This is a genomic window from Cecembia lonarensis LW9 (assembly GCF_000298295.1).
Lineage (GTDB): Bacteria > Bacteroidota > Bacteroidia > Cytophagales > Cyclobacteriaceae > Cecembia > Cecembia lonarensis.
This window is the reverse complement of record NZ_AMGM01000029.1, coordinates 1-49,439: the sequence shown is the minus strand read 5'-3', so window position 1 is coordinate 49,439 and position 49,439 is coordinate 1. Positions and strand designations below refer to the sequence as shown.

The window sequence follows — 49,439 nt, the reverse complement described above, 5'->3', positions numbered from 1 at the left end:
TTAAACCAATAAATAAATTTAAATACTAGCGATCTGTTTTTAGATATTAAACTCTCAGGAAAATAATTGTTGGTATATACCAAAAAAGCATCAGAAGCTGGTCTAAATCTCCATTGAATTCTACTATTGATGTTTAAATTGTCAAATTGATTATTATATTGAATAAAAGTAGTCCAAAATAAATAATTTGTAACAGTAAGGTCGATTCGAGGACCAAAGAGAATTAAATCAGATCCTGAAAACCCTTCGGTGAGAGTAATTTTATTAAAATTATAATTTAACCCTAAGCTCCCAAATTGCTTATATCTAAAATTCAAATTACCTGAAACCTGACTTAAATTTCCGTTGAAAAAACCTCCATTAATTAATTGAATATTGAAAAAAAATGGCTTTCTAAGATCTGACTGATATGAAGTTAAAAAACCGGTTTGTACAAATTCATCTCCCGGCTGGAATTGCTGATCAGTTCTTCCTGTAGGGTTAAATGGGAAAAATAGCTTCACATAGTTGTTTAAAATAGAAAAATTAAAAATTGATGTATTTTGAAATGTTACTATCCATGAAGAAGATAAATTATAATCAGTTAACCCCCAAGTTTGATTCCAGATCCAATTATTTGAGAATAAAATTTGGTGCCTGTTTACTATTTTTGATCTTGGAAAAAAATTGAAACCGAAGATAGGGTTAATTCTGAAAAAATCTTTTCGAGGAACAAACCCAACAACAGCCTCAAAATCATTATCTATTAATTGGTGTGTCCATGTTGCGAAAAATTTCAGCGTATTATATGTAAGGGTACTTCCATGGGAATAACCAGTGGAACCGCCTTCTTTCATTGATTGATGCCAATAAAACTTTCCCGACCATTTTCCGTCTCTGGAAGCTAGGTTATAATCAACCCCCGCCAAATTCTGGCCTTCTCGACTATTAAGTTGATCGCTTTCAAGAAAATTAAACTGGTGTCTACCTACGTAGAAGAAATTAATATTTGATCTATGGAAAGTCTTTTTTTGCAGGGAAAAAACTGAATAATTTAATGAAGGTAAGCTTAATAAATCATCAGAAGCACTTTGCATATTAAGAATACCAAGTCTCCAGTTCTTTCCAAATTTCCCAGTCAATCTGGCACCTCCAATGATTTTTTCTTGAACATTTTGACCTGTTGCCGAATCTATAGTTACTCCAATTCTTCTCGAAAAAAAAGGTCTCGCATTGTTAAGTCCGAAATTTGAAAATAAATCTGCATTTTCTAAAAAAAACTGTCTCCTTTCAGGAAAAAAAAGCTCAAACCTGTCAAGATTCGTTTGTTGTTGATCTACTTCTACTTGGGAAAAATCTGGATTTATTGTCAAATCCAAATTTGTGGATGAACTTAATGCTACTTTGATGTCTCCTCCAACTGAAAAGTTCTTTCTAGTTTTTTGGGCTAAATTATCATTAGTGTCACTTGCTAAAGCAAATGGGATCAATGAAATATTTTTCCCAGGCGTTCCTAATTGGCCTTCAAAAGTTAATCTCCCAGTAAATGCTAAATTGATTAACTCGAATTGCCTTGGAACTCTATTCCATACTGATAGCTCATTTCGGTAGGTGTCAGAAGTGAAAAAATTCACTCCCCAATCCATAATATTTTCTCTATATCTTAATGTTTTGAAAGGTATTGATATTTCAACCTGCCAATGATCAGTATGAACTGAAGTAGCCGAATACCAAATATTGTCCCAAGAAAAGTCTACATCTTCTGGAAGACCTCCTCCATTGGAAATTAATCCTTCTCGTTGAACATTAAAAGGATTTACACCAAACAAAAACCCAATTGTTTGATCATTGAAAGGATCTAAAATAACATTAAATGCATCAACATTATTGGTAGGAAAATCCCTTCTCATTGACATAGAAACATGTTTTCCAGGGTCCTTATCATAAATTTTTGCTGCTACATATAAATTTTTGTCATCATAAAAAATAACAACCTCGGTTTTAGTTACTGACTTAGAAGTATCAAAAGGAAAGTACTGGTCAAAATCACTATAAAAAAATAATTCATTATAAAAGTCTTCATTTAAATAACCATCAATAAAAACATCAACTTCAGTCTTTCCTGCAAACAAAACATTTTCCTCATTTTGACCATATAGCGGTAATTGAGTTAAACAAAAAATAAAAAATCCTAAACAACTGATTTTAAAATAATATTCCTTCTTCTTCATTTTCAACCAATTTGGCATTAAAAAAAGGGGGGAACTTTATAAAAAAAGTTCACTACCCCTTTTAAATATTAATTAATCTTAATATCCAGGATTCTGAGTAAGATTAGGGTTCAAAATTATTTCTGAAGCAGGAATGGGATATAGTAAATAATCTTGAGAAACATTGAACATGTTTGGCAAAGGTCCAGAACCTTCTGGATAAAAATAGTCTTGAGGGTTAGCTTTAATCCTTTCACCAAACTGATTCATCACTTCTACAGCTATACCTGAACGGACAAGATCTTGCCACCTTTTATTTTCGAATGCCAATTCTATTCTTCGCTCATTCAAAAGAGTATTTTTATCTAAAGAGTTTAATTCTTGTAATCCTGCCCTTGTTCTAATTTGATTAACTAAGGAAAGTGCTTCATTGCTATTCCCTTGCTCAAAAAGACATTCAGCCAAATTTAGTAAGGTCTCAGCATATCTGTAAACTATCCAATTTTGACCTGTTTGATTAGGGATAGCATGTGGGTGTTGATATTTCTTAATATAAGGTAGATTATCATAAATCACCCCTGGTAGTGGAGAGGGACCTGAAAAAAACGCTATTGTTGCTTCATATCTTGAATCATTATCTTCATAAAGATCCAAAAGCTCTGGGACAGGAATATTGAAGGATCCCCCTCCATTTCTAGCTGCAGGTGAGACTCCTGTAATTATTGCTGGATCGTCTAACTCAGGTAGGAATTGATATGGAAAAGTGCTAAATAATGGTTGAGAAGTCCCTTCAACAAAGTAAATTTCGAAAATGATTTCTGAATTACCTTCATTGGAAGGTTTAAAGATTTCATCATATACCGGTAAAAGGTTATATCCAGCATTTAACACGTTTCTTAAAGCCGACTCTGCTTCTGACCATCTTTTTTGGCTCATTAAGACATCAGCCAATAACATGTATGCCGCACTGACTGTTGCCCTACCTGGAACTTGGTTATTTTTCCCTGGTAATAAAGGAATACTAGTGTTTATATCTGATAAGATTAAATCTAAAATCTCAGATGAACCTGACCTGTTTTTAAATGTTTCAGAGAATGATGTAGGTGGTTCGATAAACAAAGGAACACCTCCAAAATTTTTCAATAAATCAAAATAAGCAAATGCTCTCAAAAAATATGCTTCGCCTTTGATAGAGGTTTTTGATTGGCCATTAAAATCAGCATTATCAATACTCTGAATAATAAAGTTTGACCTGGAAATAATAAGGTAATTGTTTAACCACTTATTAAGTACTATTTCATTATTAGTTTCTACAGTAAATGTCCCGAGGTCTTCTCTAGGTTGATTTCCTCTGTTCCCAAGGTTCAAAACAAAATGGGCATTATCTGACCTGAACTCTGTCATTTGCCAATCTTGATTATACAATGTCTGTAAAGGTGCATAAGCACCAGTAATAGCTTGTAAAAAATCACTTTCAGTTTGATAGAAATTTTCCTGGGTAATGTTTGTTTCAGGTAATATTTCTAGAAAATCACTACATGATGTTAATACAAGCATTATGATTATTATTCTAATTTTCGTTCTCATATTATATTTTTTTTAGAAACCAACACTTATTCCAAAGCTAACAGTTCTGGGAATTGGGTAGGAGTTTTCATCTACCCCTGGTACATTTCCAATGCTTGATTGGTTTGCAGCAGTTGAACCAAATCTTTGCGTATTTACCTCTGGATTAGTACCAGGGTAATTTGTAATAAATAAAGCATTTTGAATACTGCTGTATAAATAAAGCCTTTTAATAGTTGAGTTGCCCGACATTGGAAGATTATAACCAATCGTTAAATTATTCAAAGACAAATAGCTTCCATCTTTAATAAATCGACTATTCCATCTATCCCTCTCAAGAAATGTCGTGCCTTGTTGAACGCTCCCAAATTTTCCAGCTCCTGGATTTTCCGGGGATTTCCATCTGTCATTTACATCTCTAAGGACATTAAATACTCCGTCCAAATTCGCTGCCCAGTTTTCATAAAAAGCAAGTATATCATTCCCAAATGATCCTAGAATTGCCATTGAAAGGGTAAAATTCCGATAGCTAAATTGATTTGTAAACCCATATACAAAATCAGGCCATGGATTACCAATTATCGTCATATCCTCAGGAAAAGAAATAATTCCGTCTCCATTTAGATCTCTAAACTTAACAGTTCCCACTTGTGAAGATGGATGTTTTGGAGAGTTATCGAAATCTTGCTGGTCAACATAAACCCCATCTTGAATTGCTCCATAAAACTGGGTAATAGGTTGTCCTACTATTGACATATGACTTCTAAATTGATATAAAAGGATTCCGCTGGGGAGCATGTTAGTTTGATTACCTAAAGAGACGACTTTATTCCTATCAAAAGAAACATTAAAATTGGTATTCCACTTAAAGTTTGATTTATTTATGACAGCTGCCTGCGCTGCAATCTCATGTCCCCAGAATTTAAGTTCACCGATATTAGTTTGGATGGAATTAAATCCAGAAGAGACGGGTACTTCCACATCAAAAAGCAAATTATCTGTATTTCTAACGTAATAATTGTAAGCAAGCTGAATTCTATCATTCCATAAGTTAATATCGGCACCTAAGTTAAATTGTCTGTTATTTTCCCAGCCCAATCTTTGATCACCTAAATTATTGGGAATTCTTCCTGCTGTAGGAACATTCGCAAATGGATAAAAAACTTCTCCAATTGTGGATCTATGGGTATAGTTACCTATTTGAAAATTACCTGTAAGACCATAGCTCGCTCGAATTTTAAAAAAGTTTATTACATTTTCATTCCAAAAATCTTCTTTCGAGATAATCCAACCTGCAGAAACGGCTGGAAAATTCCCCCATCTGTTATTTTCACCAAAGCGAGAGGAACCATCTCTTCTAATAGAAGCTGTAAATAGATATTTATCCTTGAATTGATAGTTTACTCTTGCTAAGTAGGACAATAACGTCCATTCCTCAACACTACTATCAACAAGAAGTATCCCAGCAGCATTCAAAGTTCTCACTTTATCATCTGGGAAGTTATTCCCAAATACTGTTAATCCATCAGCTCTGGCTTTTTGTGCAGTAAAACCTACCAATGCATCAAACTTGTGTTCATTTATCTCCCTAGCATAATTAAGGGTATTCTCGTTTAACCAGTTTGTGAACCTAACATTATTATTTGAACCAAATGGAATTCTAGGAGGAGGGATAAAAAGAACTCCAATAGTAGATGGGTTAAATTCAAAAATATTCCTATTCCCAATCTGAAAATTACCTGTTGTCTTTGCCGTTAGGCCTTTAGCTATTTCATAATCTATCGATAAATTGGATAACAACTGAAAATCATCATCTTCAAATACCTTTTCTTTTGCTACCCTCAACCAATTAGGATTTCCAAAGGTAGCAGGATCAGTAGCAATAAGACTTAAACTTCCATCTGGATTAAAAGGATTGGCAAGGGGTGTTGTAATTAAAGCAGAAGAAACTATGTTTTCTGTAACATAAGGCCAACCATCTGTATTAAAATTAGTGTTTTTTGTTAAAGTCGGCGCAAAATTTAATCCAATATTAAGCTTTTCATTAGGTTTAAACCTAGAGTTTATTCTAAAAGAAAAACGTTCAAAACTCGTTCCAACAACCACTCCTTCTTGATTGAAATAACCCAAACTAGCAGATGTAGCAAACTTTTCACTTCCCTGGCTGATTCCAAAATTATAGCTCTGGATAGCTCCAGTTCTGGTAATAGCATCAAACCAATCTGTTCCCGTCCCTAATTGATCTGGGTTTTGAAAAGCGGGGTTAACTGGACGTCCGTTTAATTCTGCTATTTCTTTTTGAAATTGAGCATATTCCCTTGCATTCATCATTTCAAGTCTTCTTCCTTGAGGAATATTCTCAAAACCATAGTATGAATCAAAGGAAATTTGTGTTTCCCTATTAAACTCAGTTTTATTAGTTTGAATCAAGACTACCCCATTAGCAGCCCTGGACCCATATAAAGATGCTGCCGCTGGATCTTTAAGAACTGTTATATTTTCTATTTCATTTGGACTAATAAAGCTTATATCACCTTCTATAGGCATTCCATCAACCACATACAAAGGTTGTGAACCACCCGTAAAAGAAAAAGCTCCCCTAATTTGAAAGTTCAAACCTTGTCCAGGCCTTCCTGAAGTTTGTGTAACTCTTACGCCTGCTAGTTTACCTTGAAGTTTTTGGCCAACAGTTGCAACTGGGGCGTTTGGTAAATCTTTAACATTTAAAGTCTCAATCGCGCCTGTGATTTCCTCAGCCCTTTGTATAGCATATCCTGTCACAATGACCTCTCCTAAGGCTTTTGTATCTGATTCTAAAAAAATATTATAATTTGACTCTATTCCAATTGAAATTTCTTTGGTTAGATAGCCAATAAATGAAAATACCAAAGTGTTATTTCCTGAAGGAACCGACAAACTAAAGTTACCATCTATGTCTGTTACTGTTCCAATATTAGTACCCTTAATAATGATTGATACTCCAGGAAGTGCTTCGTTTTCTTCCAAAGATTGTACTTTACCAGTAACAATCCTATCTTGAAGTGCATAAGAATGTACACTAATTAAAACCAATAAGCAGGAAAGTATTGAGAACACTTTCCATTGGCTTAATTTCTTTCGAAATTTTCCGTATTCTTTTCTCATAGTTAAATTGGATTTTATGTTGACTTTATTAGCTTATCCCCAATATTATTAGGAGCACCTTCTAAAATTAATAAGTCAGAAAAATTAAAGTATCCTGTACTGTGCTGAGAATTATTTTGTTTTTGTAACTAAAAAAAAATTAAATTCTAATAATTTGAGGTATAGAATAATATTTCACTAGCAAATGAAAGAATTGAAATCTACATTTACATAATTATAGAAATGTTTGATTTTTATAAAACTTTTTAAGTTTTGATTAAGTATTTTCAATAAATCCTATCAAATGATGAATTTTATTAAAATGAGAAGATTAAATCAGTAAAGTACAGGACAGAAAGTCCTTATCTTTCAAATAATTTTGGTTAAAACTAAAACAAGCTTATGATGAAACTTACTATTCAAACCTTTAACCACGTATCCTATCTATGGGACGATGAAAAAGCCGCGGCCTTGGGCAATGACGAAGTTGCTTTATTGATATACCGTTCCAATATTTTGGGCGCTGACTTAAGAATTACCAATTACGGAGGAGGAAATACATCCTGTAAAACTATAGAAAAAGACCCCCTGACCGGAAAAGAGGTGGAAGTCATGTGGGTAAAAGGTTCCGGCGGAGATATAGGAACCCTTACCAAAGCAGGTCTAGCCGGGCTTTATGTGGACAAGTTGCGCTCGCTTGAAGGGATTTACGGAGGGATTGAGCATGAAGATGAGATGGTAGGACTTTTCAACCACTGCATCTACGACCTGGACTCCAAGGCCCCTTCTATTGATACGCCTTTACATGCCTTTTTACCCTTCAAACATATCGATCACCTGCATCCCGATGCAGCCATTGCCATCGCGGCATCCAAAGATGGAGAGAAAATCACACAAGAACTTTTTGAGGGGCAGATTGCCTGGGTGCCTTGGCAAAGACCAGGCTTTGATCTGGGATTGCAATTGAGAGATGCATTGGAGGCCAATCCGGGTATCCGAGGCATCATGCTGGGCGGACATGGCCTGTTCACCTGGGGAGATACTGCTTACGAATGTTACATCAATAGTTTGGAGGTGATCGAGAAAGCTTCCGCTTACCTCGAAGCCAATTACGGTAAAAAGAGACCAGTTTTTGGAGGAGAGAAAGTGAAAGCACTGGAGCCCGCTCAAAGGAAAGATCAGGCAGCCAAAATCGCTCCCTTATTGCGAGGCTTGGCTTCCAGCTATAACCGCATGGTGGGCACTTTCAATGATTCTGAGACAGTACTGCAGTTTATCAACTCCCACGACCTGGATAAACTGGCACCTCTGGGGACCTCTTGCCCAGACCACTTTCTAAGGACGAAAATTGCCCCGTTGGTATTGGATATCCCTGCTGATCAGGATCTTTCTGACCTGACTACTTTGAAAGGCCATATAGAAAAGCTTTTTGCCCGATACAGGGAAGGATACAAAGGCTATTACGAAAAACACAAACGCTCCAACAGCCCTGCTATACGTGACCCTAATCCGGTGATCATCCTTTGGCCGGGAGTGGGAATGTTTTCCTATGCCAAGGATAAACAGACTTCAAGGGTAGCTTCAGAATTTTATATCAACGCCATCAACGTGATGCGGGGAGCAGAGGCTGTATCGGAATATGTCTCATTACCACTTCAGGAAGCTTTTGATATTGAGTATTGGTTGCTCGAAGAGGCCAAACTCCAACGCATGCCCAAAGAAAAAGCACTTTCCAGAAAAGTGGCCCTGATCACCGGAAGTGCCGGAGGAATTGGTAAGGCCATCGCGGATAAATTCGCGGCAGAGGGTGCCTGTGTGGTGATTTCTGACATTGATGAAGAGAACATTGCCAATGCCAGAAAAGATTTTGGAAAAGATATCGCCATCGCCGTCAAACTCGATGTGTTGGATAATGATACGATTGCTCAAGCCTATAAGGAAGCCTGCCTGGCATTCGGCGGAGTTGACATCATCGTCAACTGTGCTGGATTGGCCATCAGCAAATCTTTGGCAGACACAACAGAGGCCGACTGGGATTTGCTCAATGATGTCCTGGTCAAGGGTCAGTTCAAAGTTTCCCAAGTGGGAGTGGCCGTCATGAGGGTTCAGGGAATGGGTGGTGACATCATCAATATTGCTTCTAAAAATGCATTGGTTTCCGGACCAAACAATGTGGGCTATGGCACCGCCAAAGCTGCCCAAATCCACATGTCAAGGTTACTCGCAGCAGAACTCGGTCCTGATAAAATCCGGGTCAATGTGGTCAATCCTGATGCGGTGATTGAAGGTTCTAAAATATGGGAAGGCAAATGGGCTGAAGGCCGGGCAAAAGCCTATGGCGTAACCGTGGAGGAATTGCCGGCTTACTACGCCAAGCGAACTTTGATGAATGAGATCATCAGCACCAAGGATCTGGCCAATGGGGTGTTTGCCTTTGTCGGAGGTCTATTGCCCAAGTCCACAGGGAATATATTGAATGTAGATGGGGGTGTTGCTGCGGCTTTTGTGAGGTAATTAAGGTACTCGCAAAGGCGCTAAGACGCTAAGGCAGGTAAAGGTAATTGCCAAACTATCAGATTTAGGTTAGCTATATCCATACTGTTGTCCTTGTCACTTCGAACGCAGTGAGAAGTCCATTAATTCCATAGTAATAGGCTAAAAATTTAGATTTCTCAGTCGTTCCTCCTTCGAAATGACAAGGAGAAGTAAAAACAAATAGCTATCCATCAATAATAGGCTAGCAAATGCTAAGTAGTTTGCCTTGTCACCTCCCTGCCCGTTCCGTTCAGGCGGGCCTGCCCGCAGCAGGCGGGGACAAAGGAGAGGTCTATTCACCTTTGAAGAAGAATTAGATTTCTCTCTTCGTTCGAAATGACAAGGAAAGGCTTTCTTCCAAATTATTCCTTAAATTCAAATTAAAACAGAACCCACTTCGTACCCCTGCCTACGAGGAGGTAGGTTTGTGGCAATAAACAATAACCGTTATCCACTTCGTGCCTTCGTGCCTTTGTGGCCATAAAAAACAACAACCCAACTCCACTTCGTGCCTTTGTGGTAAAGAAATTATGAGAATAACCACCGACCAAATCCAATTCACCAATAAACCCAGAGAAGTTTCCCATGCCAGGGAATTCAATTTCCTCGCTGAAAACCTGGAGAAAAAAGGAATTAATGTTGAACAGCTTATCCAAAAACTGCAAGCCTTCCAGATCGCCATCCCTTCCTGGGCTTTGGGCACCGGAGGAACCCGCTTTGGCCGTTTCTCAGGAGGTGGAGAACCCGCAACCCTGATCCAAAAAATTCAGGATATAGGTATCCTCCATGCGCTGAATAGATCAAGCAATTCAGTTTCCCTGCATATTCCCTGGGACATCCCCCAGGACTATGATGCAATCCTTCAAGCAGCTGCAGAAGCAGAAATCGGTTTTGATGCGGTCAATTCCAATACTTTTCAGGATCGGACTGACCAAAGCCTATCCTACAAATTCGGTTCCCTTTCCAATAATGACCAGACCATTCGGGAACTGGCCATTGAACACAATAAAGAAGTGATCCGAATCGGAGAAAAATTGGGTTCAAAGGCCCTGACAGTTTGGTTAGCAGATGGTTCCTCTTTTCCCGGCCAACACAGTTTCCGTAAAGCCCTGCAAAGTACCTATGAGTCTTTACAGGAAATTTACAAAGAACTCCCTTCAGATTGGAAAATGCTGGTAGAGTACAAACCTTATGAGCCTTATTTTTATAGCACAGTGATCCAAGACTGGGGCACCTCCTTTTTGTTGGCCAATAAACTTGGGGACAAAGCTTTTACTTTAGTGGATCTGGGCCATCACCTGCCCAACACCAATATTGAGCAGATTGTGGCTACTTTAATGACAGAAGGGAAATTAGGTGGTTTTCACTTCAACGATTCCAAATACGGGGATGATGACCTGACCGTGGGCAGCATCAAACCTTACCAACTCTTCCTGATTTTCAATGAACTGGTTTCGGGTTTTGAAGAAACGGCAAATCCTTCTCCTGCTTGGATGATTGATGCCAGTCACAACTTGAAAGATCCTTTGGAGGACTTGTTACAATCCGTAGAAGCCATCAAACTGGCTTATGCCCAGGCTTTGATCGTGGATCAAATTGCCCTGCATGCTGCACAAGCTTCACATGATGTGACCTTCGCTCAGGAAATCTTACAGGATGCATTTAGAACTGACCTCAGACCTTTGGTAAGAGAATCTATCCGCCAAAGCGGAGGGGCCATTACCCCCATTCATAGCTATCGGGAACTGAAAGTCAGGGAAACGCTGATCAAAGAAAGAGGCAAAGACAGTAAAGCCAGCGGATTGTAACATGGAACCCATCAAAGTAACTGCCATATTTGATATTGGAAAGACCAATAAGAAGTTCTTTCTCTTTGACCAGGAATTGAAGGAAGTCTATAAGGTGTATCATCGCCTGGATTATATACAGGATGAAGACGGTGAAGATTGTGAATCCATTCAGGCATTGACCCAATGGGTCAGACAAACCTTAAAAGAAGCATTATCCCTGCCTCAATTTCTTATCATCAAACTCAATTTCACCACCTATGGGGCTTCATTTGTACATATTGACCAAATGGGAAATCCGGTCGCACCCCTGTACAATTACCTAAAAAAGTATCCGGAGGATATTTTAGCGCAGTTTTATGCAAAATACGGCCCCGCTGAAAAGTTCAGCCAGGAAACCTCGTCCCCAGCTTTAGGCATGTTGAATTCCGGCCTCCAGCTATACTGGCTAAAATATGCCAAACCTGACATCTTTAAGAAAATCCACCGCAGCCTTCACCTTCCCCAGTACCTTTCATTTCTTTTTACAGGAAAGATAGTTTCTGAATATACCAGCATAGGCTGTCATACAGGCTTATGGGATTTTGCCAAAGGAGATTATCACCATTGGGTCAAAGCCGAGGGGATCGACAAAATATTACCAGAGGTGGTGGATACTACGACTAGTTTTGCCAAGACCTTTGACAGGCACAGCATGAGTGTAGGTGTGGGAGTACATGATTCTTCCTCTGCTCTATTGCCTTATCTGACCAGCAATTCCGAACCATTTGCCCTATTGTCCACAGGTACTTGGGCCATTAGTATCAATCCCTTTAATGATGCCCCATTGACTTTGGACGAGCTCCGCAAGGATTGCCTGCACTTTCTCAGCAAGGAAGGCCGGCCCATCAAAATCAGCCGTCTGTTTATAGGGGAGGAACACAAAGTACAGATCGAAAAACTCTATGTGCATTTCCAACTGGAAAAAGGATACTACAAAGCATTATCTTTTGAAAAGGAGCGCTACGATAAAGCCAAATCCAAAACCTGTAAACGGTTTAGGTTTGAATACCTCAAGCCGGAAGTTTATGGCTTGACGCAGGCAGCAGCAACCGATTGGAAAGGTTTTGCAGATTTCGAAGATGCCTATTACAGCTTTATCCATGAACTCACTGACCTGCAAGTGGCATCCCTTTCCCTGGTCCTGAATAGCAGCACTCAGGTCAAAAAACTCTATATCGACGGAGGCTTTAATGCCAATCCGATTTTTGTGGAAATGCTCAGGGACAAATTGCCCGGAATCAGTATAGAAACCACAGATTTTGCTTTGGGGACGGCACTTGGGGCGGGGATGTTGGTGAATGATTAAAGGAAATCGAGTAGTCTTTCTTTTCCTGTCTTTCGGTACCGAGCTCAGAAAAAAGAATTTCCAATTCTAGTTTTCTTCGGTAAAAGAATGAGTTAAAAATTTCTGTGATCTGTACTCGAAATGGTAAATTTTGAGAGGCAGACTAAAATATAAAAGGCCCTTTCAAGTTTCTATAATCGGCAAGTACTTTGCTAAAAAAATCTTGAGGTTGCAAACACGAATTTGGCCATCAGCAAGGTAATCGGAAGATGCAGGGGTAATGATGAAGTTTTTCAAAGAACCTAAATCTTCTACTGCGATGCGGTAGCCTTTACTTACTTTGGGGGCAGAAGTAAATTTTATTTCAATACAAGCCAAAGTTCTCGCTCCCCTTCTAAGCACCAGATCACACTCCGTTCCTTCATGAGTCCTGTAAAAAAGCATTTCAATGTCCGGACTGATTACCTGACTGATCTGTTCTATGACATAACCTTCCCAAGATGCTCCCAGCAGTGGGTGTCCCAGCAGTTGTTCCATATCAAAAATACCGGCAAGGTGATGCAAAATCCCACTGTCGCGAATATATACTTTAGGGGCTTTGACCAGTCGCTTTTTGGCATTATTGTGAAAGGCAGGCAACTTTCTCACAAGGTATGCCTGCTCCATAAAATCAAGGTATCGTTTTACGGTAGGAGCGGTTACGCCCAAGGAGTTTGCGAGGGTACTTGCATTCCACAATGCGCCTTGAAGATGTGCCAGCATAGACCAAAACCGCCGGATCTGTACAGGTGATACTTGTAGGCCAAGCATGGGAAGTTCCCGTTCCACATAACTTTGTATAAAACTCCTGACCCAGTTTTTACTTAAAGTATCAGTAGGTGCAAGCAAAGCATCTGGAAAACCACCTCTGAACCAGTGTTGGTCCATTTGGAACAAGTCCAAAACCTCAGTAAGATTGAAAGGACTTAACTCCTTATAAGAAATTCTACCGGCTAAAGATTCAGAACTGTCACGGATAAGTTCAGGCGAAGCCGACCCGAGTAACATAAACCTTCCCGGCAAGCGATGCTGGTCTATCAATGCCCTTAGGACCGGAAACAAATCGGGTTTGCGCTGCACCTCATCAATAACAATACAATGATTCTTGAATTGTTGAAGAAATAACTCCGGTTCCTCTAGCTTTGCTAAATCAGACGGAAGCTCTAAATCCAGATACAGTATTTCTTTCTTGATTTTATCTGCCAGCAATTTTGACAAAGTGGTTTTTCCAACCTGCCGAGGGCCTAGGAGTCCCACTGCCGGGAAAAATGAAATAAGCCCGAGCAACTCCTCAGTTATCATTCGTTTAATCATGAAGTAAAATTAATTATTTACCCTGAAAATTAAAATTTCTATTTTTATATTTCAGGGTAAAGGATGCCGTATCCAAAAGGATTTCTTCCCTATTTTCAAATTAGCAGTTATCCTGATGGATCAGAAAACTAAGCTTAGGAGGTATTTCTCCTTGCCTCCTTCCTTGAAACCTAAATTTCACTACCCAAAGGAAAACTATATCTACGGAGGTTTCACTGCTAATCCCATTTTTGTGGAGATACTCAAGGATAAACTGCCCGGAATCAGTATTGAAACCACGGATTTTGCTCTGGGGACGGCGCTGGGGGCGGGGATGTTGGTGAGTTAAACTTTAAAAATGTCGGGCAAAGGCATATAATCGCAGAAATCATATGAATTCTGCGATTATGATCGCTGATTTTATATAAAAATTGCGATTAGGAGTAGCTATCCCCCTAAAAAATATCTTAATCCAGTAAATCCCAACCTGCTAGGCTATTTTCCCCACAAATTGATGCCATGAAGAATTTTTACCTCAACCCGGTTCGTCAAAAAATCCTGATATACTTCCGGACCATCAAAATTCAGTTTAGTTCCATCACAGTAATACTGCGATTGATTGGTAGAACTCATCAAGGAAGACTGTATCTCGATTACTTCCCTGGAATTGTATTGGTACAAAATGATCCCGCTAGGTGCGCTTTTGATCAGCTCAAATTGTTCTTTTAACCAGGGAAGCTCCCTTAAGGCATCGGAAGTTCCACAAGCAGAAAACTGTTCATCAACGGGCTCCTCTGTCGCACAACTCCCTAAGCAGAAACATGCAATCAGCATCAAAATCAATATTCTTGGTTTTTCAAATATGCTCCCCATTATGTGTTCTATTTATGTTAACTAAAAGCCAAGACAATCTTACCTTACCCGCTCTCTGGTAAACCTATTGCCAAATACAATCAATACTACCACCCCTATCAAGGTTACCAATAGACCTAGTCCGTCACCTATTCCAGGTTGACCCAACCATATCCCCAGAAAATACCCTGATATAGAGAACAATCCCATCACTACAAAAACTGCACATCCGAAAGTGGGCAAACCATTGGCAATGGCATTTTCCTTTTCTTTTTGGGACAGTTGATTGTACCCGGCCATTAAATTGGGGAATTTCTTCACCAAAATACCTATCGCAATAAATAATACTCCTATAAAAACGCTAACCATAATAAATTTGATTTAGACTGCCACAAAGACTCAAAGGCACAAAGTTTAATCAAGTTGATTCTTTTGCCTCTGTATCATTGAACCAATTGAGATTTTTTAACCTAAGAGAAGTTTAATTTAATCACAAAAAACGAAATACAGAAACATTAGTTTGAGGCATAGGCAACAAATTCAAACTTCTAAAAAAAATAAAACATAGAAATTAACAAGCATTGGTTCGGACATGGATTAAAAAACCGACTAATTGACTTGAGTCCAAATCAAAATCACGATATAAATCAAAATTTTAGGCCTAATTTTTAGATTGTATTCTAAATTTTAGGCCTAATTTTTCGATTGTATTCTAAAAATTAGGCATATATTTTAGATTTGAATGTAGAATCCTATTATATTTGAAGCTAAAATCCACAAGTAATGGTCCCCAGAATAATTGCTGAAAAGCTACTTCAGGCATTTTACAAAAAAAGGTAATTATCCTTCTTGGAGCAAGACAGGTAGGGAAAACTACATTGCTTAAAGAAGTGGTAAAACAGGCCAACAAACCAACTGTGTGGTTCAATGCAGATGAAGCTGATATTTTAGAGGCATTTTCATCAGCAGTAACCAGCACCCAATTGATCCAATTGATTGGCCCAAGCAGTCAATTGGTCATCATAGACGAAGCTCAGCAGATACCCGATATTGGGAAAAAGCTTAAATTGATTTATGATAATAGACCTGATATACAAGTAATTGCTACAGGATCTTCTGCGTTTGATCTTCAGAGTCAAACGGCAGAGCCCTTGACGGGGAGAAAGAAAACTTTTCAACTGTACCCTATTTCTTTTGGAGAGACAGTCAAAGATACTTCACGATTAGAAGCAAAAAGACTTTTGGATTCCAGACTTATCTATGGACTATATCCAGAGGTGCTCAATAATCCTGGTCAGGAGAAAGAAATCCTCATTGAAATAGCACAAAGCTATCTCTACAAAGATGTTTTACAATTGGATAGTATCCGTAAACCCAGTCATATCGAAAAATTATTAAAAGCATTGGCATTTCAGGTCGGTAGCGAAGTCAGTTACCATGAGTTAGCTCAAACCATTGGTAATATCGATACAGCCACTGTTGAGAAGTATCTGGATTTATTGGAAAAGGCTTTTGTTATCTTCAAACTTCCCGCCTTCAACCGCAACCTGAGGAACGAAATCAAGAAGGGGAAAAAGTATTATTTTTATGACAATGGCATACGCAATGTGCTTATCAACAATTTTACATTTCCCGAAATGCGACAGGACAAAGGGGCATTATGGGAAAATTTCCTTATTTCTGAGAGGTTAAAGTTCAATGCTTATCAATCCCGTTTTGTGAACACCTACTTTTGGAGAACGCATGACAAAGCTGAAATAGATTACCTGGAGGAAACTGATGGGATATTATATGCCTATGAATTCAAATGGAAAGATCAGAAAGTCAGATTTCCTGCATCTTTTCTCCAAAGCTATCCTGAGCACCAAACAGCAGTGGTCACCAGACAAAACTTTGAAGGGTTTTTGGGAGCTTGATTGCACTTACTTCAACTTTACCAAACCAATCACAGGGTTGGCTTCCTCCTGTGCACCTGATTCATAGGCTGCGGGTTTGACAAAATAGAATAAATCCTCCTCTGCTGACAAAACTCTTAAACTCAACCTAACCCCGTCCTCATCCAAAAAACCATCTTTTACAAGATAACCCTGTCCACTCTCGATATGATGAACAAATTGGTGCAAACTATTATCAAAATCATAAAAATGCGAACTGATGTAATTGGCAGTATGTACCACATTTGCGATATGATACTTTTTAAATCCCCTTTCATCTAAATGAGGTTTAGGAAAATTCAACTTAGCAAAAGGCCTCAACTGCATGTCCTTAAACTGGTACAGTGTGTCTCTTAGGTAGTTTTCATTAGTAGTTACAGGTGTATAAATAAAATGCTTGCCATTAAAACTGCTGATGTAATCGGTATACCCCAAAGCTGTGGCTATTTTCTTCTCCATAATCACCTTCCGTAAGGGCAAGGTGTCTACGACTGCCATATCAGCATCAAATCGATACAAATTGGTCTCATTGGCAAAACCTCCTTTAACTACATTTCCATATTCCTGAGAAATGCCGAACCTTTCCCTTCCGAGAATTCTAAAGAAGTCAAAGCCGGAATCCAAGGAGGAATCTATCCTCTTTTCCCCTAATAATTCATGTTCAGGAGAGTACCTCATGAATTTATTGTAAGCAAACAGATAAATCTCTCCAGAACTATCGTCTATACACATGGCAGAAACAGACCTGTATTCCCCGGGACCATCACCTTGTTTTCCGAGCGCACCCAAAAATTTCCCATCCAGATCGAAGACCAATATCTTTTGAAAGTAATACCAGATATACAATTTGTTTTCATGAAGGAACACTTCATTGATTCTTGAAATAAAAGCATCAGGTCGGGTTTCGAGTTGGATATATTGTATGGATTCGGTAATGTCATTTAATGTAACTTCTGTATTTACCTTGTTAGGCACATTAATTTCAATCAGCTCCGACTTGGGCTTTTCGGCACAAGCAAAAAAAACTGAAACTATGGAAGAAAATAAAATAAATCTCCAAAATAAATCCTTCATGCTTTAATTGTTTATTCCTTTTTGAACATCCACCGGCTTTTTGAAGTCAGGATATTTTCAAATGATTCGCTTCTATACATTTTCCATTTCCCTTCCAAGGGATGCTCAGTTTGCAAAAACCAAAAAAGGGGTATAAGACAAAAGAGCGAATGTATCATAGTTTTACCTTCTGACGAATGTTTAGACAATGTACCAAGTTTATAGTTTTAATTCAAGAAATTCTTAGTGAATTCCCCTACAAGATGGAATAAAGAGCTCTGTTAAGGTCATTAACCCCTTTTATCAGATTGATTTAGGGTCATTTTCCTTTGGAAAAATGTAGCCATACACATTTTTTCCTTTGAAAAAATGTATGTGTGTTTATGAATGAATAGTGGTTGGAGAATATCCATCCAGAAGTAATGGTAAACATTCTTCAGCAAACCTATTTTAATGAAAGTTTAACCTTAACCCTTAAAAACCCCACACCACAGGATATTTCAATCATTACTTTTTTGGATATTTAATAGATATTGAATTGGGCAAATCAATATCAACCCATATCTTAATATCCACAAATATCCGTCTTGCAATAGCAACAAATTATGACTCAAAATAAAAAGATCGGTCTTTTCATCCCCTGTTATGTAGATCAATTCTATCCGAATGTAGCTATTGCGACTTTGGAATTATTGGAGAAACTGGGTTGCGAGGTCAGCTATCCCCTAGGTCAGACCTGTTGTGGGCAACCCATGGCCAATGCTGGATACGAAAGGGATACTGTTGGGACTACCAAGCACTTTGTAGAAATATTCGGGGATTATGACTACATCGTCGCCCCTTCCGGGAGTTGTGTATTGCATATCAAAGACCATGCACCGGCGATCGCCGGAATGGAAAAGGAGCAAGAAAGCCTCCATTATAAGATCTTCGAATTGACTGAATTTCTTACAGATGTGTTAAAAGTGGAAAATCTCAAAGGGTCTTTCCCCCATAAAGTGGGCTACCATGCCTCCTGCCATGGGCAAAGGGGTTTGAGGCTGGGCTCTAGTTCAGAGCGAAACGAACCCTTTTTCAGCAAAGCCAAGCAGCTGCTAGATCAAATAGCCGGTCTGGAATGGGTGGAATTGACAAGGACAGATGAATGCTGCGGATTTGGGGGAACTTTTGCTGTTACAGAAGAAGCCTTGTCGGTTCAGATGGGCAAAGACCGCTTGCAGGATCATTTGACACACGGTGTGGAAATCCTCACCGGGGGAGATATGTCCTGTATCATGCACCTAGAGGGCATTGCCAAGAGGAATCAACAGCCCTTGAAATTTATGCATATCGCAGAAATCCTAAACCAAGTCATCTCATGAGCCATCCAGCCAAAGCCTCGGAATTTTTACAGGACGCTGCCAAAGCCAAATGGCATGATGAAACACTTTGGTTTGTCCGGGACAAGCGGGACACCATCAGCAAGACCATTCCGGAATGGGAAAAATTGAGGGAATTGGCTTCTCAGATCAAAGACAATGTGCTGGCCAATCTGGACAAATACCTTGTGCAATTTGAAGAAAAAGCGACTGCCAATGGTATAAAAGTGCACTGGGCCAAGGATGCAGAAGAACACAACCAAATTGTACTAAGCATCCTCCAAAGGCATCAATGTAAAGCCATTGTCAAAAGCAAATCTATACTTACAGAGGAATGTCATCTTAACCCCTTCTTGGAAAATAACGGAGTGGAAGTGGTGGATACGGATTTGGGAGAGCGGATTGTGCAGTTCTTAAATCAACCCCCTAGCCATATCGTGCTACCTGCCATCCATTTGAAGAAAAGGGATATCTCTGAGCTTTTCCATGAAAAACTGCATACCGAAAAAGGTAATGAAGATCCGGCTTACCTCACCCATGCAGCCCGTTTGCATTTGAGGGAAAAGTTTTTAGGCGCCAAAGTAGCCATTACCGGGGTAAATTTTGGAGTGGCAGAAACAGGTGAATTTGTGGTATGTACCAATGAAGGCAATGCCGATATGGGCGTGCATTTGGCCGATGTCCACATCGCCTGTATGGGCATTGAGAAAATCATTCCCCGAAGAAAGGATTTGGGGGTATTCCTCAGGCTGTTGGCCCGCTCTGCTACCGGGCAACCCATTACCAATTACAATTCGCACTTTCGCTCCCCGGCTGCAGGTAAGGAAATACATATTGTTTTGGTAGATAATGGCCGTACGGATCAATTAGCAAGGGAGAAATTCAAAAACTCTTTGAAATGTATCCGTTGCGGCGCCTGCATGAATACCTGTCCCATTTATAGAAGAAGTGGTGGCTACAGTTATGGCTCGGTAGTTCCCGGACCCATCGGCTCTATCCTGTCACCAGGCTTGGATGTGAAAAAATACAGCACCCTTCCTTTTGCCTCTACCCTTTGTGGTTCCTGCACGGATGTTTGTCCGGTAAAGATCAATATCCATGAGCAACTCTACGAATGGAGGCAGGAAATCACCAAAGCCCAAGGGACCAATGCGAAAAGCATTTCCATGAAAATTGCCAATGGAATTTTTGCAGTTCCTTTTGCTTATAAAGTAACCGGTGTCATGATGCGGGGCGCCTTGAAAATCCTGCCTGACAGCATTACTTATTCAGGCCTGAACACCTGGGGTAAGCAAAGAGACCTGCCTGAAACACCCAAAGAAACTTTCAAAGATTGGTACAAAAAGAACAGGACATGAGCAGCAGAGAAAACATTTTGACCACAATCAAGGCCATTCCTAGAGAGAACAGCCTGCTTCCTGAAATATCAGCATTTGAATTTCCAATGGATCATAAAGCAGCCTTTATACTATCCATTCAGGCCAATAAGGGGGAAGTAATCGCTGAGTCCGAATTGAAGGATTTTATAGCCATCAACCGTTTTGAAAAGATTCTCAACCTGGCCAAGGGAATGGAGAGCCTTTCGACTCAGCCTTTACCTTCTGACGCCCATGAATTAAATGAGTTGGAAGTAGCCATCATTCAAGGTCAATTTGGGGTAGCAGAAAACGGGGCTATTTGGTTGACAGATGAAAACTTGGGCTTACGGGCCTTGCCCTTTATCACCGAGCATTTGGTGATTGTATTAGAGGAAAAATCCTTGGTTTCCAACATGCATGAAGCTTATCAAAGAATTGGGGCCCAGCATTCAGGTTTCGGCCTCTTTATTGCCGGACCATCCAAAACTGCTGACATCGAGCAGTCTTTGGTGATCGGAGCTCATGGGGCGAAGAGTTTGAGGGTGGTGTTGAGGTAGAGACGAGAGGGTAGATTAAGTGAGAAGCCGGAAGGCGGATTTAGGGGAATTTTGAAACATTGAGCAGTCAAGGAATTTAAGGAAGTTTTTAAGCTGTAAAACACTACAGAAAACCATGATTCTTCATTCTCAGGGGGAAATGCAGGTCAGTCCAATTCTATATGATACACATCAGAACGGTTCCTCCTAATGCCAAAATACTCAAATCCTCCTTTTTGGGGAATTCTCTCTATCAGATCAAAAACCTCACACTCTTCCGGAAGACCCTCAAAAATCAGGGTAAACCGGTGGTTACTTCCAAAAACATATAGCCATTGGGGATAAAATGGAATATTATCGGCATTCAATAGTTTGGACTCAGAACCAGCCCCACGAGGAACAAGGAAGGTACTGGGCCATATCCGAATCTGCCACCAGGTGAAGGAGGTTCTAATGCTCACATGAACAATGACCTGCTTTTCGACCTCTATGCACTCTTTGGCCTTTGCAATCACTTCTTTATCTATTTTTACATCGGGAAGTGTGATGATTTCAGGTTGATGATTTACCACAGTCACATCTAAATTCATAGCTATTTCTTCTTCAAATTTACAGATTATCCATGAATATGACAGGCTTAACCTTAAACTGCTGGGGCTTGGTAAATAGATGCTTGCCAAAAGACTAATTATTGACTAATTTCCGAACGACAACCTCAGCACTTTATGAAAAATTTCTTAAAATACTTCTTTATCCTTTGGTTCTTCGCATTCCTTTTATTTGCCTACTGGCAACTCAATGATCCTGACCCTGAAATTTGGGTACCTATTTACCTGGCTGCAGCAATTTTCTCAGCAATGGGAGCAAGAGGAAAGCATCCTCTTATTCCTTTGAGCATCGTCATTATTGCCTGCCTTATTGGTGCCATCTATTTTTTCCCTGAATCTGTAGAAGACTGGGTCTCTTATGAATTGGAGCAAAAGGATCTTAGTATGAAAACCCAAGAATCGGAGGAAGCCAGAGAAACTTTTGGCCTTTTGATTATTGCTGCAGTCCTCTCAGTATCTGCATTTACCGGATGGAAAAAAAAACAAACTCAAACCAACCAATAGTACCTATGAAAAACTTAATCTTAATTTTCTTTGTCTCCCTGATCGGTATAAAAGTATCATCAGCCCAAGATAGCCGGTATTTCGAAATGCGAACTTATACAGCCCATGATGGAAAAAGGGGGGATTTAATCCAACGTTTTCAGGATCACACTTTAAAACTATTTGAAAAAAACGGAATCGAAAATATAGCATACTTTATTCCAACAGACGACAACAACTATACGCTGACCTTTATCCTGGCTTACCCAGACCAAGCTTCTAGAGATATATTGTGGAATAAATTTGTCAATGATCCTGAATGGCGAGCTGCCTATAAAGCCTCAGAAGCCAATGGTCCTCTGGTAGCAAATGTGGATCAGGTTTTTATGGAAATTGCCCCTGAATTGAATCCGGAAATCATACGCTGGCAAAATCAAGGAAAAAGAATATTTGAACTTCGGACCTACTATATGCACCCCGGTAAAGTGGAAAACATCAATGCCAGATTTAGAGATTATACCAGAGAGCTTTTTCAAAAACATGGGATGACCAATGTAATGTATTGGTACACTGTGGAAAAGGATGGAGGGCAAGCCAAATTGGTGTATTTACTGGCGCATAAAAACGAAAAAGCCGCTAAAAAATCTTTTGATAAGTTCCGTGAAGACCCAGTTTGGACAATGGTAAGGGACAGATCTGAAGAAACAGGTCCAATAGTTCAAAAGGTGGTATCCAAATACCTTACACCACTTCCCTTCTCTCCTTTGAAATAAAAATTCCCTGTATTTGCACTTCTTTGCAAACACAGGGAATTTTTAATAATCTCCTTTTTTAACTTCAGAAATCCCACTTTACTTAGATTTCTCCCTTCTTGATTCTTTATTCTTGCCTCTTATCTCTCGTCTATCGCTTTTAAAGAATATACTGCGACAAATCCCTGTTTTGTACCAAACTGCTCAATCGATCAGCGACCATCTCTTTGGTAATCATGATTTTGGAATTGGCTTCAATGGTATCAGGCACATCAAACAGAAAATCATTTAACAAGTGACTGACCACTGTATGCAATCTCCTAGCGCCAATATTCTCCACCTCCTCATTGATTTTGAAAGCCAATCTTGCTATTTCCCGTATGGCCTCATCATTGAAATCCAAATAGACTTCTTCCGCCTCAAATAATGCCTGATATTGCTTCGTCAATGCATTTTTGGGTTCTTTCAATATCCTGTAAAAATCCTCTTCTGTTAAAGAACTCAACTCCACTCTAATTGGGAACCGACCTTGGAGCTCAGGAATCAAGTCAGATGGTTTGCTCACATGGAAAGCTCCTGCTGCAATGAACAGCACATGGTCGGTATTAATAATTCCATATTTGGTATTAACACTGCTCCCTTCCACAATGGGTAAGAGATCCCTTTGTACGCCCTCCCGACTAACATCAGGGCCACCGCTTCCTTTGCCGCTTTTAGATGCAATTTTATCAATCTCATCAATAAAAATAATCCCATTGTTTTCAGCCAAACGAATGGCTTCTTCTTTCACTTCATCGAAATCAATCAGCTTACTGGTTTCTTCCTCCATCAAAATCTTTCTGGCCTCAGCTATACTGACTTTCCTTTTCTTGGTACGCTTGGGCATCATGCCGGAAATCATATCTTGAATACCCGCCATGCTGGCATCGTCCATCATGCCGTTTCCGATCATACCAATTCCAACAGGAGGACTTTGCTTCACATTGATTTCAATCTTTCTATCCTCGAGTTCACCATTTTTCAATTTTTCCCTAAACCGATCTCTGGTCCTTTCGTTAAGTTCCTCTTCAGACGCCTGTTCCGGGTTAAAATCAGAAGAAACAGAAGTTCCAGGTCTTACAAAACCTGCCGATTTAACAGGAGGAATCAAAATGTCCAAAATCACCTCCTCTACTGCCTCTGCTGCTTTTTCTTTTACCGCATCGTTCTTCTGTTCTCTGACCAAATGTACCGACTGTTCGACTAAGTCCCGAACCATGCTTTCCACATCACGGCCAACATATCCCACTTCAGTAAACTTAGAGGCCTCCACTTTGGTAAAAGGTGCATTTGCTATCTTTGCCAATCTCCTGGCTATTTCAGTTTTACCCACACCTGTTGAACCTATCATAAGGATATTATTGGGTACGATATCCTTTTGAATATCGCTCTTCACATTCATCCTTCGGATACGGTTTCGAAGTGCAATCGCTACATTTCTTTTAGCATCGTGCTGCCCAATAATATATTTATCCAGTTCAGCAACAATCTGCCTAGGTGTTAAATGTTGAATATTATTTCTCATTATTTTTTGATTGGCTATAACACTCCCATTAAAGGAATGCTCATATAGATTAACTAAGGGAAAGAAGTAAGGTTATCATTTCATAAAAAGTTCTGGACAGCGTCACAGTTGTCCAGAACTTTCATCCATTAATTCCAGAGCTCTTATTTACTTTCTTTTGGAAAGGTAAAGTTCATCGGATCCTCCACTTTGGCTTTCAATAAGGCTATTTCTAAAACTTCCTCTACTTTATCCACAAAGTGGAAATTCACCCCTTTGATGTACTCTTCATCTATTTCTTCTATATCCCTTTTATTTTTTTCACAAAGGATGATATCCTTAATTCCGGCCCGCTTGGCAGCAAGGATTTTTTCCTTTATGCCACCTACCGGCATCACCTTACCCCTGAGGGTAATTTCACCTGTCATAGCTATCTTGGATTTGACCTTCCTTTGCGTAAAGATAGAGGCCATGGCAGTCAACATGGTAATACCTGCTGAAGGGCCATCTTTGGGCACTGCTCCAGCAGGTACATGGACATGCAGATCATAGTGGTCAAATATGCGGTAATCTATTCCTAGTTTATCAGCTTTTGACTTTAGGTAAGAAAGTGCGGTGACAGCAGACTCTTTCATTACTTCTCCCAATTGACCGGACAGGGTGAGTTTGCCCTTCCCCTTACTTAAAGATGCTTCTACGAAAAGGATTTCTCCACCAACTGAAGTCCATGCAAGACCTGTAACTACTCCCGCAATGCTATTATCCTGGTATATTTCCTTATCAAAAATTTCTCCCCCTAGAAATTTACGGACCACTTTTGGCGTAATTTTCTTTTCATACTCCTCCTCCATGGCAATGGATTTGGCTATATTTCTAATCACTTTACCAATAGCCCTCTCCAAACTTCTTACACCTGATTCTCGGGTATAGTCCTCAATTATTTTTACAATGGCTGCCTTGTCAAAACTTGCTTGATTTCCTTTTACACCATGTTCTTTACGCTGCTTGGGAATAAGGTGTTTTTTGGCTATTTCAACTTTCTCTTCCAAAGTATACCCTGTTACTTCGATGATTTCCATCCTATCTCTTAAGGCAGGCTGAATGGTATCCAATGAATTGGCCGTTGCAATGAACAATACCTTAGAAAGGTCATATTCTACTTCAAGGTAATTATCTACAAAAGTACTGTTCTGTTCAGGGTCAAGCACTTCGAGGAATGCTGAAGAGGGGTCTCCCCTAAAATCTGAACTCAGTTTGTCTATCTCATCCAGAACATATACGGGGTTAGATGTTTTAACCTTCTTCATATTTTGGATGATCTTGCCTGGCATGGCCCCCACGTAGGTCTTACGATGGCCTCTGATCTCTGCCTCATCATGTACCCCACCGAGAGACATCCTGACGTATTTCCTGCCCAAAGCAGTGGCAATGGATTTTCCAAGAGATGTTTTACCAACCCCGGGAGGACCATACAAACATAAAATTGGCCCTTTGAGGTCATTTTTCAATTTCAATACCGCCAAGTATTCGATGATTCTTTCTTTGACCTTCTCCAAACCATGGTGATCCTTATCCAGAATGTCTTTAGCCCTCTTTAGGTCAAAGTTATCTTTGGTAAAGTCATTCCATGGCAACTCCACTAAAGTCTCTGCATAATTCAGCGCTATGGGGTATTCTGCTGCTGATGGATTAATCCGCAGGATTTTATCTAATTCCTTTTGAAAATGCCTGGCCACTGTCTCTGGCCATTTTTTCTTTGCTCCTTTGACCCTTAACTCCTCTACTTCCTTTTCAGGCCCTTCTTCACCTAATTCAGTCTGCAGTACTTTCATCTGCTGCCTCAGGAAATAGTCCCTTTGCTGCTGGTCAATATCCGTATGCACCTTTTTTTGGATCTCGCTCTTGAGCTCTAGCATTTGAATATCCTTCATCATAAACTCCAAAAGCAAAGTAGCGCGCTCTACCCCATCATTGATTTCCAACAAACGTTGCTTTGCATCTACTGGAGCATTGATATTGGATGACAGAAAATGGGTTAGAAACGGCGTATTATCAATATTATCCAAGGCAACCTGAGCTTCTCTTGGTATTTCAGGATTAAGGTGCAAAATCTTTAATGCCGCTTCTTTTAGGGACTCTTCCAAAGCTTGGATTTTCTTGGAGTTTTTCGGAAAGTTCTCCTCCAAGTACTTCACTTTGGCTGTGAAATAAGGATCCTCTGTCAGGGGCTCGGTAATTTCAAATCTTTTTTTCCCTTGTATGATGATTGTTGTATTGCCATCAGGCAACACAATCATTTTAATGATCTTTGCCAAGGTACCTACATGGTAAATATCCTCCCACGAAGGGTCGTCATTCTGGGGATTGACCTGTGCACATACACCGATCATCTTATCTCCCTTTTGGGCCTTTTTCACCAATTTGATAGACCTCTGTCTTCCTACGGTGATCGGTATGACCACACCTGGGAATAATACTGTATTACGAACAGAAAGAATTGGGATTTCTTCGGAATAATTTTCGGATTGGGAGAGACTTTCCTCTTCATCATCTGTGATCAGCTGTATCAGGTCTCCTTCAGCAGCGTAATCTCCCGTCATCAAAGATTGAAATAATTGGTTTTCAAATTTATTCATAAAGGACATTATGACAGTCGTCTTGTCATGTTTATATCAAAATAGAGAAGAACCTTCAATTTAAGAAGGTTCTTCTAATAAATTCAATGCTTATGCCAATGTTTGAAAATGTACAAAATGGCAGGTGATTAATTATACACCACAAAAACATGAGGGTGGAAAGTTTATGTTCCACCCTCAATAATTTTTCCGCCTTTCTTTTCCTAGGTAGTAAATATTTTCAAAATATCATTCCCAATGGCAAAAACCATCAGAGCCAGCAACACTACCATCCCTACTTTTTGGGCATTCTCCAGGAATCTGTCAGAGGGTGCCTGACCAGACACCATTTCGTATAGTAAAAACATCACATGCCCACCATCCAGGGCTGGAATGGGCAACAAGTTCATAAAGGCCAAAATCATAGAAATCAAGCCTGTAATACTCCAGAATTTAACCCAATCCCACCTATTGCCATAAATCTTGGCCATGCCTATGGGGCCTGAGACATTTTTGGCAGATACTTCTCCTGTAAACATCTTCCCAAGCGCTTTGGCATTGATAATCACCACACCAAAAGCCCTTTCAGTTCCCTTTACAACAGATTCCCCAATTCCATATCTTTGCACTACCGGTTCAATCAAGGGATTTATGGCGATACCAATAGTCCCTTCCTCACTAACGTTTACCGGTTTTTCGATTTTCTGCCCTGCCCGCTCTACTATAATCAGTGCTTCCTGCCCTTTGTTATCTGCCAATGCCGCTTGCAATTCATTGAAATAGTAAATTGAATGATCATTGACTCCGATGATTTTATCTTTAGGTTGAAGCCCTATCCTTGATGCCGGACTGTTGGGCATGATTTCTCCGACTTCAAATGGAGAACGGATATTGATAAACCGCATCATGCTCTCTTCATTCGAGAAGGAGTTGATAAAACCTCTAGGGATCTCAATCCTGATGATTTCACCATCTCTTTCTACTGTATAAAATCCATCACTGCTAAGTAACGCTTCCCCAGAACTCAAATCATTGATACTTCTGTAAGGCTGACCATTGATATCCAATATTCTGTCCCCATCCTGGAAACCAATCATCCTTCCAATGTCATAAGCCACAATTCCGTGTTCAACTACCTGGTCTCTGGAATAGAAGGTTTCCCCTTTTTGATAAACCAATACTACAAAGATCACAATACCTGTAATGACGTTAACTATAATCCCACCCAACATCACTATCAGACGTTGCCAAGCAGGCTTGGAACGGAATTCCCAAGGCTGAGGCTCAGAGGCCATTTGTTCTGTGTCCATGGATTCATCCACCATGCCTGAAATTTTCACAAAACCTCCCAAAGGAATTGCCCCTATGGAATATTCTGTTTCTCCCCACTTAAAGCCCGCGATCTTAGGCGGAAAGCCTATGGAGAATTTTTCTACCCTCATGTCAAACATCTTGGCTGTGAGTAGGTGGCCGAGTTCATGCAAACCAACCAGAATTGACAATCCCAACAAGAGTTGGGCTGCCATAATCAATGTATCCATTATACCTTACTCTTAATTAATTGTGTCGTTATTATTCTGGACATTTTGTCCGTATCTATGTAGTCATTTAAAGTAGGATGACTAATAAAGGTCGATTTCTGTAAAGTTTCTTCAATTAAATCTGACATTTCCAGAAATCCAACTTCATCCCGCAAAAATGCGGCCACAGCGATCTCATTGGCAGCATTTAATATACATGGCGCGTTTCCACCCTGCTGAAGCGCTTGAAAGGCCAACTTTAAGTTACGAAATGTTTCCATGTCAGGTTGCTCGAAAGTAAGGTTTGGATAATTCATAAAATCAAACCTTGGGAAACCGGACTTGAACCTTTCAGGATAACTTAATGCAAACTGAATGGGAATGCGCATATCAGGCAAGCCCAATTGAGCCTTAATGGAGCCATCTTCAAATTGAATCAGTGAGTGAATTATCGATTGTGGATGAACCACCACCTCAATCTGATCCTGCTTTACAGCAAACAGCCATTTGGCCTCTATCACTTCCAGACCTTTATTCATCAAAGAGGCAGAGTCTATGGTTATTTTGGCCCCCATATCCCAATTAGGATGCTTCAAGGCCTGCTCCTTGGTCACATGTTGTAGAAATTCCCGCGTTTTCCCCCTGAAAGGTCCACCGGAAGCGGTGAGAATCAATTTCTCTATAGGATTATGAAACTCTCCCACCAAACATTGAAAAATCGCAGAATGTTCTGAATCGACCGGATAAATATTCACACCTTTTTCTTTGGCCAATGTGGTAATCAGTTCACCTGCAACCACCAAGGTTTCTTTGTTGGCCAAAGCGATATGCTTACCTGTTTCTATCGCCTTAATGGTAGGCAATAGCCCCGCGTAACCAACCAAAGCGGTCAAAACGATATCTATACTGTCCATTTCCACTACCTGGCCAATGGCAGTTTCACCTGCATAAACCTTAATATCAGCAGGGAGCAAAGCAGACTTTACTTTTTCATAGAGGGACTCATTGGCAATCACCACACAATTTGGCTTAAACTCCAAAGCCTGTTGGATCAATAAATCCGCATTATTCTGTGCAGTAAGCACTTCTACTTCAAATTTATCCGGATGAGATTTAATCACATCCAATGTCTGTGTTCCTATACTGCCTGTGGAGCCTAAAATGGCAACATGTTTTTTATCTGACATGAAATAAGCTACTGGTTAATGGGTATAAACGTCATACCACTACTCAAAGTCTGACAAAATTACACCGATTTGTCTTTCTTCCTTGCAATTTTTCTGTCTTTTTGAAAAGGTGGTATTTTTGGTATGCAATTGGGTATATTGTCTGTTCGTAAATACTTCTATAAGATTTAACCTAAAAACTGAAATTTCGTTATGCAGGATATGGTGAAAAATCTAAAATTTATCTTGGTGGCCTTTTGTGCAGGCTTAGCGGGTGCATGGACGTATCAGCAGTTTTCTGAAAAAAATGAAAACGAACAATATGTTTTTTCTCAAGAATCCGAAAAACCCAGATATCAGGTGAATTTTGAAACAGAAGGGGAAAGACCGGCTGTCAACAACATGTCTTTCTCATTTGTAGAAGCCTCAGAGAAAAGCACTCCATCGGTAGTTTTCATCAAAAATTTTTCTGGAACAGACCAAAGAAGGTATAGTATTTTTGATTACTTCTTTGGTACAGGTCCTACACAAAGGGTAAGCACTGGTTCCGGGGTAATCATCAGCAAAGATGGCTACATCATTACCAACAACCACGTCATTGACCGTGCCGAAACGATAGAGGTGGTTCATCAGCGAAGGACTTATCCTGCCCGACTCATCGGAACTGACAAAAATACAGACATTGCTGTGCTCAAGGTAGAAGTGGATAATTTACCTGCCATACAACTTGGCAGTAGCAGGGACCTTAGAATTGGAGAATGGGTGATCGCTGTAGGAAATCCTTTCAACCTTACTTCCACGGTAACTGCCGGAATTGTATCCGCCAAAGAGCGACAGATCAACATTTTGGCTGGTGAATTTCCATTAGAGTCTTTTATCCAGACAGATGCCCCCATTAATCCGGGTAATTCCGGCGGGGCTTTGGTAAATATTAAAGGGGAACTCGTGGGTATCAACACAGCGATTTTATCCAGAACAGGTTCTTACACCGGTTATGGTTTTGCTGTTCCTATAGATATCGCCATGAAAGTTTCCAATGACCTGATCAAATATGGTGAGGTTCAGAAAGCCATCCCAGGAGTGGATGTGGTAGAGATCACCCCTGAATTGGCTGAAGAAATGAAAATTGGCAGCTTAGATGGCGTGATCGTTACCCATGTGCTCAGAAATGGAGCCGCAGATAAAGCAGGGCTTCAAAGAAATGACGTAATCACCAAAATAGATGGAGTGAGTATCACAGGAAAAGGGAGTTTCGAAGAAATTCTTTCCTATTACTATCCAGGAGATCGGATCCGGGTGGAATTCATGAGGAAAAACGATAAAAAATCTGCCCAATTGATCCTCCAAAACCTGGAAGGTGGGACTGGTGTCATCCAAAGAGAATTCTTCTCCTCTAATTTATTGGGAGCCAGATTAGAAGCCGTAAATGCCATAGAAAGAGACCGCTTGGGCATAGATTATGGGATTAAAATTTCGGGGATGACCAGGGGGTTCTTGAGGGACCTGGGACTGAACAACGGTTTTGTCCTGACACAGATCAATGGAGAACCGGCTAAAAACCCCGAAACTGTTGGTAAATATTTGGAAAATTTCAGTGGAAGATTACGATTAGAGGGTGTCAGTCCTAGTGGTCAGCCATTTATGCAATCCTACAGCATCCGATAGTACAAAAAATTAACGCCATGAAAAATATACCGATAACCTGCGAAAAATGCTTTTTAGACTTTCAGGAAGCTTTGGAAGAGTTACATGAAATGGTTATTTCTGTCAAAGGGACTGAAATTGATGAAAGAAACCAAAAAAGAATCATCAGGTCTTTTGAAATCACACATGAGTTGGCGCTAAAAACCATGGGCGAATATTTTCGGAAAATGGGAAGGAAACTTCCCGATGGCCCAAGAGACACCACAGTCGAAGCTTTCAATGAAGATTTGATTGATGATGGAAAAACTTGGCTGGATATGATCATCGAAAGAATAAAATACGGGCCACTTTATCCGGAAAATCCGCAAAAAAATCTGGCTCAAAATGTAACACAAAAATACATTCGCCTTTTCCTCAATTTCGAACGGAAAATGAAAGGTTTGATGGAATAATCAAAAAAATTCGTGCAGCGTGTAGCGTTTTATTTAAAACTTTCGTCTTAAGGTTATACCATGTTGACCATACCCGCGCATTATGAAAAAACGTCTACAATTAATCGTCAGTTGGCCTGTATTTTTTATTTTGGCTACTATCCTCTTCATCACTTTACCTTCCTGTCAAGATGAAGTCAAGAGTACTTTCACTTACAGGGCTTCTATACCTGTTTTTCTTGAAATGCACAGCATCAGGGAAGCAGATATTATCATTCAACCATCCCCTGGACTGGACGATCCTGGAAAAATCTATTTGTACGGAGACTTTCTGTTTATTAATGAACCTCAAAAGGGAATCCATATTTGGGACAATGCCAATCCCTCTAACCCCAGTCCGATAAGTTTTATTCCAATTCCCGGTAATGTGGACTTGGCCATCAACTCTGAAATGCTTTATGCTGATAGCTACGTAGATTTATTGGTTTTTGATATCAGTGACATTTTCAATATTTCCCTGGTCAAAAGAGTAGAGGACGTATTTGAACAAATGTATATAGATAGGTCCACCGCTACCATTATCACTTACAAAGACACTGTAATTACTACCGAATCAGAGGTGGCACCTTGGGGAAGGGGATGGTCTTGGGTTTTGGCTTTTTCCGATGCCTCTTCCGGAAACCGTGGTGCTGCGGCTTCGCAAAGTTATGGTCAAGGTGGCTCAATGGCGAGGTTCACCCTATTGAATGCCCATCTATATGCGGTGGATGAATCCAGCCTCCGGGTATTTGATGTGATAAAAACAGATGATCCACAACACCTTCGAAATATCAACCTGGGCTGGGGCATTGAAACCATATTCCCTTTTCAGGACAAACTATTTATAGGCTCAAATACAGGAATGTACATTTATGATGCAAGTGTGGCATCCGAACCAAAAGAAATGGCTGTTTACCAGCATGTCACAGCCTGCGACCCCGTAGTAGTCAATGAAAAATATGCTTTTGTGACCTTACGAACCGGAAGAATGTGTCCTATGGGCGTAGATGAGCTTCAGGTGATCGATATCCAAAATCCATATAGTCCTAAACTTTTGAAAGCCTATCCGATGCTCAATCCACATGGCCTGGCGCTCAGTGGAGATTACCTCTATGTAGCAGAAGGGAAACACGGCATGAAAAGTTTTCTAGTAGCTGACGTGTTGGCCATAGATCAAAACCAATTGGAATTTCTGAAAAGCATGCCTTCTGTAGACATGATTCCAGGACCAAAATCCCTCATTGTCATCGGCGCTGATGGCGTTTGCCAATTTGATTATTCTACCCCAGATGCACTTAAACCTTTAAGCTGCATTAAAGTGAAAAAAACCGTAATTGTATAATAGAATAGTTCCCTTATGAAAAAATACTTTTTATCCATATTCCTGATTTGTTTTTGCTCTACTGTACTGATGGCACAAAGTGGCCAGTTTATGCACCAATTTGAATTGGGAATACTTAGGGGTAATGCGGGAAATTGGGATGGTTCGACCATGAGCCGGACCAACTTGAGCATTCAAAGTTTTCATGGTGCAAGAATTACCGAAAACCAGTCGGTCGGGATAACTTTAGGGTATGACCGGTATGAGCAAATGGACTTAGTTCCCCTAGGGTTTGGATGGAGGGGTTTCCGCCACCTGGATAAAAAACTGGGGATTTTGGGAGCTTTTGATTTAGGATATGGCTCTGCATTTTTGGAAAAAAGACAGCGTGAAGGGTTATTTGAAACCTGGTATGAGGGAGGATTCTTTTTCCATCCCAATATCGGGCTTACCTTTAGTGCTGGCAAAAGCCCCTCTTATTATACCTTAAGCCTTGGCTTCAAGAGACAAATTGCACACTATTTTTCTGGATTTCTGGATGCTTCCGGAGAGAACAGCATCAGCTCTCCATTGCTTCCACGTGGATTTAGCAGCTTAACACAGGAGACTTATTATCTAAACAGTCTTTCTCTCAAATTAGGGCTGGTTTTCTAAAACAACATCCAATCACTTACTTTCTACTCCCTCACTTTTACCCATGAATGACTGCATAAACCTGTTAAAACTGTAATACGTATTGTAAAAAGTTTTTATGTCGTCTTACTAAATTTTTATGCCATCAACCTATCCAAAATGACCAGGCTTAAGGAAAATCTCAAGATAAAAGTTTAATATTGAAAGGTAGAAGTTTTTAATAATATGTTAGCAGTAGAAGGCTTAGTGAAAAAATACGGCAAACAAAACGCCGTTAATGATATCAGTTTTTCGTTGCAGGGAGGAGAGGTAGTAGGTCTTCTCGGTCCAAACGGTGCAGGAAAAAGCACCACCATGAAATGTATCGTAGGGCTTCTTAGAAAAACCGCCGGGAAAATTGAAATTGGTGGACATGACCACCTTTCTGTAGCCGCCAAAAAACTCTTTTCCTACATCCCGGAAACACCCCATGTGTATGACCTGCTTACGGTATGGGAACACCTGCAGTTTATCGCCCAGGCCTATCATGTCAGCGATTGGAAAGAAAAAGCAGAACAGTGGATAGAGATCTATGAACTTAGCGATAAAAGAGATAAGTTGGGCAGGGACCTATCCAAAGGAATGCGACAGAAAGTTTCTATTTGCTGCGCACTTTTGCCGGATCCTGAGCTCCTGTTCTTCGATGAACCGATGATCGGCCTGGATCCGAAAGCCATAAAAAACACCAAAAGGATTTTCAATGAACTCAAGCAGCGGGGCAAGACCATTTTGGTCAGTACCCATTTGATTGACAGTGTGGAAACCATCGCCGATCGAATCATGATCATGAAAAATGGCAATATTATCGGCAATGATACTTTGGCCAATCTTAAAGCCAGTTTTGATCAAGGAGGTGATTCCAGTTTAGAAGACCTGTTTTTAGAATTGACCAAGGATGAATGAATTTAAACTGCTGTTGAGGAAAGATATTTTTATCCTCATCAACAATATCAAACTTATTCTTCGAAATCCATTAAGGTTATTGCCCTATGCCTTTATAGTGGGCTATTTCAGTTTCTTTTACTTTCAAAGAGGCAGTCGCCGGTCTGACATGGAAGTTGACACCAGTCAATTTCAGGATTTGGAAGATGCAGCTGAAGGAATAGAGCAGGTAAATTATGTCCTCCAAAACATCAATGGAGGGCTTACTTTGCTTGCACTCGCATTTTTCATGTTCAAAATGTACCAAGCCACTAAAAAAAATGTGAGCTTTTTCAGCATGGCTGATGTGAACCTCTTGTTCACATCCCCCGCAGCCCCTTCCAAAATTCTATTGTATTACATGATCCGAGCCATATTCCCGGCTACTGGAGGGGCATTTCTATTTACCCTGTATGGTACTGCGCAGCTGAACGAAATTTATGACCTCAACCTGATGAATCTATCCATTTTGACCATGGGTTTTACCCTTTTCTTTTTCATTTTATCGCCTATCCGTTTTTTGATTTACACCTTAAACACCAAGTATAATTTGTTAAACCAGATGAAAGTGGCTGTTTTCGGCTTGGGACTATTTCTGGCTTTAATGATTCTGATTCCTGGTCTGATGGCCGAAAAATTCTGGATGGGAATGTTTGCATGGATTAGTTCCCCTTGGTTTGATTTCTTCCCCTTGGTTGGCTGGAGCCGGGGAATTCTGACCTATTTAAGTCATGAAAGCTTATGGATTTCAGGAGGCTTCATGGCCGTCTATTTGTTGACCTTCATTCTTATAGTACAGCTGGTCATCTACAATGCAGGTTATTATTATGAAGATGTCCTCGAAGCCACCAAATCCAATGAGGAGACCAAAGAAAAGGTACAAGGAAAGCAAACCGCTTCTGAAGGAAGTATTAGCTTAAACGCAAAGAAAAAACTGGCTATAAAAGATTTTGGTACTGGAGCTGTCGCTTTGTATTGGCGCAATTATGTCAACAGCTCCCGACAGGACTTTCACCCCTTGATAGGACTGATTGGATTAGGATTGGCTGTTGTCGCTTATGTTCTTGCTATCCTCTCTTTATTTGACTGGTTTGCCCATCAGATAATCTACGGCTATCTCATGGTCCTTCTGCTGATGTATTTCTTTGGAGGAATGGGAAAAAGCAACATAGGCGATCTTAAAAAGCCCTATTTTATTTTGATCCCGGCTTCTTGGACCGCTAAATTCTGGAACCTGATCAAATTAGATCTGTATCAGACCATGGTTTTTGCTCTGATATTGATCATACCAACTGTCCTCATTGCCAAACTCAGCTTCGGACTTATTTTACTCTTCCCCATATGCATCACGCTTTTGTACCTTACCGGCGTAGGCATTTCACTGATTACCGTCGTGGGCTTTGAAGAAGGTTGGGACAGAAAACTCATCCGGCCACTGATCATCGGTGGTGTCTTTCTTTTTGGTATAGGTCCCTCCCTAGCTGCAGCAGGCTTTGGCTATTTGGTCAGTCAGCAGTTTGTATATGCGCTGCTCGGTTTGGCCATAGGTATGTTCATCGTCACTGCTGTCATGCTTCATGTGAGCATGGATGTCATCAGCAAAGTCGAGTTTAAAGAGAACTAAGATTAAAAATCCTTTAAATCAACTTCCCCTACCTGATTTCATCAACTGTATATCAGTCAGATCAGCGATTTTAACCGGCTTGCCTGTATCAATGCTATTTCTCGCCGCAATTCCCACCAAAATGGACATGGCCCCATCCCTTGTTCCCGCGGATTGCCTGTAAGGATCTGCCATTTCAGGATCTTTAAACAACTTATCCTTCAAGCGGGTGTCCCCTCCTCCATGGCCTCCACCCCCATGTGGGATCACAATGATTTCAGAAGCACCAAAGTTCTTGGTCAGCCTCAATTCATCCTGCGCAGGTTCTTCCCAAGGTTGACTTTCTTTGATCCAGGCATCCAATCGCCCTTTAGTACCGTTGAAAGCAATTCTGTAACCTTCATAGGGAGAGTAAGAAGTCAAGGAATAACTTACCTGTACCCCATTCATGTACCGGATCTGTACAGCCATTTTATCAAAAATATCAATATCCTCCCTATAAACACAACCATCCCTCAGGTAACCATCATATTGTTCATTGTTCACATAAAGGTCTACCAGGTGTTTGTTCTTTGTGATGTCCCAATGAAAATCACAGTTGCTCTTGTGTGGACAAGGTCGGCAATGCGTATGCCTAAAAGCTCCATTTTTACCATAAAATTCTAAGTCCCCATAGGCAAAAACTTCTTCCGGATCTGAGTCTAACCACCAATTCAACAGATCAAAATGATGGGTAGATTTATGGACCAGTAGGGTCCCTCCCTTCTCTCTGTAGGCATGCCATCTTCTAAAATAATCCGCTCCATGAGAAGTATCCAAATACCAATGGAAATCCACAGATGTCACCTCTCCTATCTCTCCATTTCTAAGGATTTCATACATGCGCTGCCTATGGGGAGAATAGCGGTAATTAAAGGTGACAATTACCTTTTTACCAGTCTTTCTTTCTGCATCCAGGATGGCCTGACACTTGACTTCATCAGTGGTCATAGGCTTTTCAGTAATGACATGCGCCCCAAACTCCAACGCTTTAATGATGAAGGTATGATGGGTATTATCTACAGTAGTAACAATCACTACATCCGGTCTTTGTTCCGCCAACATTTTATCAAAATCAGTGTAGAGGGGACAGTCCACCCCAATATAGGTTTTCCCAAAATTTAGCCTACCCTCGTTATTGTCACATAAACCTACAAACTCCACCTGTTCCTGATAAATCCTTTGCACTTCCCTACCAAACATATTGACTCCCCGAATCCCTAAGCCTACCAAAGCCAACTTCATCTTTTGATTAGGGTAGGGGTGTAACTGTAAGGCCTCGGCTATACCGTTCAAAAAAATGGAGCCGACCGCAAAACCTGCTGACTTGGCCAAAAATTCTCTTCTTGATGCAATCATCTTATTGTTTTCCATGGTTATTGGGTTAATAGGTTTGTTTAAAAGTAAATATTTTTTCGATCAAAATCCAACCTCATATCGTGGGTAAAAAACTGACCTAAATCAAAACCATGACTTTTATCAGGATTTAGCAAGATACCCATCATTAAAAATCCATGGAATGCTGGGGATATTTGTGCCAAACTTGGCGTATATGACAACTACAGCGGCAGATTTAATTAAAAAATACAATGTACCAGCACCAAGATACACCTCCTACCCCACTGTACCTTTGTGGGCGGATGACTTAACTGAAAGTACTTGGATCAAATTGGTGAAAAATGCATACCATGATTTTGGAGATACTGAGGGCATCACCCTCTATATCCATCTTCCCTATTGTGAAAGCCTCTGCACTTATTGTGGTTGTAACAAGCGGATTACAAAAAACCATGCTGTAGAAACACCATATATTGAAAGTATCATCAAAGAGTGGTCTGCTTATCTGAAATTGCTTGATGCCAAACCAAAATTGGCCGGTATTCATTTGGGTGGCGGAACTCCGACTTTTTTCTCCCCGGCATCACTGAGGGAATTACTTTCTTTTATCCTTGACCGTGCTGTTGTCATGGAACATGCTGAGTTTAGTTTTGAGGGACATCCCAACAATACTACGCGGGAACACTTACAAACCTTATTTGATCTTGGTTTTAGAAGAGTAAGTTATGGAATTCAGGATTTCAACTTGGAGGTTCAGAAAGCCATTCACCGCATTCAGCCCTTTGAAAGAGTAAAAGAAGCCACGGAAGTGGCCAGGGAGATTGGTTACGAATCGGTCAACTTTGACCTGATTTATGGTTTGCCTCATCAGACAATGGATACCATCAAAGATACCTTTGAAAAGGTATCCCTTTTACAGCCTGACCGTATCGCTTATTATTCTTATGCTCATTTGCCCTCAGCCTTTCCCGCACAGAAAAGCTTCGAAGCATTTCTTCCCAAGGAGTCGGAGAAGCGGTCCCTGTATGAAAAAGGCAAGGAAATTCTAAAAAGCATGGGTTACCTGGAAGTAGGAATGGACCATTTTGCTCTGCCAAAAGATCCCCTATACATAGCCAAAGAGGAAAAAACACTGCACAGAAATTTCATGGGCTATACGACTTCTCCTTCCAAGATTTTGATAGGGTTGGGAAATAGTTCTATATCTGACATTTATTACGCCTATGCCCAAAACATCAAGACAATTGAGGCTTATAAAGAACAAATTGAAAATGGTCATTTTGCCATAAATAGAGGGCATGTCTTGACAGATGCTGATATCAAAGCCAGAAATCTGATCCTTCAATTGATTTGCAACCAACAGGCAAGCTGGGAGATTGACTTCTTTGAAGATATCGAAATCGCCAATTTCAATCGGCTTCTCATATTTGAAGAAGAAGGTTTGATTGCATTTGATAAAAACGGGATTCAGATATTAGATGCCGGAATGCCCTTCATTCGGAATGTATGTATGGTTTTTGACAAACGAATGCAGCAAAAAGAAGAAAAGCAATTTCAATTCAGTAACGCCATTTAACCCGGATAACCCATTTTTCTATTGCTGCTTCTTGTTACAAGAGGCAGCATTTTTTAATTTTTGGGAATAGGATTCCATACAAGATGACCTAAAAATCAATCACAAATGGTCATCTCAGTGGTTTCTTTCCCATCACCAAAAGTAGGCAGTTTAGGACTGACATAATGGATTCCCAAACCCAAGCCCCTGACTATAAAAAGTATACCTATAAACATGGCCACATAAGGCATTGCCTTGGTCAATCTGTTTCTTAGGGAAATGGACATGATTTTTCCGGTCAGCATGACCCCTATCAGCATAGGGATGGTCCCTAACCCAAAAAACAGCATATACAATGCACCCTGAATCGGACTTTGGAGGGCCAAAGAGGCGATCAGCGCTATATACACCATGCCACAGGGAAGCAAACCGTTTAAAAATCCAGAAACAAAAAAGGCTTGACTTCCTCCCCGTTTCAAATGGCTTCCCAAGGAAGATTTGAGTTGATGCAAGGAGCCAAACAGCCCGGATTGGGTAATCCATCGCTCAGACTGCTTGTAAAAAAATGCCATTAGCAGAATCAGCGCCCCCATCAGGATAGAAATCCATTGTTGGATGCCTGCCAAGGAAAAGGAAAATCCGACCAAACCAATCAATCCCCCTAAAAGAGAATAGGTTAGCGTACGGCCAAGGTTATATATGATTTTGTTTTTCAAAAAAGGGCTCCTGTCCTTGGCAGATACCGCCAAAGCAATAGGGCCACACATGCCTAAGCAATGAAAAGAACCTAAAAAACCTAAAAGAAATGCCGTCCAAATCATTTAAATGTTGATTTTCTTTTCCTGATAATAGGAGATACCATTTTCAGTCCAACTCAATTTCACCCTCCAATATCCTGGTTTTAGGTTTTTAACATCAACTGAATTCACATTTGGATCAATAATGTCAAAATCAATTTTTTTATCCAGACGAGCATCGGAGGGTCTGAAAAGATGAAGTGTTCCTTTAGCACCTGTCGGAAGCTGCAGATCAATAATTTTCAATTGATTATCATAAGCCAACACCTCATAATTCAACTGACTGGTATTGATCATTTTATCAATTTGATCCTGATATTTGATTTCTTCTTCATAATAATTTTGTGTCACCAGGTGAATGTCATCCTGTTTTACACAGATGGCTACCATGGACAACATAAGCACTGCAAAAGCGGCCAATGTCATTGTGATTCCTTTTCCCCAATCCATAATTTAAGTTTTTTTATTGATGTTTTATACTTGATCCTTACTCCTTAGAGGCAACAGGGCCTACAAAGCTTGTTTTTAATTTATCAATCACTTTCCCATTTTGGGAAAGTAACAGCACTACATTCTCTTGGTTGGTCTTTATACTTTCTCCATCGATAACTACAAAAAACCTACCTTCGAACTTAGATTGACCTTCCAAAGTCCAATTCTGATCTCCCACTACTTCTAAGCGGTACTTCTTATCCTCTGGCTCTAAAGCAATGGCCTGTGGTTCAAATGTCTTATTGATAAAGGTCACCTCATAAAGATTACTGATCTCTCCATTCTCTCTGGGCTGGTAAGTCATCCCCCTAAATCTGGTGACTGTGGCCCCTAAATCTTCTCTTGTTGCCAATAAGGCTACAAAAGCCCCTACCAATACCAAAAGCAGAAAGGAATATAATTTTACCCTCCCTGTAAGCAATTTTTGTGTTTTTTGTATGATACTGGTATCAGAGGCATACCTGATCAGACCCAAGGGCCTATCTACTTTTTCCATCACCTCATCGCAGGCATCAATACAGGCCGTACAATTCACACATTCCATTTGTACGCCATTCCGGATATCTATTCCTGTAGGACAAACCTGTACGCAAAGGCCACAATCGATACAGTCTCCCTTTGGGCTTTCTTCGACTTTATTTTTTCTGATGGGTGTCCTTGGTTCTCCTCTTACATGGTCATAGGTCACATTGATGGAATTGGCATCTAATAACACCCCTTGGAGTCTGCCATAGGGACAGACCACAATACAGGCCTGCTCTCGGAACCATGAGAAGATAAAGAGGAAAATTCCAGTAAATGCCATCAGGCCAATAAACCCGGCCATATGCTCTGTAGGAGGCTGACTAACAATCTCAACAACCTGATCTACACCAATAAGGTAAGCCATCACCGTATGAGATATCAATAAAGAGATCAAAACGAAAATGAACATTTTCAAGCCCTTCTTTCTGACTTTTTCTCCATTCCAAGGCATGGCATCCAATTTCCTTTGCTGATTGGCATCTCCTTCAATCCAATATTCTATTTTCCTAAACACCATTTCCATGAACAGTGTCTGAGGACATGCCCACCCACAGAAAACCCTACCAAATACCGCCGTAAAAAGAATTATGAAAACAAAGAAAATCAGCAATAAGAAGATCAGGAGGTGGGTATCCTGAGGCCAAAAAGCTGCTCCGAAAATAATAAACTTTCGTTCAAAAATATTGAAAAGCATATAGGGTCTTCCTCCGACCTTAATGAATGGACCTATAAACAGTATGGCCAAAAGCACCCAAGACAGGTAAGTTCTCCATTTGTAAAATTTACCACTTACTTTTTTAGGATAAATCCAGTTCCTTTTACCATCTTCTTTGACGGTCCCTAAGGAATCCCGGAATTTATCAGGATCTAATTGTGAATTCTTGGTACTCATGGTTGTTGTTATTAAGGAGAGGGGCATTTTTTCCCCTCTCTATAATCAATTGATTAATCTTCTGCTTCTTCAAGCCCCAACTCATCTTCAGTTAATGCGTCGATAGGCTCTTCGATAGCTGGTTCATACCTTTCTCCCTCAGGTGCTTTAGGATTCGCAGGTGTGGTACCCACCAAGGTCAAGATGTAACTGGAAACATTTTGCATTTCTTCGGGACTCAACTGGTCCTGCCAAGGAATCATACCTTTTTCAATGACACCATATTTTACCACCCGGAAAATATCGTTGATACTTCCACCATGTATCCAATATTCATCAGTGAAGTTAGGACCGATACCGCCTCCACCGTCAGAAGCATGACAGGCAGCACAATTGGCATCATAAATGCTTTTCCCTGAGTTGATGGCCGCGGTAGTATTATCGAAAACCACCGTATTTTCATCAATAGTGCTCAAAGCCAAAGCAGACCTTTGCTCGGCCTCTATAGCCGCAATTCGCAACTCCTCTTCATACTCCTCTATCTGGGTTTTCCCTAAACCCAGTACCGAGAAATAAGTGAAATATACTACTGCAAATGCAATTGTGATATAGAAGATATTGGCCAACCAAGGTGGCATGTGATTATCCAGTTCGACAATCCCATCATAGGAATGGTCAAGCATAAGGTCTTTTTCTTCCTTACCCCCTACTGGTTTCATTTTTCCGGTGATATACTTCAACTTGAACTCATCCCACCATGAAGGCTCTGCTGCTAAAGCTGGATTTTCCCTTTTGAAAACAGTAACCATGAAAGACATCAGGTAAATCATCAAAATCAACAATAAGATGATCACACCTAAGATGACTGCCAAAATGACCAGCAGCGTCAGCTGACTACTGTCCATTTCCTTTAAGTTATTCACCCAGTTCATATCGCTCGTCTGAGCGAAGGTTGGCAGGGATGCCAACATCCCCGCCAAAAGCATAGTTATGGATTTAAATTTTTTCATAGCCGCTGGTCTTTTTTAATTCATCATTCAAAGGCATCTCCTTCATATGATCGACATATTTTTTGTCAACCCTGATTACCCATATAAACATCCCGATAAAGAAAATCACAAAGATCAAGAGGGAGATGATTGGGTATATTTCGATGTTCTCTATGGAACTTAATATATCTTTTTTCATAACGCTGCTGATTAAGGGTTAGAAGCTGTCGTTTTTTTGATATCTGTACCCAAGCGCTGCAAATACGCAATCAGTGCTACGATCTCTGATTCAGGCATGGCTTCAACACCAGCTGATTTGAGATTGGCTACAATCTGCTCTGCTTGAACCATGAGGTCAGCATTGGCCTGCTCATCATATCCTTCTGGATAAGGCACTCCCAACTTCTGTAAAGTTCTGATTTTTGCAGGCAGGTCACTATGATTCATCATATTGGTTGCCATCCAGGGATAAGGAGGCATCAAAGATCCTGGAGACATAGATCTGGGATCAACCATGTGATGATAGTGCCAGCTGTCCGGATACTTTCCACCTACACGGTGCAAATCCGGACCTGTTCTTTTCGATCCCCACAAGAATGGCCTGTCATAAACAAACTCCCCTGCTTTGGAATATTCTCCATATCGCTCAGTTTCAGATCGGAAAGGCCGGATCATTTGTGAATGACACCCCACACAGCCATGTGAGATATACAAATCTCTACCTTGCAACTCTAAAGGCGTGTAAGGCTCTACACTGGCAATGGTAGGTACATTGGATTTTACCAATATTGTTGGGATGATTTCCACCGCACCACCAATAAGGATAGCCACAGTAGCCATAATGGTAAAGAAAACAGGCTTTCTTTCCCATGCCCTGTGCCAGAATTCATTTGGCTCTGCCACATGTGGCTTCAAAGCAGGGGCTTCGTCTGCCTCCTCTTCTTGGAAAGTGCCTTGTTTGGCAGTTTTTATCATGTTATATACCATCAGGAAAGCTCCTGATAAATAGAGAAGCCCACCAAATGCTCTTAACATATACATCGGAACAATTTGAATGACTGTCTCCAAGAAGTTTGGATAAGCCAGTCTACCTGCTTCACTGAATTCTTTCCACATCAAAGACTGAGTCAGCGCTGCCACATACATTGGTAATGCATAGAATATGATACCAAGTGTACCCATCCAAAAGTGTGTGGTGGCAAGCTTGGTAGAGTACAAGGTGGTTTTCCACATTTTTGGCCATAACCAATACAACATCGCGAAGGTGAAGAAACCATTCCAGCCCAAACCGCCAATGTGAACGTGGGCTACAATCCAATCAGTGTAATGTGCAATCGCGTTTACATTTTTCAAGGATAACATAGGCCCTTCAAATGTTGCCATACCATAGGCGGTAACTGCCACCACCATGAACTTCAAAACAGGGTCAACCCTTACTTTATCCCAAGCTCCTCTTAAGGTCAAAAGACCATTTACCATACCACCCCAAGAGGGTGCAATCAACATCACAGAAAAGACAACACCTAAGACCTGTGCCCATTCGGGAAGGGCAGTATAAAGTAGATGGTGTGGCCCAGCCCATATGTACAGGAAGATCAAAGACCAGAAGTGGATAATGGAAAGTTTATAAGAATATACAGGTCTATTAGCAGCCTTGGGAAGGTAATAATACATCAATCCCAAAAACGGCGTAGTCAGAAAGAATGCCACCGCATTGTGACCATACCACCATTGAACCAATGCATCCTGAACTCCCGCATAAGCGGAGTAACTCTTGAAGAAAGAAACAGGAAGTGCCAAAGAATTGAAAATATGTAAAACCGCTACGGTCACGAATGAGGCCAAATAAAACCAAATGGCTACATACATGTGCTTTTCCCTTCTTTTGATCATGGTGCCGATCATGTTGGCTCCAAAGGCTACCCAGACGACTGCAATCAGAATATCAATTGGCCATTCCAATTCAGCATATTCCTTGGACGTAGTGAGACCTAGAGGAAGTGTTATCGCTGCCAAAAGGATAATTAACTGCCAGCCCCAAAAGTTGATCCAGCTTAACGCCTTGCTCCACATGGGCGCCTTTAATAACCTTGGCATGGAATAATAAATCCCTGCAAAAATCGCGTTACCTACAAAAGCGAAGATCACCGCATTGGTATGGAGCGGCCTGATTCTTCCAAATGTGGTATACGGATTTCCTAAGTTGGCTTCAGGTAGAAAGAGCTGAGTGGCTGCAATCACACCTACCAACATACCGACGAGGCCCCAGGCTATGGTGGCGACCCCGAAGTACTTTACGATTTTATTATCGTAATTGAACTGTTCCAGTGTTGTTCCTGACATACTTACTTCAATTTAGTTGATGGTACTTTTTTATCTTTAGTTTTTGGTTCATTATCAAATAGGATCCGAATAGCAGGGGTATGGTTGTCTTCAAACTGTCCCCCCTTCATTGCCCTGAAAAAGAGAAAAAGAAATGTCCCCGCCAGGATTAAACTAATTGCTATCAAAATAAATATTACCTCCATATCTACCAGATTTTTTCTTTGAGCCCTCTTTTATGGGCGATATAATTCGTTGTCAACGTGGTGAACAATACCACGGAAATACTGCTGATCGGCATCAGTATCGCACAGAAAACCGGACTTACCAGTCCCTGAACAGCGAAGAATACACCAACAGTATTGTAGGTGAAACTAAGCCCAAAACTTGCTTTGATGATACTTCTGCTGGTCTTGGTGAAATCCAAGAACTTTGGTAGTTTATAGAGCATACCTGCGTCCATGATGGCGTCTGAGGCTGGAGAAAAGTTGGTTACTTTATCAGTTACGGCAATTCCGATACTACTTTCTCTCAAGGCACCGGCATCATTTAAACCATCCCCTATCATCAAAGTATTTTTACCTGATGCATTTAATGACTTGATGTATTGAAGCTTATCGCTTGGACCTTGGTTAAAAGACATTTGTATATTGTCTCCGAAGACCCTTTTCAGGTTTTGCCGCTCATGATCCTGATCACCGGAAAGAAAGTGGACTTCTTTTTCCTTTTGTACAGCGTCCACCAATTGATCAACTCCTTTTCTTAAACCACTCTGAATAAAGAAATAACCCAGAACAAAATCTTCCACAGCAAAGAATACCAGATTTCCACCATTAGGTAATCCACTTGAGTCTGCTCCGACAAAGTCCGCTGAACCCAGTTTGATTTCTTGGGATTTATAATTCGTCCTTAGTCCTTTTCCTGTAAATTCTTCCACTTCCCCCGTTAGGCTGACTGCCCTTATTCCTTCTAACCAAGTGTTGATCCTATTACTTAAAGCATGGGTAGATTGATTGACAATGGCCTTGATCAGGGATTTGGATTCAGCAGAAAGGGGCTCACCAAAGTATTGCACCTTGGCTTCAGATGGGGCAGTGAGTGTACCCGTTTTATCAAAAACAACTGTATCGATTTTGGCCAATTTTTCAATTACCTGTGCATTTTTGAGGTAAAGTTTACCCTGACCAAAGACCCTAAGGGTATTGCCCAAAGTGAATGGTGTAGACATAGCCAAAGCACAGGGGCAGGTGATAATTAATACGGAAGTAAAGGCCAGAACGCCCAAAGAAGTATTGCCGGCCCAAATCCAAAAAAGTAGGGATAGCAGGGCTATCATTAGGACAGTAAAGGTGAATTTACCGGAAATTTTATTGGCCAAGGATTCCAGACCATGATTTTTGTCCTTATCAAAGGATTCGTTGTTCCACAAGTCAGTAAGATAACCCTGCGATGGTGATTTTTGAACTGCCAAAGTGATGGCCTTACCTTTTTGTCTTCCTCCAGCATAGATGAGCTCACCCTTTTTCTTGGAAACAGGCACCTCTTCTCCTGTCACGAAGGAATAATCAATAAAGGCCTCACCATCTAATAAAATGCTATCTGAAGGAATCAATTCCGAATTTCTTACCCGGATGATATCACCCACATTCAGTTTGATCAATGGGATTACTTCTTCCTCATCTTTAACCAAACGGGTGACTGCAATTGGGAAATAGGACTTATAATCCCTATCAAATGAAAGTGTATCGTAGGTTTTTTGCTGGTAGTACTTGCCTATCAATAAGAAAAACAAAAGCCCGCCTAAGGTATCCATATACCCCTCATTGCCCAGTATGAAAATGTCATACAAACTGTATGTAAATAAGGTAACGATGCCAATGGCGATAGGCACATCCATATTAACGGCTTTGTTGCGAACGGAAAGCCAAGCTGAACGGTAATAATCAGTCGCAGAATAGAAAAACACCGGCAAAGCCAGCAATACATTCAGGTAATTGAAGGTCTTTTTGAAACCTTGGCCTAACAATTCAGCTTCTGAAAAATATTCAGGCAAACTGAACAACATCATATTTCCAAAGCAAAAACCTGCCACCGCCAACTTGGTGATGAGCTTTTTATCCATGCTTTGGACTTGCTTTTTATCTGTATCTGCCAGATTAATGGTGGGTTCATATCCAATTCTGGAGAGTAACTTCACCAAGTCTTTCAAAGAAATCTTATCCTGTAAAAATTTAACCTGAACCTTCTTTTTGATAAAATCCACCCTGCCGGAAACTACTCCCTCATGCAACTTGTGTAGATTTTCCAAAAGCCAGATGCAAGAGGCACAGTGGATCAAAGGAATATTAAAGGTAATATGGGTTTCTGCTCCATTTTGGAAATCAACCAGTTTTTTGATGACATCAGCATCATCCAAATAATCAAAACGATTGTCCCTTTTGGACAGATCCTTTTGGCTCAATCCGGGGTTTTCCGCAATATCGTAGTAATTGCAAAGGTCATTTTCATTGAGGACCTCATAGACCAGTTGACAACCCGTACAGCAAAATTCCTTTCCATCGAAATGAAGAATCTCATCCTTACAATCCTCTCCACAATGGAAGCAGGTAGATATTTCTTTTTGGGGTACTATTTTAGATGGATCGGACATTTCACACAAGTTACTGAGCATCAAGACCAAAAAACATGACGTAAATCATAAAATTATATGACTTAATACGAGAGATAAAAAGACAATCGGTCATACCACATGCCTCCTTTGTAAAAGTGAAAAAGGACTTTTGCCAAATCGGACTGATAATACTTTGTGGTGACCAATAGGGTGCACTTGTGCTTTACGGCATAAGACCAAAAATCTCCTATGCGTGAAAAATTGAATTTAATAAAGGAAGTTTCTGCGGTGGATTGGGCCAAGAGTTGAACGATTTCCTGTTCTTCTCTCAGTTTTGATTTGGGGATAAATGAGGGAGAAATAATGGTTGCCTTACTGTCTTTGATATTTTCCTGGAATAGGGCTACAAAATTCCTTATCAAACGTGCTGATGCTGGCGTACCGTCGTAATGAAAAAGTAGCCTTTCGGTAGACATTTCCTGGTCAAAAAGAAGAACCGGAATCTGACAGGGCTCATCTTCCAAGCCTTTCGGCTTTTCAAGTCCATGCAGCCAATTCAATACATCCGGGAGATGGGCAGAAAACAAACTGGGTTCATCATCAGGCTTACACAATAAACCTTCACCGCCCTCAGTTAAATGTTGCGGAAACCCGCTGGGCAGTACTTTGCAGTAATGCGAATGAACAATCTCATCCGGCACTGCAAACTTGACCAAATTATCGACTTTACCCTCCATAGCTTCTATTATTTATTACAAAACTATACCAAGCAACTTTTTTTAAAGGTGACATAGGGTAGTAGGCAACATGATTAAAATCATGTTTTTGGATAAAAATCAGTCAGATGAGCTAATTCTTTAGTACAACAGGGTCCTGTTTGAGCAAAAAAACAAGGCTTTTATAAAGCTCCTCATGCTGATTTTTGAATGCTTCAGGGGTCTCAAAAAAAGCCTCCAAAGCCACTGCAAAAAATTCATGGGGATTTGCTGCCGCCGACTTTCTAAAAAAGGTATTGCTACCCTCTTTGATGGCGTTTCTTGCTGACTCAGCTAATTGGTTAAACTTCCTCCAAGCAGGTACATTAAAGAAATTGCTCTCTTGGTTATAATGGATCTGATTTTCCAGCTTTAGGGCATGTGCCATTTCATGTACACCAAGGTTAATGCCATCAGCATTCTTTTGTCCTTCTACAAAGTTTTTCCATGAAAGCACTATGATTCCCAATTTGGGATTCACCTCGCCCTGATGATAGGTACGGTTGATCGTGGAATAGTAATTATCTGGATAAACCAAAATCCTTGAAAAATGCTTCAATTCCACATTTCTAAAACCGAAAATTACCATTACCGCTGTAGCTCCTATGAGCAGTTCCATTTCTCTGCTGATGCTTTTCAACCCCCCTCTTGGAATAAATGCTTTAGTGGCTATAAAACGAACCAGCCTTTCCCTGAACTCCCGTTGATGCTTAGGCCTGAGATTTTTATAGTACGGAAAAAACCGGTTCAGTATGCTGATATCCTCAGGCGTTAACTTTTTGGATTTAAAAAGAATCTTAATTTCCTGAAAGAGTTCAGCAAAGGGCTGTAGAAATTGATAGATAAAAAGCATGCCCTAATTAAATAAAAAAGGGGG

40 protein-coding genes are annotated in these 49,439 nt (G+C 40.4%); 17 read left to right on the top strand and 23 right to left on the bottom strand.

The window, feature by feature from the left end:
• The 3 genes from B879_RS10530 to B879_RS10520 all read right to left on the bottom strand — a co-directional run.
• Positions 1 to 2,210, bottom strand: a 2,210-nt coding sequence (locus B879_RS10530) for a DUF5916 domain-containing protein (RefSeq protein ID WP_040400455.1), incomplete at its 3' end; no start/stop codon positions are given.
• A gap of 78 nt (positions 2,211 to 2,288) precedes the next feature.
• Positions 2,289 to 3,776: a RagB/SusD family nutrient uptake outer membrane protein gene (locus B879_RS10525; RefSeq protein WP_040400450.1), complete on the bottom strand. Its 1,488-nt coding sequence runs from the start codon at positions 3,774 to 3,776 to the stop codon at positions 2,289 to 2,291.
• Positions 3,777 to 3,788: 12 nt separating this feature from the next.
• Positions 3,789 to 6,899: a SusC/RagA family TonB-linked outer membrane protein gene (locus B879_RS10520; RefSeq protein WP_009185160.1), complete on the bottom strand. Its 3,111-nt coding sequence runs from the start codon at positions 6,897 to 6,899 to the stop codon at positions 3,789 to 3,791.
• A gap of 384 nt (positions 6,900 to 7,283) precedes the next feature.
• Between B879_RS10520 and B879_RS10515 the strand changes: the two genes are divergently transcribed.
• The 3 genes from B879_RS10515 (at position 7,284) to B879_RS10505 (ending at position 12,548) form a co-directional block, all read left to right on the top strand.
• Entirely contained in the window at positions 7,284 to 9,392 is a 2,109-nt protein-coding gene (locus B879_RS10515) for a bifunctional rhamnulose-1-phosphate aldolase/short-chain dehydrogenase (protein ID WP_009185159.1), read from the top strand.
• 551 nt (positions 9,393 to 9,943) lie between these two features.
• Positions 9,944 to 11,221 (top strand): sugar isomerase, encoded by a 1,278-nt coding sequence (locus tag B879_RS10510; protein ID WP_009185157.1) that lies wholly within the window; start codon positions 9,944 to 9,946, stop codon positions 11,219 to 11,221.
• 1 nt (position 11,222) lies between these two features.
• On the top strand, positions 11,223 to 12,548 hold the full coding sequence (locus tag B879_RS10505; protein WP_009185156.1) for an FGGY-family carbohydrate kinase: 1,326 nt from the start codon (positions 11,223 to 11,225) through the stop codon (positions 12,546 to 12,548).
• A 162-nt stretch (positions 12,549 to 12,710) separates the two neighbouring features.
• On the opposite strand, the gene B879_RS10500 is transcribed toward B879_RS10505, so the two are convergent.
• Positions 12,711 to 13,880 carry an ATP-binding protein gene (locus B879_RS10500; protein ID WP_009185155.1) on the bottom strand — a complete coding sequence of 390 codons (1,170 nt, stop codon included), beginning with the start codon at positions 13,878 to 13,880 and terminating at the stop codon, positions 12,711 to 12,713.
• Positions 13,881 to 13,995: 115 nt separating this feature from the next.
• On the opposite strand from B879_RS10500, the gene B879_RS10495 reads away from it, so the two are divergent.
• The gene (locus tag B879_RS10495; protein WP_009185154.1) at positions 13,996 to 14,208 is read left to right on the top strand and encodes a hypothetical protein; all 213 of its coding nucleotides are present in this window, start codon (positions 13,996 to 13,998) and stop codon (positions 14,206 to 14,208) included.
• A 146-nt stretch (positions 14,209 to 14,354) separates the two neighbouring features.
• Here B879_RS10495 and B879_RS10490 read toward each other — a convergent pair whose 3' ends face one another.
• Together B879_RS10490 and B879_RS10485 are read right to left on the bottom strand one after the other, a co-directional pair.
• The gene (locus tag B879_RS10490) at positions 14,355 to 14,732 is read right to left on the bottom strand and encodes a hypothetical protein (RefSeq protein WP_009185153.1); all 378 of its coding nucleotides are present in this window, start codon (positions 14,730 to 14,732) and stop codon (positions 14,355 to 14,357) included.
• A gap of 39 nt (positions 14,733 to 14,771) precedes the next feature.
• Positions 14,772 to 15,080 (bottom strand): DUF3784 domain-containing protein, encoded by a 309-nt coding sequence (locus tag B879_RS10485; RefSeq protein WP_009185152.1) that lies wholly within the window; start codon positions 15,078 to 15,080, stop codon positions 14,772 to 14,774.
• A gap of 509 nt (positions 15,081 to 15,589) precedes the next feature.
• On the opposite strand from B879_RS10485, the gene B879_RS10480 reads away from it, so the two are divergent.
• Positions 15,590 to 16,627 (top strand): ATP-binding protein, encoded by a 1,038-nt coding sequence (locus B879_RS10480; protein ID WP_238542118.1) that lies wholly within the window; start codon positions 15,590 to 15,592, stop codon positions 16,625 to 16,627.
• Between the two features lie 6 nt (positions 16,628 to 16,633).
• On the opposite strand, the gene B879_RS10475 is transcribed toward B879_RS10480, so the two are convergent.
• On the bottom strand, positions 16,634 to 17,719 hold the full coding sequence (locus B879_RS10475; RefSeq protein ID WP_009185150.1) for a DUF4934 domain-containing protein: 1,086 nt from the start codon (positions 17,717 to 17,719) through the stop codon (positions 16,634 to 16,636).
• Positions 17,720 to 18,303: 584 nt separating this feature from the next.
• Between B879_RS10475 and B879_RS10470 the strand changes: the two genes are divergently transcribed.
• Genes B879_RS10470 through B879_RS10460 form a run of 3 tightly spaced genes read left to right on the top strand, consistent with a single transcriptional unit; the run spans position 18,304 to position 20,971 of the window.
• Positions 18,304 to 19,059 carry a (Fe-S)-binding protein gene (locus B879_RS10470; RefSeq protein ID WP_009185149.1) on the top strand — a complete coding sequence of 252 codons (756 nt, stop codon included), beginning with the start codon at positions 18,304 to 18,306 and terminating at the stop codon, positions 19,057 to 19,059.
• Positions 19,056 to 20,414 carry a lactate utilization protein B gene (locus tag B879_RS10465; protein ID WP_009185148.1) on the top strand — a complete coding sequence of 453 codons (1,359 nt, stop codon included), beginning with the start codon at positions 19,056 to 19,058 and terminating at the stop codon, positions 20,412 to 20,414. Before B879_RS10470 ends, B879_RS10465 begins: the two co-directional genes overlap by 4 nt.
• Positions 20,411 to 20,971: a LutC/YkgG family protein gene (locus tag B879_RS10460; RefSeq protein WP_009185147.1), complete on the top strand. Its 561-nt coding sequence runs from the start codon at positions 20,411 to 20,413 to the stop codon at positions 20,969 to 20,971. The genes B879_RS10465 and B879_RS10460 overlap by 4 nt, the downstream gene beginning before the upstream one ends.
• Positions 20,972 to 21,117: 146 nt before the next feature.
• Here the strand turns inward: B879_RS10460 and B879_RS10455 are convergent, their stop codons facing one another.
• On the bottom strand, positions 21,118 to 21,630 hold the full coding sequence (locus tag B879_RS10455) for a hypothetical protein (RefSeq protein ID WP_202949618.1): 513 nt from the start codon (positions 21,628 to 21,630) through the stop codon (positions 21,118 to 21,120).
• Between the two features lie 45 nt (positions 21,631 to 21,675).
• On the opposite strand from B879_RS10455, the gene B879_RS10450 reads away from it, so the two are divergent.
• Together B879_RS10450 and B879_RS10445 are read left to right on the top strand one after the other, a co-directional pair.
• The gene (locus B879_RS10450) at positions 21,676 to 22,062 is read left to right on the top strand and encodes a transmembrane 220 family protein (protein WP_009185145.1); all 387 of its coding nucleotides are present in this window, start codon (positions 21,676 to 21,678) and stop codon (positions 22,060 to 22,062) included.
• A gap of 5 nt (positions 22,063 to 22,067) precedes the next feature.
• Entirely contained in the window at positions 22,068 to 22,814 is a 747-nt protein-coding gene (locus B879_RS10445) for an NIPSNAP family protein (protein WP_009185144.1), read from the top strand.
• A gap of 139 nt (positions 22,815 to 22,953) precedes the next feature.
• On the opposite strand, the gene hslU is transcribed toward B879_RS10445, so the two are convergent.
• The 4 genes from hslU to B879_RS10425 all read right to left on the bottom strand — a co-directional run bounded on the left by hslU (position 22,954) and on the right by B879_RS10425 (position 29,658).
• Positions 22,954 to 24,357, bottom strand: coding sequence for an ATP-dependent protease ATPase subunit HslU (hslU, locus tag B879_RS10440; RefSeq protein ID WP_009185143.1), 1,404 nt, complete (start codon positions 24,355 to 24,357; stop codon positions 22,954 to 22,956).
• Positions 24,358 to 24,500: 143 nt separating this feature from the next.
• Complete coding sequence (lon, locus tag B879_RS10435) at positions 24,501 to 26,972, bottom strand: endopeptidase La (protein ID WP_009185142.1); 2,472 nt, start codon at positions 26,970 to 26,972, stop codon at positions 24,501 to 24,503.
• Positions 26,973 to 27,175: 203 nt separating this feature from the next.
• Positions 27,176 to 28,492, bottom strand: coding sequence for an RIP metalloprotease RseP (rseP, locus tag B879_RS10430; RefSeq protein WP_009185141.1), 1,317 nt, complete (start codon positions 28,490 to 28,492; stop codon positions 27,176 to 27,178).
• Positions 28,492 to 29,658 (bottom strand): 1-deoxy-D-xylulose-5-phosphate reductoisomerase, encoded by a 1,167-nt coding sequence (locus tag B879_RS10425; RefSeq protein ID WP_009185140.1) that lies wholly within the window; start codon positions 29,656 to 29,658, stop codon positions 28,492 to 28,494. Before B879_RS10425 ends, rseP begins: the two co-directional genes overlap by 1 nt.
• Positions 29,659 to 29,850: 192 nt before the next feature.
• Here B879_RS10425 and B879_RS10420 point away from each other — a divergent pair, with 192 nt between their 5' ends.
• The 6 genes from B879_RS10420 to B879_RS10395 all read left to right on the top strand — a co-directional run bounded on the left by B879_RS10420 (position 29,851) and on the right by B879_RS10395 (position 36,289).
• The gene (locus B879_RS10420) at positions 29,851 to 31,302 is read left to right on the top strand and encodes a trypsin-like peptidase domain-containing protein (RefSeq protein WP_009185139.1); all 1,452 of its coding nucleotides are present in this window, start codon (positions 29,851 to 29,853) and stop codon (positions 31,300 to 31,302) included.
• 17 nt (positions 31,303 to 31,319) lie between these two features.
• Complete coding sequence (locus tag B879_RS10415; RefSeq protein ID WP_009185138.1) at positions 31,320 to 31,733, top strand: nucleotidyltransferase substrate binding protein; 414 nt, start codon at positions 31,320 to 31,322, stop codon at positions 31,731 to 31,733.
• 82 nt (positions 31,734 to 31,815) lie between these two features.
• Positions 31,816 to 33,093 (top strand): LVIVD repeat-containing protein, encoded by a 1,278-nt coding sequence (locus B879_RS10410; RefSeq protein WP_009185137.1) that lies wholly within the window; start codon positions 31,816 to 31,818, stop codon positions 33,091 to 33,093.
• A 15-nt stretch (positions 33,094 to 33,108) separates the two neighbouring features.
• Entirely contained in the window at positions 33,109 to 33,726 is a 618-nt protein-coding gene (locus B879_RS10405) for a hypothetical protein (RefSeq protein WP_009185136.1), read from the top strand.
• Between the two features lie 204 nt (positions 33,727 to 33,930).
• Entirely contained in the window at positions 33,931 to 34,647 is a 717-nt protein-coding gene (locus tag B879_RS10400) for an ABC transporter ATP-binding protein (protein WP_009185135.1), read from the top strand.
• The gene (locus B879_RS10395) at positions 34,640 to 36,289 is read left to right on the top strand and encodes a putative ABC exporter domain-containing protein (protein ID WP_009185134.1); all 1,650 of its coding nucleotides are present in this window, start codon (positions 34,640 to 34,642) and stop codon (positions 36,287 to 36,289) included. Before B879_RS10400 ends, B879_RS10395 begins: the two co-directional genes overlap by 8 nt.
• Before the next feature lie 18 nt (positions 36,290 to 36,307).
• Here the strand turns inward: B879_RS10395 and B879_RS10390 are convergent, their stop codons facing one another.
• A complete protein-coding gene (locus tag B879_RS10390) occupies positions 36,308 to 37,681 on the bottom strand; it encodes a Gfo/Idh/MocA family protein (protein WP_040400447.1) in 1,374 nt (457 codons plus the stop codon).
• A gap of 178 nt (positions 37,682 to 37,859) precedes the next feature.
• Here B879_RS10390 and hemN point away from each other — a divergent pair, with 178 nt between their 5' ends.
• A complete protein-coding gene (gene hemN / locus B879_RS10385; protein ID WP_040400451.1) occupies positions 37,860 to 39,221 on the top strand; it encodes an oxygen-independent coproporphyrinogen III oxidase in 1,362 nt (453 codons plus the stop codon).
• Positions 39,222 to 39,316: 95 nt separating this feature from the next.
• Here the strand turns inward: hemN and B879_RS10380 are convergent, their stop codons facing one another.
• From B879_RS10380 to B879_RS10335, 10 genes are all read right to left on the bottom strand, one after another.
• Positions 39,317 to 40,021: a sulfite exporter TauE/SafE family protein gene (locus B879_RS10380; RefSeq protein WP_009185131.1), complete on the bottom strand. Its 705-nt coding sequence runs from the start codon at positions 40,019 to 40,021 to the stop codon at positions 39,317 to 39,319.
• Entirely contained in the window at positions 40,022 to 40,447 is a 426-nt protein-coding gene (locus tag B879_RS10375) for a FixH family protein (protein WP_009185130.1), read from the bottom strand.
• Between the two features lie 37 nt (positions 40,448 to 40,484).
• Positions 40,485 to 41,906 carry a cytochrome c oxidase accessory protein CcoG gene (ccoG, locus tag B879_RS10370; RefSeq protein ID WP_009185129.1) on the bottom strand — a complete coding sequence of 474 codons (1,422 nt, stop codon included), beginning with the start codon at positions 41,904 to 41,906 and terminating at the stop codon, positions 40,485 to 40,487.
• 53 nt (positions 41,907 to 41,959) lie between these two features.
• Positions 41,960 to 42,895 carry a cbb3-type cytochrome c oxidase N-terminal domain-containing protein gene (locus B879_RS10365; RefSeq protein ID WP_009185128.1) on the bottom strand — a complete coding sequence of 312 codons (936 nt, stop codon included), beginning with the start codon at positions 42,893 to 42,895 and terminating at the stop codon, positions 41,960 to 41,962.
• Entirely contained in the window at positions 42,882 to 43,073 is a 192-nt protein-coding gene (locus tag B879_RS10360) for a CcoQ/FixQ family Cbb3-type cytochrome c oxidase assembly chaperone (RefSeq protein ID WP_009185127.1), read from the bottom strand. The genes B879_RS10365 and B879_RS10360 overlap by 14 nt, the downstream gene beginning before the upstream one ends.
• Before the next feature lie 11 nt (positions 43,074 to 43,084).
• Entirely contained in the window at positions 43,085 to 45,217 is a 2,133-nt protein-coding gene (gene ccoN, locus B879_RS10355) for a cytochrome-c oxidase, cbb3-type subunit I (RefSeq protein WP_009185126.1), read from the bottom strand.
• 2 nt (positions 45,218 to 45,219) lie between these two features.
• The gene (gene ccoS / locus B879_RS10350; protein ID WP_009185125.1) at positions 45,220 to 45,402 is read right to left on the bottom strand and encodes a cbb3-type cytochrome oxidase assembly protein CcoS; all 183 of its coding nucleotides are present in this window, start codon (positions 45,400 to 45,402) and stop codon (positions 45,220 to 45,222) included.
• A gap of 2 nt (positions 45,403 to 45,404) precedes the next feature.
• Positions 45,405 to 47,846 carry a heavy metal translocating P-type ATPase gene (locus tag B879_RS10345; protein WP_009185124.1) on the bottom strand — a complete coding sequence of 814 codons (2,442 nt, stop codon included), beginning with the start codon at positions 47,844 to 47,846 and terminating at the stop codon, positions 45,405 to 45,407.
• Positions 47,847 to 47,908: 62 nt separating this feature from the next.
• Positions 47,909 to 48,544, bottom strand: coding sequence for a hypothetical protein (locus tag B879_RS10340; RefSeq protein ID WP_009185123.1), 636 nt, complete (start codon positions 48,542 to 48,544; stop codon positions 47,909 to 47,911).
• A 112-nt stretch (positions 48,545 to 48,656) separates the two neighbouring features.
• A complete protein-coding gene (locus B879_RS10335; protein ID WP_009185122.1) occupies positions 48,657 to 49,415 on the bottom strand; it encodes a zinc-dependent peptidase in 759 nt (252 codons plus the stop codon).
• Between the last annotated feature and the right edge of the window lie 24 nt (positions 49,416 to 49,439).

Bases quoted from the DNA above. Each gene is read 5' to 3' on its own strand.
- B879_RS10445 (WP_009185144.1), top strand. From the start codon at position 22,068: ATGAAAAACTTAATCTTAATTTTCTTTGTCTCCCTGATCGGTATAAAA.
- B879_RS10380 (WP_009185131.1), bottom strand. From the start codon at position 40,021: ATGATTTGGACGGCATTTCTTTTAGGTTTTTTAGGTTCTTTTCATTGC.
- B879_RS10450 (WP_009185145.1), top strand. From the start codon at position 21,676: ATGAAAAATTTCTTAAAATACTTCTTTATCCTTTGGTTCTTCGCATTC.
- B879_RS10505 (WP_009185156.1), top strand. From the start codon at position 11,223: ATGGAACCCATCAAAGTAACTGCCATATTTGATATTGGAAAGACCAAT.
- B879_RS10345 (WP_009185124.1), bottom strand. From the start codon at position 47,846: ATGTCCGATCCATCTAAAATAGTACCCCAAAAAGAAATATCTACCTGC.
- hemN (WP_040400451.1), top strand. From the start codon at position 37,860: ATGACAACTACAGCGGCAGATTTAATTAAAAAATACAATGTACCAGCA.
- rseP (WP_009185141.1), bottom strand. From the start codon at position 28,492: ATGGATACATTGATTATGGCAGCCCAACTCTTGTTGGGATTGTCAATT.
- hslU (WP_009185143.1), bottom strand. From the start codon at position 24,357: ATGAGAAATAATATTCAACATTTAACACCTAGGCAGATTGTTGCTGAA.
- B879_RS10390 (WP_040400447.1), bottom strand. From the start codon at position 37,681: ATGGAAAACAATAAGATGATTGCATCAAGAAGAGAATTTTTGGCCAAG.
- B879_RS10525 (WP_040400450.1), bottom strand. From the start codon at position 3,776: ATGAGAACGAAAATTAGAATAATAATCATAATGCTTGTATTAACATCA.
- lon (WP_009185142.1), bottom strand. From the start codon at position 26,972: ATGAATAAATTTGAAAACCAATTATTTCAATCTTTGATGACGGGAGAT.
- ccoS (WP_009185125.1), bottom strand. From the start codon at position 45,402: ATGGAGGTAATATTTATTTTGATAGCAATTAGTTTAATCCTGGCGGGG.
- B879_RS10470 (WP_009185149.1), top strand. From the start codon at position 18,304: ATGACTCAAAATAAAAAGATCGGTCTTTTCATCCCCTGTTATGTAGAT.
- B879_RS10365 (WP_009185128.1), bottom strand. From the start codon at position 42,895: ATGAAAAAATTTAAATCCATAACTATGCTTTTGGCGGGGATGTTGGCA.
- B879_RS10400 (WP_009185135.1), top strand. From the start codon at position 33,931: ATGTTAGCAGTAGAAGGCTTAGTGAAAAAATACGGCAAACAAAACGCC.
- B879_RS10375 (WP_009185130.1), bottom strand. From the start codon at position 40,447: ATGGATTGGGGAAAAGGAATCACAATGACATTGGCCGCTTTTGCAGTG.
- B879_RS10420 (WP_009185139.1), top strand. From the start codon at position 29,851: ATGCAGGATATGGTGAAAAATCTAAAATTTATCTTGGTGGCCTTTTGT.
- ccoN (WP_009185126.1), bottom strand. From the start codon at position 45,217: ATGTCAGGAACAACACTGGAACAGTTCAATTACGATAATAAAATCGTA.
- B879_RS10335 (WP_009185122.1), bottom strand. From the start codon at position 49,415: ATGCTTTTTATCTATCAATTTCTACAGCCCTTTGCTGAACTCTTTCAG.
- B879_RS10360 (WP_009185127.1), bottom strand. From the start codon at position 43,073: ATGAAAAAAGATATATTAAGTTCCATAGAGAACATCGAAATATACCCA.
- B879_RS10500 (WP_009185155.1), bottom strand. From the start codon at position 13,880: ATGATTAAACGAATGATAACTGAGGAGTTGCTCGGGCTTATTTCATTT.
- B879_RS10415 (WP_009185138.1), top strand. From the start codon at position 31,320: ATGAAAAATATACCGATAACCTGCGAAAAATGCTTTTTAGACTTTCAG.
- B879_RS10395 (WP_009185134.1), top strand. From the start codon at position 34,640: ATGAATGAATTTAAACTGCTGTTGAGGAAAGATATTTTTATCCTCATC.
- B879_RS10410 (WP_009185137.1), top strand. From the start codon at position 31,816: ATGAAAAAACGTCTACAATTAATCGTCAGTTGGCCTGTATTTTTTATT.
- B879_RS10515 (WP_009185159.1), top strand. From the start codon at position 7,284: ATGAAACTTACTATTCAAACCTTTAACCACGTATCCTATCTATGGGAC.
- B879_RS10465 (WP_009185148.1), top strand. From the start codon at position 19,056: ATGAGCCATCCAGCCAAAGCCTCGGAATTTTTACAGGACGCTGCCAAA.
- B879_RS10405 (WP_009185136.1), top strand. From the start codon at position 33,109: ATGAAAAAATACTTTTTATCCATATTCCTGATTTGTTTTTGCTCTACT.
- B879_RS10460 (WP_009185147.1), top strand. From the start codon at position 20,411: ATGAGCAGCAGAGAAAACATTTTGACCACAATCAAGGCCATTCCTAGA.
- B879_RS10340 (WP_009185123.1), bottom strand. From the start codon at position 48,544: ATGGAGGGTAAAGTCGATAATTTGGTCAAGTTTGCAGTGCCGGATGAG.
- B879_RS10510 (WP_009185157.1), top strand. From the start codon at position 9,944: ATGAGAATAACCACCGACCAAATCCAATTCACCAATAAACCCAGAGAA.
- B879_RS10490 (WP_009185153.1), bottom strand. From the start codon at position 14,732: ATGGGGAGCATATTTGAAAAACCAAGAATATTGATTTTGATGCTGATT.
- B879_RS10475 (WP_009185150.1), bottom strand. From the start codon at position 17,719: ATGAAGGATTTATTTTGGAGATTTATTTTATTTTCTTCCATAGTTTCA.
- ccoG (WP_009185129.1), bottom strand. From the start codon at position 41,906: ATGAGTACCAAGAATTCACAATTAGATCCTGATAAATTCCGGGATTCC.
- B879_RS10425 (WP_009185140.1), bottom strand. From the start codon at position 29,658: ATGTCAGATAAAAAACATGTTGCCATTTTAGGCTCCACAGGCAGTATA.
- B879_RS10485 (WP_009185152.1), bottom strand. From the start codon at position 15,080: ATGGTTAGCGTTTTTATAGGAGTATTATTTATTGCGATAGGTATTTTG.
- B879_RS10520 (WP_009185160.1), bottom strand. From the start codon at position 6,899: ATGAGAAAAGAATACGGAAAATTTCGAAAGAAATTAAGCCAATGGAAA.
- B879_RS10495 (WP_009185154.1), top strand. From the start codon at position 13,996: ATGGATCAGAAAACTAAGCTTAGGAGGTATTTCTCCTTGCCTCCTTCC.